Genomic DNA, 57,671 nt, shown 5'->3' on the forward strand with positions numbered 1-57,671 from the left:
CTGAAATCAAAGGTGTCTATGATGAAATGGATAAGCGTGGTCAATATATCAGCATCAATGGTTCAAGTGCAGCGGCAAGTGGCAACGGAAGTGTAGCCGCTGGAACGGCAGCAAATGCATCAGGTGCAGCTTCGATGGCACTTGGAAATGGTGCTCAATCTACAGGTGTTCAATCTATCGCATTGGGTGATGGTGCTAGAGCATATGGTGTTCAATCAATTAGTATCGGTACTGGAAATACTGTGTCTGGAAATCACTCTGGTGCAATCGGTGACCCAAGTACTGTAACAGGCAACAACAGCTATGCATTGGGTAATAACAACAATGTGAGTGGTGATAATGCATTTGCAATCGGTAATAGCATTACAACTTCCGCGAAAAACTCAGTAACTTTGGGTAATGAGTCTACTAACACTCGTGATAACACAGTTTCAGTAGGTTCTGCAGAAAGCCAACGTCAAATTACTAATGTGGCTGCTGGTACAGCAGATACTGATGCAGTCAATGTTTCTCAAATGAAACAAGGTAATGTTGATACACTAGCAAGTGCAAAATCTTATACAGATAGCAAAGTTGAAAGTTTAGAACGTAGCTTCCGAAATATGGATGACCGTTTTGACCGTCAAGGTGCGATGAGCGCGGCAATGTTAAATATGGCAACAAGTACAGCAGGTCTGCAAGGACAAAACCGTATTGGGGTTGCTGCTGGTTTCCAAGGTTCAGAACAAGCTGTAGCAATCGGTTATCAACGCTTAGTGAATGAAAATGTTAGCTTAAGTGTTGGTGGTGCTTTCACTAAAGAAGAAGCTTCAGGCGGTGTAGGTATTGGTTTTGGTTGGTAAAATCTAGCTAAAAATTAAAACCTAGAAAACTCTCCTAAAAACCAGTTGGTTTACCAGCTGGTTTTTCTATGGAGCTTGTATTTTTTTAATGATGCCACTATAGCGGTAGCTATAAAACTTATTTTACGCATATTAAAAGTGTCATTTTTTTTAGATACGTTTGAGTTTAAATCTGATATGAATCATAGATTAAGTTTCATATTTTACGCAACCAATGATAAAAATGTGATTATTTTGGATTTATTTCATTAAACTGATAAAAATACCAAATTTCAGGTATATCTGTTGAGTTTGAATTATGTTTATATAACTTGTTAATTAGTCAAAATTTAAAACGAAAAGAGTGCTTTAATCCTCATGCACACACAAAAAACTCTTATTTATATAGCGGTGATGCAAGTTATTTTAATTGGTTGTAATTCTATCTACTTTTTTTTATCGTAAAACGCCTTTAGGTTGTGATATAGGATTTACTTAGCACCTATTTCAAATGTATCTAAGCATAAAAAGATGGAAACTGCTTTCATCAAAGCTTGTTTAGAGTAGCTACTTTTGTTACCAAACAAGACATACCTTTCATCATTCTTTAAAGATGGTATGTTAAAACATCTATTAGTCAAAAGATAAGAAGTTTAACTTGAAAAAGTCTTCATTATATTGAATATTCAAGGTGTAGCTAATTTTATAGATTTACGCTCTTTTGCAATTTTTAAGTTTTATCACTAGATATTGAAAATTGAGCCATTTACAACTTAAACAGTCATAGAACAAGGATTAAATATGAAGTTATATTACTCACCAGGTGCATGTTCATTAGCTGCCCATATTTTGCTTAATGAAATTAACGTAGATTTTGATTTAGTCCGTGTTGATTTAAAAACCCATACAACAGAAAAAGGGGCTGATTACTATGAAATTAACCCTAAAGGCTATGTACCCGCTTTAGAGATCAATCCAGGTTTGATTTTGACAGAAAACGTAGCAGTTCTTCCTTTTATTGCGCAACATGATGCAGGGCAGGATTTGATTCCACCATCAGGTTTAGGGCGTGCTAAAGTATTGGAATGGTTAGGTTATTTGAATTCTGAATTGCATGATGAATATGCTGTATTCTTTGACCCTAAAATTACTGAAGATGAAAAAGTACGTGGTTATGCGACCATTGATAAAATGTTGAAATATATTGATGATTATCTGGGTGAGTCTGAATTCGATTATTTAGTCAATGATCGTTTTGGTCCTGCGGATGCATATTTGTTCGTCATCACAAATTGGTCAAATGTAATTCATCATGATTTAACACCATTTAAAAATATTGTGGCGTTGCGTAATTTAGTTGCAGGTCGTCAATCGGTGCAAATTGCGATGCGTGACGAAGGTTTGATTCCTTAAGATCAGCATTTGAGTTGAAAGCACCTCAGGGTGCTTTTTTTATGGGAATAAGTTTAGTCTTTATCTGCCTGTCATTTTATCATTTGTTTCAAAAAGTTTTGATCATCTTTAAATTGAATTTTTTCTAAAGTGTTTGGTGATATTGGTGATAATTTCTTCCATGTTATTTTAGGTTTTACTTGATCATCGAATTCATTATAGACTGTAGTTTTTAACTTTTGAGTTAGAAAATTACCACTATGGCGGGTTGCCTTGCCATCAGTTTTATATGCAAACCAATATTCAAAGCCAATAAGTCTAAATTGTTCATTGGAAAGCTTGAAGCGATATGCCCATGAATCACCATACCAATTTGAACAGCTATTCATGCCATGAAAGGTTATGTCTAAAAGATTTTTATTAATTTTTACACTGTACTCATCTAGTGCATCAGCAATACAATTTTCATCATCACGATAGGTCCATTCTGGAATTTTTTTAACGAGTATTTGCTGTAAAACATTGCCTTTATTTATCAATACCAATAATTTTCTGTCCATCATCTTATGGTTTTTGGGTTGAATAATGACTACGGTATCCATCAAACCATCTGAATTTAAATCACCATTAGTCTGCGTGATAATTTCCCAATGCTGAGGAACAAATTTTTGCAATTGCGTTGGGATTTGTTTTGCCATTGAAAAAGAGGGAATACTGGCGATACATAGTGTTGTGATTATTTTTATCATGGTCGATCTCGGTCATTTATGAATTATTTTAAACTCAACTTGACTGATTAAAAAGGCTACCGAAGCAGCCTAAATAGTGTCATTACAAAGACAAATAAAAGATTACTTAAAGAAATAACCTGTTTCAGGCGAGCTTGCATTTGCCATACGTTTGCGAGGCATACGACCTGCAAGATAGGCTTCACGACCTGCTTCAACTGCTTTTTTCATGGCAGATGCCATTAAAATAGGGTTTTGCGCAGCAGCAATCGCCGTGTTCATCAACACACCATCACAGCCAAGTTCCATTGCAATCGCAGCATCACTAGCCGTACCGACACCTGCATCGACTAAAACAGGAACTTTCGCATTTTCTTTAATGATCGAAATGGTATGCGGATTTAAAATACCTAAGCCAGAACCAATCAAACTCCCCAAAGGCATAATGGCAACACAACCCATGCTTTCAAGTTCTTGTGCGACAATTGGATCATCTGATGTATACACCATGACTTCAAAACCATCATCAATCAATGTGCGTGCAGCATCTAAAGTCGCAGTGATATTCGGATAAAGTGTTTTTTCATCACCCAAAACTTCAAGTTTTACAAGGTTATGACCATCTAAAAGTTCACGTGCGAGCATACACGTACGCACAGCACTATTGGCATCAAAACAACCTGCTGTATTTGGAAGAATGGTGTATTTTTCAGGTGGGATGACAGAAAGCAAGTTTGGTTGATCAGGGTTTTGCCCGATATTGACACGACGAATCGCTACGGTCACGATCTCAGCACCACTGGCTTGGATCGCTAAATCCGTTTCTTGCATGTCTTTGTACTTTCCCGTTCCAACCAACAAACGAGATTGAAAAGTACGTGAACCAATAATGAGAGGAGAGTCTTGGTGATTCAGTGAATTGGAAAGGTCTTGCATGGTTTTCCCCATTTTTAGCCGAATTAGCCGCCACCGACAGCATGGATAATTTCAATACGATCTTTGTCAGAAAGTTGCGTTTGCTCGAGTTTACTTTTGGAAATGATCATTTCATTCATTTCTACTGCAAAGCGTTTGCCTTCTAAAGACAATTCCTGAATGAGCTGTAATAGGTTTTGGCAAGAGGTATCTTGAGGCTCACCATTTAAGAAAATTTGCATATATATTCCATTTCAGTGTGCAAATTGTAGATTGAAAATATCAACTTATTTTGCGTATTTAAACGCATTCCAAGCAAGCACGAGCCAACCAGCGATCATCAAAGCACCACCAATTGGCGTGATTGCACCAAGGAAACGTGGTAAGCCAAGTGCCATGATATAAAGCGAACCACAGAAAAAGAAAATTCCAATCTGAATCAAAATAAAGCTAAGTTTTATTGGTAACTGAGGAACAACTTTACTGAGTATTCCAAATGCCAATAGACCAAGTGCATGATAGAAGAAATAATCAGTTGCAGTATGCCACCATGAAAGTTGGATTTCGGTTGCCCGTGCTTTTAAACCGTGCGCACCAAAAGCACCTAAGGCTACTGCAAAGGCTAAGTTCAATGCTGAAATTGCAATCCACATCGGTCAGTCATCTACATAAATTTGCGCATAACCATAACATAATTTTTTTCAATCAATAAGGCTAAATCTACACAGAATAAAACTTTCATACTCGTGTTTTATAAATTTTTGAACAAAATAAAAGGGCATAAGCCCCTTTATTAAAAATTGAATCAAAATGTATGCCAGATTAATTTGATGACATTGCCACTTTTATTTTATCCATGGCATTTTTCTCTAACTGACGAATACGTTCAGCAGAAACATTATATTCAGCAGCCAGTTCATGCAAAGTTGACTTATCATCATCTAACCAACGACGCTGTAGAATATTACGAGAACGATCATCTAGTTGTTCCATTGCGCTATGTAGGGCATTGGTACTTTGTTCTTCGTAATCTTCTTCTTCGATCAAACGTGCAGGGTCGTAGCGGTTATCTTCAAGGTATAATGCAGGCGCAACATGGGTTGAACCTTCATCATCGTCATCACCTTGCGCTTCAAAAGCAGCATCATAAGCGGTTAAACGACCTTCCATTTCCAACACTTGTTCAGGTGTTACATTCAAATCATTGGCAATCGATTTTGCTTCTTCTAAAGTGAGTTTTTTGCTCGACTTTTTTAAACTACGTAAATTAAAGAACAGTTTACGTTGTGCTTTGGTTGTGGCAATTTTAACAATACGCCAGTTGCGAATCACATATTCATGAATCTCAGCTTTGATCCAATGTACGGCAAAAGACACTAAACGCACGCCCATATTGGGGTCAAAACGTTTAACTGCTTTCATTAATCCGAGATTGCCTTCTTGGATTAAGTCACCTTGTGGCAAGCCATAACCTGCATAACTGCGGGCAATATGTACCACAAAACGTAAGTGAGACATCACCAACATTTTTGCAGCATCTAAATCTTGATCATAGAAATAACGATCAGCCAACTCTTTTTCTTGCTCGGCTGTCAAGATTGGAATTTGATTTACAGTGCTGATATAAGCACCTAAGTTAACGCCAGGTGCAGACAAGGACAGGGGCATCAACTGATTGCTGCTGTCACTCATGAGTTCTCCTTATAGGAATTTAGTTGTATTACCAATGCATTCATCTTAATTCGAATAGTCTACATAAGTAAGGAAATTTGGGTATCTAAATGTAAATTTTTATGCAAATTTGCAAAAATGAATTTTAAACGAAAATATTTAAGATTCAATTAAGTAATGGAATTCTTGCACAGATACTTTAGTCAATTGACATGAAATATGGTGAATCTCACAATATCGAGTGATGTCGATCTCACTATGTGGGTCTGAGGATTTTAAAAGTAACAACTGTTTACCATTGCTTTTCTTGAGTTGCTTTTTCAACATCAATAGTGGCATCGGACAGGGTTTACCCATACTATCTATTTCTACAGGTATTTCATTCGCTAAAAGCTCAGTCATTCGTATTTCAAACATACACCATAATGTAAGGACTAAAATTCTAACAAAGTTCGTTATATAGCCCAAGTTATTTATCGAATTCCTTCGAAATAAAAATCAATATATGCGCTTGTTTAAAAATTAGTCTTGAAATTGAAAATAATTATCAAAAAAAATTCTATTAATTGTCATAAACCCATGTTAAGCTCATCGCGTATTTAGGATTTATCAGAAACAATTGTTGTTTTTAACCCTATTACAAATGGATGTAACCGGGATTTTGTTAATAGTTTTACAGAATGATTACAAGCTTTGAAATTACAAAATATTTTAAAACTTTGTTTACTCTGCTGTTTGCAACACCGGGTGGTCCCTTTTTCTTTATAACTGAGGATTAACTTATGACAGCTCGTGAACAAGGCGTAGTTAAATGGTTCAACGACACTAAAGGCTTCGGCTTTATCCAACGCGCAGGCGGTGATGACGTATTCGTTCATTTCCGTGCTATTCAAGGTGACGGTCACCGTTCACTTCGTGACGGTCAACGCGTTGAATTCAGCGTAGTTCAAGGTCAAAAAGGTTTTCAAGCTGAAGAAGTTCAGCCTTTAGACTAATCTTAAATTTTTAAAAATTTAAGTAGCGCTCCAATTTTTTATAAATTGGGGCGTTTTTTGTTTATAATGGTCGCAATTTAAAGTGCCTACAGTTAGAGCTCGTATTTATGTCATCAGGTTTTGAAACCCTTAATTTACATCCGCAACTTAAACAAGCGATTGATGCTTTAGGGTTTAAAGAAATGACCCCGATTCAACAAAAAGTATTGAAATATACTTTGGCAGGTCATGATGCAATTGGTCGAGCGCAAACAGGTACGGGGAAAACTGCCGCTTTTTTAGTCAGTATTATTAATGATTTGTTAACTAACCCTGTAAAAGAACAACGTTTCCGTGGTGAACCGCGTGCTTTGATTCTTGCACCGACACGTGAACTTGCGATCCAGATCGAAAATGATGCAAAAGATTTAGTAAAGTTTAGCAACCTCAATGTTGTGACCTTGGTCGGTGGTGTAGATTTTGATAAGCAACGTAAACAATTAGATCAAGGTTTTGTTGATATTTTGGTGGCGACACCAGGTCGTTTGATTGATTTCACAGAACAAAAAGAAGTTTGGCTTGATCAAATTGAGTTTTTAGTCATTGATGAAGCCGATCGTTTATTGGACATGGGCTTTATTCCATCAGTAAAACGTATTGTGCGTTTTTCACCTCGTAAAGAACAACGTCAGACTTTAATGTTCTCCGCAACATTTAGTTATGATGTTTTAAATCTGGCACAACAATGGTTGTTTGAACCTGTAACGGTTGAAATTGAGCCTGAAAAGAAAACCAATGCTGATGTTGAACAGCGTGTTTATGTGGTTGAGAAAAAAGATAAATATCGTCTACTACGTGAAATCTTAGCGGATGAACCGATTGAAAAAGTCATGATTTTCGCCAACCGTCGTGACCAAGTGCGTAAACTTTATGACCATTTAAAAGCAGATGGTTATAAAGTGGTGATGCTGTCAGGTGAGATTGCGCAAGATAAACGCATTAAAATGCTCGACCAATTTAAAAATGGTAAGCATAACATCATGATCGCAACGGATGTCGCAGGTCGTGGTATTCATGTGGATGGTGTTTCACATGTCGTGAATTTCACTTTGCCTGAACAGTCGGATGATTATGTGCATCGTATTGGTCGTACAGGTCGTGCTGGTTCTCAAGGTGTGAGTATTAGTTTCTTATCTGAAGATGATGCATTTAATTTACCAACCATTGAGAAAGCGATTGGTCAAAAATTACCATTAACTCGTTTGGAAGGTTATTGTTAATTTAACGCATTATTTATTGAAATGATTTAAAAATCCCCTTGATCTAAGGGGATTTTTTATCTGTCAGTATTAATTACTGATGTTACGCACTTCAAAAGAACAGAATCGTTTTAAAACTTACTTGGCGGAGTCTTACATCCAAAGTTTAGATTTAGTGGTAAGCCTTCGGCTCGACCACACTTTTGTTTCGGAAAATGAGAAGCGAAGCTTCGCAAGAAAACCACCTTGCGGAGCATTGCTCCTCACCGCAAAACTCGTCAACTACCATCTTTTGATTGATAACTCGCAGAAACATTAACTTATAGATGTAGCCCTGCCTCAAACACATTGCGGATGACGTTAACGCGTATCAAATTTCATTGAGATCAAAATAAGTTTTTAATGCTACTGCGTAACATCAGTTAATTCGCTTTACATGTAAACGTTAACTTGGTTTGGTAGTCTGTATCTTTTTCAATACCATTACTCTTACCAATTACTGAGCCAATCACACCTGCCGCAGCGGTGATCATTTTCCCAGTTTGCTCATCAAATACACCTTTTAATGCACCATTATACTCATTCTTTTCATCGACTAAGATCGGTGCTGCTTTTTTACCACAGGTACTGTTGGCCGCAGTAATCGCATTATTTTTAGCAATCACTTGGCTTTTACCCAAGCCAGTAACTTCGTATTGGTTATTGGCATTTTGGATTGCGAGTGTTTTTGTAGGATTTGATGTACACGCTGTTAAAACAAAAACGATGCTAGATAAACATGCAATTGCTGAAATTTTTTTCATCTTGTTTCCTATTTAAATATGCAACAGTATTTATAATATTTGAGCATAATGTTTAGACTAAATATAGGAAATCTTGTAAAAATTTGCATTTTCTTATGGTTTTACTGTGAATGAATTGGGACAGGTGAATTTAACATTTGTCAGGATAGCGTAATCTTTTTAGAGTGTGGTACTCTTGAGACAAATGAACTTTATTAGATAATCGGTCAATGTCGGAATCAAATTTTCAAGCAGTACATGACAATATTCACCAAAGACAATCTATTGGACATTTGGTTGAGCCTGCACCTACACATGATCAATTGAATATTGCTTTTCATGCCGCATTAACAGCACCTGATCATCATCGTTTAAAACCAACACAATTTATCGTTGTGGAGGGTGAGCAACGTGAGGCATTTGGTGAGTTATTGGCGCAAGCTGTTCAAGATTTGGGTGAGATGGATGCGGCGCAAATTGAGCGCGTTAAACACCATCCTTTCCGTGCACCAATTATCGTATTGGCAGTAACCAAATTCCAAGACCATCCTAAAGTTCCTTTCTTTGAACAGACTTTAAGCTCTGGCGCTGCGATTGAAAATTTCCTTTTGTCTTTACAAGCTCAAGGCTTTGCAACGATGTGGCGAAGTGGCGCTGTAGTTGAATCGAATTTATTAAAATCAGCACTTGGTTTAACTGAACGTGATTTAATTTCAGCTGTGATCTATGTTGGAACAGCGGCCAAAGCCATTGCGCCACGTGCTGAAATAGATGTTCAACCCTATGTTCATTTTTGGACAAAATAGCGGTTGTTACGTGTTAAGTTGAAAATAGCAGTATCGTGAAAAAAGATGATACTGTTTTTCAAAAGATCGTTAGAAATTTAATTATTCTTCGTTTAAAAAATTGCTAAAAGTTTTGGGATAAAAATAATGTCAGATTTACAGTTTAAAGATTTGGTTGAACCTGTTGCTATAGATAAAAAAACAGCATTACGTGTCACCGTGCTTGGTGGTGGAAGCTTTGGTACTGCAATGGCAAATACAGCGGTACGTAATGGTTGCGATACCATGATTTGGATTCGTGACGAAGCGATTGCCAAAGAAATCAATGCAACTCATGTGAATAAACGTTATTTACCTGATTTTAAACTTGAAGATGGATTGCGTGCGGTTTCGAATTTGGAACAAGCTGTTTGTGATCGTGACATTATTCTGGTCGCTATTCCAAGTCATTCTTTCCGTGATGTTTTACGTCAGATTAAACCATTTATTAGCGCTCAAGCAGTTGTATCATTAACCAAAGGTGTTGAAGCAAAAACCTTTAGTTTTATGAGTGACATCATTCGTGAAGAATTGCCAGAAGTGCCTTATGGTGTATTGTCTGGACCGAACTTAGCCAAAGAAATTGTCGCAGGTCAACCCGCAGGTACTGTAATTGCCAGTGATTCTGAACTGGTTCGTTATGCAGTTCAACAAGCTTTACACAGTGCTTTGTTCCGTGTGTTTGGCAGTGATGATGTACATGGGGTTGAATTGGGTGGTGCGCTAAAAAATATTTATGCAGTCGCAATGGGTATGGCGGCAGCATATAAAGTTGGTGAAAATACCAAGAGTATGATTTTGACCCGTGCTTTGGCGGAAATGAGTCGTTTTGCGGTGAAGCTAGGTGCGAATCCATTAACTTTCTTAGGGTTATCTGGTGTAGGTGATTTATTTGCAACCTGTAATAGTCCACTAAGTCGTAATTACCAAGTGGGCTTTGCTTTGGGTTCTGGGAAAACTTTAGATCAGGCGACCAAAGAATTAGGGCAAACTGCGGAAGGGATTAATACGATTGTCCAAGTGAATACACGTGCGAAAGAGTTAGATGTGTATATGCCGATCACTCAAGCATTGTATGAAGTCATTTTTGAAGGTGCGCCGCCTCTAAATATTGCGGTATCTTTGATGAAAAATGGTCATCGTAGTGATGTTGAGTTTGTTCTTCCACATCATGAAGTATAGGCATTCATCCACATTTTTTTGATATTTTGTTAATTTTAAAATGGATTTGTCATAAAGCCTCGTTATAATCTGTGCGATATTGAAAAGGAAAATTTATGCAACTGACTTTAGTTCGTCATGGTGAGGCTTCTCCTGCTACGGATGGGATTGATAGTAAACGTCCGTTAACACAGCGTGGACATCAGCAAGCTGAACAAACTGCTGAGTTTGTAAAAGAAAATGTGAATCCTGATGTTTTTATTGTCAGTCCATTACTACGTGCGCAAGAAACTTTGGCACATATCCAAAAGCATTTCCCACATGTATCAGTATTGATTTGTGATCAGATTAAACCTGATGATGATGCAAAACTTGCAATAGAATGGTTGTCACAATTACCATTTGAACGTATTGTGGTGGTCTGTCATATGAATGTGGTTGGGCATATCGCAGAACAGTTAACACATGAAAGTTTCAATCCTTTTGCCTTGGCTGAAGCTCGAATTTATGAGCAAACAGTGATTGCAAATGGTCTATCGACACAAAATAAAGCCTTTATTCCGACTGTATAAAAGCATTGTTAAAAGAACTGAGCAGAAAACGATAAATGTTGTACTTATGGATGCCTGAAGCCAATGGGGTTTGGCAATGGTCTCGAGGAACGGATTGGACGACTTCTTCGAGTCTAGAACAATTAATACAGGACATTAAACTTTACCAAGGAGAGGAAGCCGTTGTTTTCTTTCCAAGTCGTGAAGTGCAAATTCTTCAACAAAAATTTAGCAAAGCACAATATAAACAATTGGGTGTGGATGGTCTTAAATATTTACTTGAAGAATATGTGATCATGCCGATTGATCAGATGAAAGTGTTTTCACATTTTCAACAACCTGATCAAGTGTCTGTATTGGGGATTAATCATCATGCTGTAACCACGATGCAGCATTCATTGTCTTTGATTCCTTTAAAAATCGTCTCGTTATTGCCTGACTTTTTAATGCTTCCTGTGCCTGAAGCAGGGCAAACCATTCTTGCCAATATTAATGGTCAGTTACTTGTTCGTGAAAATGAATGGTTGGGAAATTCGATAGATGATCTTGGTTTATATTTAGATTTCGCAGATCGTGAAAAATTATATAAACACAGTGATTTAACCAGTGAACAAGTGTCTAATTTATTTGCAATTGCAGAAACGAATCAGCGTGAGTCATTTAATTATCAATTCACTGAGCTGAAAAAGCCAAAACAGCATCCTTATAATGTGTTGCCTAAAGCTAAACAAAGTAATGAGGGTGTTTCGCGTTATTGGCAAGCGTGCGCGGTTCTTCTTGTAGCACTAATTATTGTGCAACTCAGCTATGATGGATTGCGTTGGTTTAAGTTAAAAAAATTGGCAGATCAAACGGCATTGATCGCAGTAGACCAATATAAAAATTGGTTTCCAAATGAACAGCGTATTACCGAAGAATCTGTAGAGCGCCAGTTTAAAAATAAATTGGCACTGAGTCAGGGTGCAAATACGCAAGCTTTGCAATTGTTAAGCCGTGTTGGCCCTATTCTGATGCAACATCAAATTATTGCCAATCGTGTCAATTATGATACCGCTATTTTAAATATGGACTTAGTGGCGAAGTCATCTGATGCTTTACAAACCTTAGTAACACAATTGAATCAGCAAGGCTTTAAGGCGGAATTGGGCAATGTTCAGACACAGGGTGGCTCTGTTGTTGGTTTGGTGAAGATACAATAATGAAAAGCATGGGAAATTTTCAAAACCGATTGGATGCATGGTCAGAGAAAGCATCTGAAAATTTAGAAAAAATGACCACTCGTGAACGTGTGATGGTGATTTTTACCAGTATTTTTTTGATTGTTGTCGCGATTGGTTCAGCTTTATGGTTTACCCATAAAGCAGCAGAAAAGCAGCAAGTTCGTCTCAATGAAATGAAAGATCTTGTGGTGTGGATGCAAAGCAATGTTGTGACCATGAAACCTGCCGATGATTTGGCGCTGACCACAGCCGATAAAATCCAAAGAGTAGCTCAACAACAAGGGATTTCTGTCGCTTCGCAACAGGTCGGTGAGCAGTTTCAAATTGTTGCATCGCATCAGAATTATGCGGTACTAGCAAACTTTTTGACGCAAATTGCACAAATGGGCGTGAGTCTGGAAAAATTGGAATTGATGAAAGACGGTGGTCAGATTAAATTAACAGCGACAGTTCAGTAGTGGTGAAAATAAACCGAGTAGAAGCATAGCCTTTTTAGCGTACTGTGCCTATAATGTGGCAACTTAAAAAGCAGTAGACTTTTATAGCTATGTTGTATTCACTTGCTCGCCCTTTGTTGTTTTCTTTAGCACCAGAGCGTGCACATGAAGTTACATTGTCCATGCTTAAATCTGCCCATAAACTGGGTGCAATGCGTCAAACTGTAGCTGCAAAACCTGTCACTTGTATGGGAATTGAGTTTCCAAACCCAGTCGGTTTAGCCGCAGGTCTCGACAAAAATGGTGCTTATATCGATGCCTTAGCAGGTTTAGGCTTTGGTTTTATCGAAATCGGTACGATTACTCCAAAACCACAAGAAGGTAATCCAAAACCTCGTTTATTCCGTATTCCTCAAGCCAAAGCCATTATTAACCGTATGGGTTTTAATAATGATGGCGTTGATCAATTGGTTGAGAATGTCAAAGCATCTAAATTCAAAGGTATTCTTGGGATTAATATCGGTAAGAATGCGTCAACACCTGTTGAAGATGCTGTTTCTGATTATCTGATTTGCTTAGAAAAAGTATATAACTACGCATCTTATATCACGGTGAATATCTCTTCACCAAATACTAAAAATTTACGTTCTCTACAAAGCGGTCATGCTTTGACAGAGTTACTCGAAACGCTTAAAAATCGTCAATTAGAATTGGCAGAAGAGTTTCAGCATTATGTACCACTAGTACTTAAGGTTGCTCCAGATCTTGAGGCTTCAGATATTGATTTTATCGCTTCACAATTATTGCAATTTAAAATTGATGGTTTGATTGTGACCAATACAACCTTGTCACGTGAAGGCGTGGAAGGTTTGCCATGTGGTGATGAAGCAGGTGGTTTATCTGGCGCACCAGTATTTGAAAAAAGCACAGCCTGTCTTGCTGCTTTTGCGAAGAAATTAAAAGGTCAAGTTCCATTAATTGGTGTGGGCGGGATTTTGTCAGGTGAGCAAGCTGTTGCCAAGCAACAAGCAGGGGCGAGCCTTGTACAAATTTATAGTGGGATGATCTATACTGGTCCTACGCTGATCAAAGACTGTGTTGATGCTATGACTTAAAATGAATACCTTAGACATAATTATACTGATTTTACTGCTCATCGGAGGGCTAAACGGTTTGCGACAAGGATTTGTTAAAGCCTTTGCGAACTTGATAGGATGGATTTTTGCACTGATTGTGGGTGCCAAATATGCCAATATCATCGCGCCTTCCATGTCTGCACTCAGTCAGGATCCTGTGGTGCAAAAAATTGCAGCATTTGCATTTATTGTCTTGGTCATTATTGTTTTAACTTGGTTAGCAACAGCATTATTAAATAGAATTTTAAAGACATTAAAACTCGGACCTTTGAACCGTTTAGCGGGTGGTGCCCTTGGTACCTTGAAAGGTCTCTTCATCGTCCTCATAACTATGCAGGGACTTGGTCCTTGGGTAGAAAGTTCCCCAACGTGGAAACAGTCCAAATTTATTCAAACGCTTTTACCATTTGCACCTTTGGCAACTGAAATTTCAAAAGATGCCGCAAATGAAGCATTACATCATATTCATTCAGAAGACCGTCCAGATGGTGCTTCTGAGAAATCTGTTGATCGATCATCTAAAGCGTCAGATGATGAAAAGTCAGAACATTCAACAAAGAATCCGTTTTATTAGTCCTAGCTGGTCTGCGAGGTAGTTATGTGTGGAGTCGTTGGTATAGCCGGTAAATCACCTGTGAACCAAATGTTATTTGATGCGTTGACGATGTTACAACATCGTGGACAGGATGCAGCTGGGATTGTGACTTGTCATAATGGACGTCTTTTTTTAAGAAAAGACAACGGTATGGTGCGTGATGTATTCCATACTCGCCACATGCGTGCGCTCTTGGGTAATTATGGGATCGGTCATGTACGTTACCCGACTGCTGGTTCTTCAAGCAGTGCAGAAGCGCAGCCATTTTATGTGAACTCTCCTTATGGGATCACTTTGGCGCACAATGGTAACTTGACCAATGCGCCAGATATTCATGAAGATTTATTCAAAACTGACTTACGTCATATGAATACTGATTCAGATTCAGAAGTATTGTTAAACGTTTTTGCACATGAGTTGCAAAAAAGCGCTTCTTTAACACCGACCCCTGAAGATATTTTCCACACAGTAAAACGTGTGCATGAGCGCTGTAAAGGTGCTTATGGTGTAGTAGCGATGATCACAGGGCATGGTCTGGTTGGCTTTCGTGATCCAAATGGTATTCGTCCATTGATCTACGGTTCACGTTTAACTGAAAATGGTGAAAAAGAATATATTATTGCTTCTGAATCAGTTGCGATTACAGCACTTGGTTTTAAAGTAGAGCGTGATATTGCACCTGGTGAAGCGGTATTTATCAATTCAAATGGTGAATTCTTCTCTCAACAATGTGCTGATAATCCGCGCTATCGTCCATGTATTTTTGAGTATGTGTATTTTGCACGTCCAGATGCAACGATTGATGGAATTTCTGTATATAAAGCACGTTTGAAAATGGGTGAGACCCTTGCGAAGAAAATTCTTCGTGAATGGGGAGATACGCATGACATCGATGTGGTTATCCCAATCCCTGATACCAGCCGTACTTCTGCTTTAGAGTTAGCGAATGTGTTAGGTGTGAAATTCCGTGAAGGTTTTATGAAAAACCGTTATATCGGTCGTACCTTCATTATGCCAGGTCAACAGCAACGTAAGAAATCTGTACGTCAGAAGTTAAACCCTGTTGAACTTGAATTTAAAGGGAAAAATGTACTGTTGGTTGATGACTCTATCGTCCGTGGTACAACGTGTAATGAAATCATTCAGATGGCACGCGATGCGGGTGCAAAAAATGTTTATTTTGCTTCAGCAGCACCAATGGTGAAATATCCAAACGTGTATGGTATCGATATGCCAGCCAAAGCAGAATTGATTGCATCACATCGTAGTGTCAAAGAAATTGAAGAAATTATCGGTGCTGACCGTTTAATTTTCCAAGACTTAGATGATTTAAAAGCGGCAGTAAAAACCCATAAAGTACCAGAGGTAGAAGAGTTTGATTGCTCTGTGTTTGATGGTATTTATGTGACGGGCGATATTGATGAACAATATCTCATCGATCTTGAAAATAGCCGTAGCGATACAGCGAAAAAGCAAAAAGATGGTTATATTGATGTGAATATCGATGCTTCATCTGTAGACTTGAGTGGGATCAAAGAAGAAATGTAAATTTCTATTTTGATTCGTGTGAAAAAGCGGGGAATTCCCGCTTTTTTCATATGCACTTTTGATTTATAGTATTTTTTGTACAGTATTTTGCAATGTAATGAGGGAATTTACATTGAACGATGTCAGTCACTATTTATTAAAAAACAAGAATATGTTGTGGTCTGCAAGTTCATGCTTACTTGCGGTTATTTTGACTATTTTTATTTTAAACACGGTATTGGGCTTGCTCGTCCACTATATTGATCCGACCCAACTGATTTGGTGGCATGTGCTTAGTCCTTATTGTGTGGGCTTGGTCTTGATCATTATTCTATGGTCAATTTTATATGAATTTTATGTATTTCGCTCTGGTGGGCATTCCCTTGCAAAGCAGTTAAAAGCTCGTCGTTTAAGTCAAATCGAAAGCACGCCTGAAGAAAGTGTTGCATTAAAATTGGCAGATAAATTTGCTGAAACATTCGAGATTGATGCACCGACCTTATATGTATTGCCTGATGAAGTGGGTGTAAATGCATTAACAGCGGGCTTTCATCCGCGTGATACGGTCATTATTTTGACGTGGGGAGCTTTACAAAATTTAGATGAATTAGAACTTTATGGTTTGTTGGGACATGAGTTTAATCAAATTTTATCAGGTGAAGTGCGTGAAAATACTCGGCTGAAAATTTTGTTTAGTGGGTTGATTACATTTAGCCAATTAGGCAGTAAATTCACCAAGCAAGGATTTAAGCGATATCAAACCAAAGGGAAGCAACATCGTTTTGAAACAAGTTTTGTCGCAATCGGTGGGGTAATTTGGCTGTTGGGAAGTATGGGGATTTTAATCAACCGCTTGATTAAATATTTTACTTTAGGTGGTCGTACTTTTTATAACGATTATAAAACTAAAAAATTATTGCTCAATAATGCCAATGTACAAACTTTATTAAGAATTTATGTGCATCATGCAGGTTCACAAATTCATAGTGAATATTCAGAATCTATTGCACATATGTGTTTTGCAAACTCATTGGGACCACAAAGTTGGCTAAATACACATCCAAGTATTGAAGAGCGAATCTATGAGCTGAACCCGACATTGTTACAAGATTTACAATTGGAAAATCTAAAAAAACTACGAAGCCAACCTTTATTTAGTTTATTACGCCCCTTGGATGAGTCAACGAGTGAAGTGTATAACCCGTGGGTGTCACCACAACCTTTGCCATTATTACGCTTATCTCCAATCAGTTTTGCGTTAAATGATGCGATTAAGCCCTTAAATCCAGAAGTACGCCGTCAAATTGAGCGTCCAGATTTAATACAAAGAGCGATGCAAACGGCAACCGGTTCACGTGAGGTGATGGTCGCAATTTTGATGATTCGTCAGTATCGTGAATTCATTCCATCAAATGCAGAAGTGAGCCGCGCTATTATTGACTCTTTACTGCATTTGGATGGTCGTGTGCATATTCAAATTTTCCATGACGCATGTGAGAGTTTAGGTAATATGCCTGCGACCAGTGCACGTCAATTTGTCACTAAATTGGCGAAAATTATCCAAGAAGATGGTGAAATTGGCTTGCTAGATGCTTTGTTAATTGAGCGAGTAAAAGCAGAGTTGCATTTATTGCCGATGCATACGCCATCATCACTTGAAACGGTAAAACCGCAAATAGTCCGTTTGATTGATGCTTTATTGCATGTACAGCAGATTAATAGTGCCAATCAACTTGATGTGCGTTATCAAATTCTTGAGCGTGTATTGTCTAAAGATGAATTGGACTTATTCGAAGAAATTTCGGATGAACCGATTGATCTGGGTGAAATTCTGAATGATATTGCAGGATTATTATTGCGTGATCGCTTAAGTATTTTAGGGGTTGCAGAAATTTGTTTGTGGAATGATCGTATTATTACTCAAGATGAATTGGATGTGCTTGAGTTGTTATATTGGCGTTTAGGATTTAAAACACAAGAAATCGTAGATCAGATGCAGAAGAAGAATAGTGTGATGATTGTTTGATGGGTTTGAGTGAATACAGAGGATACACGTGGGGTTTATTTACCTCATCTCTAAGTTGAAGAGAGATGAGGTGTTGTTTAAGCGAATTCAGATTTAAAAAATGGCGATCAACTTGCCATTGCATCAATTGAAAGTTCAGCAACAGTTGGTTTGGCTTTTTCGACAGTTAAACCTAATTTATTAAAGAGTTGCTTATCGCGTCCATCGCCAGCATTTGGTGTAGTCAATAATTTCTCACCACTAAACAATGAGTTTGCCCCTGCCATAAATGCCAAAGCTTGATCAGAATCTGACAATGATTCACGACCCGCAGACAGGCGAATATAGCTTTTCGGCATAATGATACGTGCAACAGCAATGGTACGAATCCATTCTGTTACATCAAGTTTTTCAACATCAGCCAAAGGCGTGCCTTCAATGGGTACGAGCATGTTGATCGGAACAGATTCAGGATGTACGGCTAAAGTCGCCAACTCAAGTAATAAGCCAATACGATCATTCTGGTTTTCACCTAGACCGACAATACCACCACTACATACTTTCATGCCTGCATTGCGTACATGATCAAGTGTATTTAAGCGGTCATCATAAGTACGTGTACTGATCACATTTGGGTAATATTCACGAGAAGTATCTAAGTTATGGTTGTAATAATCTAAACCGGCTTCGTGTAAGCGTTCTGCTTGAGATTGGTTGAGCATACCTAAGGTCATGCATGTTTCTAAGCCAAGTGCTTTAACTTCACGTACCATTTCTAAGACATAAGGCATATCACGCTCATGCGGATTACGCCATGCAGCGCCCATACAAAAACGTGATGAACCTGATTCTAGAGCTTCTTTGGCTTCACGAATTACTTTATCAACCGCGATACGTTTTTCAGCTTCAAGTTTTGAATCATAACGCGCAGATTGAGAACAATATTTACAATCTTCAGGGCATTTTCCTGTTTTGATTGAGAGTAGTGTACTGACCTGAATGGTATTGGCATCAAAATGTTGACGATGTGTTTGTTGCGCTTGAAATACCAAGTCAAGAAATGGTTGCTCGTATAAAGCTTGAATTTCTTCACGAGTCCAGTCATTGCGTACAGTCATGGTTCAAATCCGTGATAATTATGATCTATGTGTTTATCATACAGAAATCATGCCAATTCCAAAGGGCAAAAATGTCCAAATATAATGGTATCTTACGATAAAAAAGTTTAATTGAATGGAAAAGTAAAATTGTGAATATACTTGCGAAGTTGCACTATTTTATGTGAATTTACTAACAATATTTAATTTGTAAAAAGATAAACTTCAGACTCTTGGTCATTAAAACTTTAAAATTTTGAAAACTTTGTCATGAACTTGTAATTTAAGAATAAGTTATAAATGACCATTCCAAAGTTTTGAATTTATGGCTTCTTGGCTAATTGTTCTGCAATCGCCCAATCAACATGGACTTGCACAACATGATCATGCTGTGGATTATTTTGTTGCAATGCTTGGATAATTTGTGGCGAAAATGGTGCATTTCCCAGTCCAATTGCAATATTCCGCTTAAAGCTTTGGAAACCTGTACGACGTATTGGGCTGCCTTCAGTACAGTCAAGAAAGGTTTGTTCATCCCATTGCCATAGATCTAATAGACTTACATCATCTAAGCCATGACGCGGATTAAAATCTTCAATCGATGCCTTTTTGGCAAAGCTATTCCAAGGGCAAATCAGCTGGCAGTCATCACAACCAAAGACTCGATTACCAATACCACGACGTAATTCCTCTGGAATGATGCCTTTATATTCAATGGTGAGATAAGCGATACATTTTCGTGCATCGAGCATATAAGGTTCGACAATGGCTTGGGTCGGGCAGATGTCGATACATGCCGTACATGAACCACAATGATGTGTTGCAGGCTCATCAAAGGGCAGTTCCAGTGAGGTAAATAATTCACCCAATACAAAAAAAGAGCCTGATTTTTTATGAATCAATAAAGTATGTTTGCCTGTCCATCCCATGCCTGCATTTTCAGCCAAAGACTTTTCAAATACAGGTGCAGAATCTGCAAAGGGACGTGATTCAAACTCACCAACCCGTTCACGAATGATCGATGCTAATGTTTTTAATCGCCCACGCATGACTTTGTGGTAGTCACGCCCACGCGCATAGCGTGCAATAATCGCTGAATTGGGTTCATCTGGTACATAGCGAGGTTTAGGTGTTTCAACCAAGTAATTCATTCGCACACAAATAATGCTTTTAGTTCCTGGTACCAATAAAGTTGGATCAGCACGCTTTTCTAAATTTTCTTCTAAAAACTTCATGTCGCCGTGATAGCCACGTTTTAAATATTCTTTAAATCGTGGTAATTCAGCTTGAGCATCTGGTCGAGCAATGACACAATCAGCAAAGCCAAGTTGCAAAGCTTGTTGTTTGATCCAAGTTTTTAACTCTTGAAGATCAAGCTGTTGCAATGGAATGGATGGTGTAGTTGAAGTTGCTGACATAGTAGATGAATGCGCTATAAAATTTGAGAAAAAGGGACAGGACTATGCATAAGACAATGAATAAGATCATGCATCAACAAGTTTATCATAGCCATGACATTCAAGCATGGGAACGTCGTTGGTTTGCACAGCAAAATAGTTCATTTGGACTGATGCAACAGGTTGCATGGTCAATTGCACAGCGTTTAATTCAGCAATTTCAAAGTCATCATTCACCAGATTCGGCACGTCCAATCGATAAAATCGCAGTTTGGTGTGGCGCTGGAAATAATGCAGGGGATGGCTATTGTCTTGCAAGTTATTTAAAACAAGCGGGTTATGAGGTTGAAATTTATTCGGCGGAAGCAGGACATTCAACTGATTTAAAGTCTGCGATGCATATTGCTCATTTAAACCAAGTGAAAATACATCAGCATTTCTATATTACACAACAGTTTGATTGCCATATCGATGCATTATTTGGCATTGGTTTAAATCGTGATTTAGATGAGTCTTGGCAAGGTATTATCCAAAAATTTAATGCTCAATCAGGTTTGAAAATTGCTATTGATATTCCAAGTGGTTTGAATGCCAATACAGGACAGCCTTTACCGATTGCCATTAAAGCAGATCAGACTTTTACAGTTTTAGGTTTGAAAATAGGGCTATTCACAGGGCAAGGGAAAGAGTATTCAGGTCAAATTGAAGTGATTTCAGCTATTCCTAAAGACCAAGAATTAAAACCGATTGCGCAACTTTCTCTAACTGAGATTACATTACCACAGCGCCAAGCCTTTGGTCATAAAGGTAGTTATGGACATGTCTTAGTGGTGGGTGGTCATGCCGAAATGGGCGGTGCGGTGATGATGGCAGCTGAGTCTGCCTTTAGCGCAGGTGCAGGGAAGGTCACGATTGCATGTGATGCAAAACACCATACTGCAATTTTGTCACGCTCACCAAATATTATGTTGCGTGATATTAATGCATTAAATGCATCAGACATTACTGCTTTATTGAATCATGTAGATGCAGTCTGCTTTGGTATGGGGCTTGGTCGTGATGATTGGGCAAAACAGCAATTTGAGCAGTGGTTCCATCCAATTCAAACAACATTACATACGACTCAGCATTTACAAATTGTTTTAGATGCCGATGCATTATGGTTTTTGGCAGAGCAACCAATACAACTACATTCGGAAACTTATTTAACACCACATCCAGGTGAGGCTGCGAAGTTACTTAATTGTTCTGTTGCTGAAATAGAAAATGATCGAGTACAAGCTATTCATCAGCTTCAAGAAAAATACTCAGGTCAATGGGTGCTTAAAGGTGCAGGAAGCTTAACTCTCGAAGATCAATTGTGGATCTGTACCGCAGGTAATGCAGGCATGGGAACAGGCGGAATGGGGGATGTATTGGCAGGGATGATCGCTAGTCTAAAAGCTCAGTTTTCTGATGAAATTCACCTACATGAAATTGTAACTCTACATGCGCTTGCAGGAGATTATTTGGCGCAAAAAGGTATGCGAGGTTTGCAGGCTCAACATATGAATGAGGCAGTTTATCAAGTTGTAAATCATGTTAAAATCCAAAACGAATGATAAGAATAATGCATATTTATGATAAATAAAATTTTACTGGTATTAATTTTGATCAGTGCTGTTAGCCCATCAGGAATAGCACAAACAATTTCAACTCAAATCGAGAAGAAAAATAATGTCATTGTTTTGAAAGATTTAGATTTTAAAACGGTGATGATGGCGTTTTATCAGAAAGATATTCAATACGTCAAAATTCCTGAACTTGAGCATGAGAAAGTTCAATATGTTGGAATTAAAAATGCCAGTGAAGTAGGGATAGATGAAAATGATGATGCTGTCATCGTTTTTAGTCCAGCTAAAACTTTTCAAAATGTACAAAATGAAGCTCGTTATTTGATCTCTACGACAGAAATATTAATTGATAAAGAAGATGCTCGACTTAAATTTTGTGGAGTATGTGCAACATTTACACAGTTTTATCTTTTTAGAAAAAATGAAAATGGAAAATTTGAATTAATCAGTCGAAGCCTAGATGAAAATGGTTGGTTTAAAGGTGATTTTAATTTTCAACCATATCCTGTTGAAGACATCATTAAAAATATTCGCAAGGTAGGACCTGAAATTAAAGGTTATGTTGAAGAACAAGAATATGGTCGACAAGGCTATTCTCATACAAAATTATTTATTACTCCATTTGATGAAAATCCGAAGATGAATAAATTTGAAGTTGCTGAAATTAGTAATGACAATGAAGTGACAGGCAGCGACAAAATATATAATACGCAAGGTGATTATCGGTTTTTAAGCACTGAACATGATGGTTTATATGATATTGAAATCCATTATTCAGGAACTCAACAAATTTATCAGGATGATATTGCTAAAATTGTTCCTATTCATGCAACGCATGTGTACCATTACAATGAAGCGCAGCAAAAGTATATTCGAGTAAAATAGAATGTTAGAAAAATATCTAGTGGTTGGAATTGTCTTTGCCGCATGTGTGCTGATGATTATTTATACGCAGATTGGTAGTGATAAGAAAGAAGATAAAAATTTAAGTTTTAAAGAAAAACTGCAAAAAGAATTTTCTAACTTTAAAGTGGTTGAACGTAACCAAAATTTCATCATTTCTCGTGAAATTGCTAATCAACGTATTCCAGAAGAATTGGTATTGATTCGTATCGACCCTGAACAGAAGAAAAATTTACGAACTTCTGGAAAAATGCTCATTGCAACTTATTCAAAGCAACCGAGCATTCGTGAAGTGAAAAAAGACAGTGCAGCTTATTTAGTTTAGGCATTTCAGATGTATTGCTAAAACTAACGTCTACGACTGCTATTACGACTACGTCCTCGCGCCATACCACCCAAAGCATTTAATACAGCAAGTTTACTCATACTGCCCGAAGCATGTGCATGACAAATCGCAGCGGCAAGCGCATCGGCTGCATCTTGTTGTGGTTTAATTGAAAGATTCAGTAATTTCATGACCATCATTTGCACTTGTTCTTTGTCTGCAGCGCCGTAACCTACAACGGATTGTTTGATTTGACGGGCTGTATATTCAGCTACTTGTAGGTCTAAATTGACCAAAGCCGCAATCGCAGCACCACGTGCCTGCCCGAGTTTTAATGCAGAATCGGGATTTTGCGCCATAAACACTTGTTCTACTGCTGCTTCAGTTGGTCCATGAAATTTAACAATACGATCTACACCTGCAAATATACGTTTTAAACGCTCAGGCATTTCAGTGGTTTCAGTGCGAATCGTCCCTGCATCAACAAATGTGAGTTTTTGACCATCTTTTTCAATGATGCCATAACCAGTTAAGCGTGAACCTGGGTCAATTCCAATAATTAAAGGCATAATACTGCTTATCGTAAATATTGAATCAATTATATGATTCCAAAAATAAAATGTAAGTAGAAATTTATAGGCATTGTATAATCGTCGTGCAAAGTATTGGGATTCAAATGATTTAGGCTGAGATGAATATTAAAAATAAAGAAGTGTATTGGATTCATCGAATGATTGCTTTGATCTATAGCTTAGGTTTGATTTTTCTAGGTTTTGGCATATTGAGTAAGTTCGATCTTGATGCTGTGTTGGTCTTTTTAGTCTTACTGGTTTTATTCGGTTGGATGATGTATTTACATTTCGTCGCTTCAAATGAATCTGCACAAGGCTCGACAAGAGGACGAAATATATCCAAATTTATTGCCGTAATCCTATTGTTTTTATTTCCAATCGGTACCGTGATCGCATTGTATTTGTTCTATAAAACCACCGAAAACGAATGGCAAAAGCAATAAAAAGCGGAAAAACTGAAATAAGCCCTTTAAAAGTTTTGAAATGCCCATATAAAAGATAAAGCAATGAAATTTATATTTTTCATATAATTTTCATACTAAATTTTATTTAATCTTTGAGATGCATTGTTTCGATGAAACTTTTTCCTATTATTTTGATTGGTACTATTCTTGAAATCGCTGTATGGATTGGGGTTGCTCAATTTACCAGTGGTTGGTACGTTTTCTTTTGGTTCTTGATTGCATTTTTCATTGGTTTAAATTTATTGCGTTCAAGTACAGCAACCATTATGCCGCAATTGCAACAAATGCAAATGACAGGAATGATGGGGAATGATCCTACGATTGCCAAAAAAATGGCAACAGCTTTTGCAGGCATTCTTTTAATGATTCCAGGTTTAATTACCGATGTATTGGCATTGTTAATGTTACTTCCACCTGTGCAAAACATGATTAAAAAAGCAGGCATGAGCTTCATGGCGAAGAAACAGCAAGCCATGATGAACAATATGATGGGTGGCATGGGCAATATGGGAGACATGGGCGGTGCTCAAGGTCAAAACCCATTTGCAGATTTAATGCGTCAAATGCAAGACATGCAAAATCAACAGTCAGGCAATCCTAACAATCGTGGGTCAACCATTATTGATGGAGAGGCGCATGAAGTTGAACCAGAACATAAGCAAATTGAATTTAAAGATGTCAATAAAAAATAATATTTGTTGTAATTTTAAAGCTGAATCTCATGATTCAGCTTTTTTTTGCATTTTTTTATGTTTAAAACACCGTGAATTCTCACTATTGATTTGATCAAACAGTATAATATTGCGCTGATGATTTAAGATTATTCGTATTTATTATGTCAATGTTACTGACCATTTGCGCATTACACTTCATTGCTCAACTCAGTCCTGGTCCAGATGTACTACTTGTTGCGAAAAGTGCTGCGTCAACCTCACGTGCCAATACACTAAAAATTATTTTAGGCATTTCTGTCGGCGTGGTGGTGTGGGTTGCGTTAACGCTATTGGGTTTTACCGTATTACTTGAACAATGGCCGTGGATTCAGCAAGTTCTGATGCTTATTGGTGGATTCTTTTTAGCAAAAATGGGCTACGGCATGTTGAAAGGCGGAATTGCATCATTGAAGCAAAGTACAAATCTTGATGGTCAGATTGAAGAAAAGCCCAAAAATTATTTCTTATTGGGCTTATATACCAACTTAGCCAATCCCAAAATTGTGATTTATTTCAGTAGTGTATTTTCATTGGCTTTGAGTTCGACAGCAGGAATGAACCTTAAACCACAGTTAGCTGTGATTATTCCGATTCAAACTTTTTTCGTTTTTAGTTTATTGATGCTGATTATGTCAATTCCAAAGATCAAGGCAATTTACCAAAAATCAGGAAGTTATATTGATATTTTGTCAGGAAGTTTTTTTTTATTATTCGCAATTTTCTTATGGGTAGATGTGTTGAAAATGTTTAATCTGGCTTAGTATTTTGATTGTTTTCAGCGTTTGAGCTTGGAACTAAAGCTTGCTTTTCGGCGTCTTGAAGTTGATTGTTATAACGATGCGGGTCTAGAGTCTTGACATTATTTTCAGATTGAGAATATTTTGAGCTACGATTCGCACGTTCTCTCAGACCACCTTTTTTTATCAGTTGAACCACAATAACCCCCAAGCTTGCCAATATATTGAATAATTATATCGTGAAAAAGTGATATTTGTTTCTATTTATTTCTGGTTTAAATTTTATCTGTAGAACCTTGATTTACAAGGAAAGTAGTGATTCTTTGATGCTTGTAGCGTTGTTAAGTTTATGAAGTTATTGAAAAATGAATTGAAACAAATAAGACTTGTCAAAATAAAGTAATCATGTACACTAAATTATGAAGTAAAAAATTACATTTGGTTAATGGATATAATCTTATTGTAATAAATAAAAACAATAATAGCGCACAAAAAGGAGATATAACGATGATTCTACAATATCACTGCGCATGCTGTAATGAAGCTGTTAGTTCGACTGAAAAAGTTTGTCCTAAATGTGGTTCTCAACATATCAAAAGCCCATACGGTTTATGGATTTTTTGCCTAGTTGCATGTTTTTTTACTGCGGTGACATTTAAAGTCGGGCATATTTATATTCAAAATCATAATATTGAAACCCCAACACAAGTCTCAATTTTTGATGTATTACAACAAGATTCAAAGTCTGGTACACATTAGTTTTAGTTGTTTATAATAATATTTAAGAGCATGATGATTACTATATGCAAAATATTAAAACAAGTAGATTGAAACTTTGGGGATGGGATTTTATTTATCATTAGAGTGAAAGAGGAGGACATATTTTTGAATCAAACATTTTTATATCTTCACCTTACAAAAAAACTCGCCTAAGCGAGTTTTTTTAATTTCTTGGGGTTCATTTTAAGTCAAGTTCTAATCTGTTGATGACTGTAACTTGGGTTTGGTTTTTCTAAAACTATGAATTTTATTATTAATGTCATCAATAAATGTATAGACAACTGGAATGACCAAAAGTGATAAGAACGTACTGGTGATTAAACCACCAATCACAGAAATCGCCATAGGTGCTCTAAAGCTCGGGTCAGTTCCAATTCCTAAAGCAATCGGTAACATACCTGCACCCATTGCCAGTGTTGTCATAATAATAGGACGTGCTCGTTTATGACAGGCATCGAGTAGGGCATTGAAACGTGAATATTGCCGTTCGTTTCTGGCGAGAATTGCATAATCGACAAGAAGAATGGAGTTTTTACTGGCGATTCCCATCAACATAATTAAACCAATGAGGCTCGGCATTGAAAAACTACTTTTGGCTAACAGAAGGAGTACGAAAGCACCGCCGAGTGACAAGGGTAATGCAACCAAGATAGTGATGGGTTGTAAAAAGTCTTTAAATAATAATACCAAGACTACATAGATACATAGTACGCCTGTGAGCATGGCTAAACCGAAGCTGGCAAATAATTCTGCCATAACTTCTGCATCACCTATATCTGTTCTTTTTACTGTAGGTGGTAAATTTTTCATGGTTGGAAGCTGATCAACAGCAGCAGCAATATCACCCAAAGGCTGATTATTTAACTCAATGCTGAAATTAATATTGCGTAGTCGGTTAAAGCGATCAATTTGTGAGGGACCACTTTCAATTTCGACTTGCGCAATAGTCCCTAACATTACGGGTCCTTTAGTACCATTGATCATTAAGCGCTTAATCAAATCTTGATCTTGGCGTGCAGCTAAAGGAAGTTTAATCACAATCGGAATTTGACGTTGAGAAAGGTTGAGTTTCGCAAGATTTTGATCAAAATCACCAGCTGTCGCAACACGAACAGTCTCCGCAATATTTTGAGTGGTTACGCCAAGATCCGCAGCTTTAGCAAAATCTGGACGAATCACTAATTCAGGACGAATTAGCGCAGCACTCGATGTAATACTCCCAATATTGGGGATTGTACGAATTTCACGTTCAAGTTGACGTGCTGTCGCGATGAGCGTATCAGAATCATCACCAGACAGTGAAATTTGAAATTGACTATTATTACCCGCAATGCCTACCTCTATACGTCCACCTGGGAGTACAACGAGGCGTTCACGTAAATCATTTTCAATTTCTTGTAAGCTTGCTGAACGGTCAGAACGGTCTGTAAGTTGGATCGTTAGCGTTGCTTTTCGTGGCTCACTTGATGCTCCACCAGCAAAAGGATCTGTACCCGCTGAACCACCACCAATAGTGGTGTATATACTCTTAACTTCGCTATTTGCTTTAATTAAATTACGTGCATATTCTGCGGCTTTTAGCGTATCTGCAAACTGTGATCCTGGTGGAAGCTCCACGCGAACTTGAGTTTGTCCAGTATCAGGAGGTGGAACAAAGCCTGTCGGCAAAAGTGGAATAAGTAAGATAGAACCAATAAAGAATAAAATAGCGCCAGATAAGGTGATCCAGCGATGATGAATACACCATGTCACCATACTCATATAGGTACGCATAACACGCCCATCTTTGCTTCGATCTTGAGCTAATTCCTTTTCACCTTGATCAGTTGAAACTATATGTTCTTGTTCATTTTGTGGTGTTTGTTCAATCGTGTCTGTTTCCCCGTGAGGTTTAATCCACGGTTTGAGAAAGTAAGCAGACATCATCGGTGTGAGTAATCGTGCAACTAAGAGTGAAGTAAAAATTGCTAAAGCCGCAGTCCAACCAAATTGGACAAAAAACTTTCCCGCAATTCCACTCATAAATGCGGTGGGTAAGAAAACTGCAATGAGTGTAAATGTCGTTGCAATCACGGCTAAACCGATTTCATCGGCAGCTTCCATCGCAGCTTCATAGGGTGTTTTCCCCATCCGCAAATGCCGTATGATATTTTCAATTTCAACAATGGCATCATCAACCAGTATCCCCACGACCAGTGACATCGCGAGCAGGGTAACTGTGTTTAATGTAAAGCCAAGATAATACATTCCAATCAAAGCAGGTAAGATTGAAAGTGGAAGCGCTGTAGCTGCAATGATTGTGGCTCGCCAATCTCTTAAAAATAACCAAACCACTAAAATCGCAAGAATCGCACCTTCATAAAGTAACGACATTGAGCCTTTGTAGTTATCGCTAACTGGATTTACAAAGTTAAATGCTTCGGTAATTTGGATATCTGGATAGGTGGCTTTAAGTTTATCTAAAGCTTCTTTGACGCCTATTTCGACGTCTACCTCACTTTCACCCTTACTTCGCGTGATTTCAAACCCAATCACCGGATGACCATTCAACAGCGCAACAGATCTCCGCTCCGCAAGTCCATCTCGTACAGTCGCAACTTGATCCAAACGGACATGTTGCCCAGTACTGAGTGGTATTTCCATTGCCGCGATTTCAGCCGCTGTTTTTACAGTCGCAATGGTACGAATGGATTGCTCACTTCCACCGATTTTGGTTTGTCCACCAGAAGCTTCTTGTTGTACTAGGCGCAGTTGGCGGGTGACATCAGTCGCTGTTGCATTTAAAGCCAGTAATTTTTCAGGGTCAAGTTCAACATCAACTTGCCGTGTGACACCGCCAACACGTGAAACAGCACCTACACCTTTAACTTTGAGCATGGTTCGAGCCACATCGTAGTCTACAAACCAAGACAGTGCCTCTTCATCCATTCGAGGAGATTGAATGGTATAGGTTAAAATGGGTGAACCTGAAAGATTGATTTTACTGACAATAGGATCACGAAGATCGGCGGGTAAATCAGAGCGGACTTGAGAAACAGCATTACGAACATCATCTACGGCTTCTTGTAGCGGCTTTTCCAGTTGAAATTCAGCAGTAATCGTAACCACACCATCTTTGATACTGGCGTATTGATTTTTTAAGCCTTGAATCGTGGCGATTGAATTCTCAATTTTACGCGCAACTTCGGTTTCCAGTTGTGGTGGAGCTGCACCTGGTAGGGCTGCACTCACTGTGACCATTGGCAATTCAATGTCTGGAAAATGTTGGACTTTCATCCACTTAAAACAAAGTAATCCTGCCAAACCCAGCATGATAAATAATAAAATCGATGGTATTGGATTGCGAATAGACCATGCGGAGAAATTCATCCTATTTCTCCTGTGTCGTCACAAGTTGTTTGCTGAGTGGAGTGTCAGGAATATTTTGCCCAATTTTCACCAAATCCCCATCGGCTAAGAACCCCGTACCTGTAGCGACTAATTTGACATTTTCTGCTACATCTAAAATTTCAACACGATCATTTAAGCGTCTACCAAGGGTTACTTTCTGTTGAGTAACACGTTGATCTTTACCGACTATAAACACATAAGAAAAACCATCGCGAAGTAATACTGCTGTTTGCGGAACGGTGATTGCAGACTTTTCTCCAAGATCAAATTCACCTTTCACGAACATCCCCATACGAACTGCATCTGTGTTTGGAATATCCACATAGACCAGACCATAACGTGTTTGAGGATCAATCACAGGTGCAATCATTCTGACTGTTCCTGTGACTTTTGGACGGTTTGGATCAGGTGAAGTAATTTGAACTGTATTGCCTTGTTTTAATTTATAGAGATCAGTCGCTGTGACTTCTGCACGCCATTCCAAGCGGTCGTCACGAATCATACGAAACATTTCTTGCCCAGTTTGTGCCAAAGAGCCGACTGTTGCAGCACGTGCTGAAATCACACCGTTGTCTGGGGCAATTACTTGCGTCTGAGATAAGCGTATTTGATAACTATCGATTTGCGCTTTGGCAGCATCCAATTTGGCTTGTGCTGTACTTTGTGAGGTTAGGTATTTAGTCGCTTCTTGTTGAGAAATTGCTCCTGTGTTCTTAAGTTTTTGAATTCTTTGATTGTTAATGCTTGCATCAGCAAGAACCGCTTTGGCTTCTGCATAATTGGCTTTCGCAGTGGCTAAATCTGCACGAATACTTTCATTATTGATCTCTGCTAAAACTTGACCACGTTTGACAGTATCGCCAATATTGACATTGACTTTGGTAATGCGTTGTCCTGAAAGTTCACTTCCGATTACGACTTCTTGCCACGCTGCAATATTGCCATTGGCAGTTAAACTCTGTTGCCAGTTTTGTATTTCAGGCTGAGTGACTGTCACAGTGAGAGCAGGCTTTGCTGTTTCTGTGGCTGTAGTATTCTGCGTATCAGACGCTTTTTTATTAGAAAATTTATAAGCAATTAAAGCAATAATAAAAGCTAAAATGATCACAATAAGAGTGATCCATACTTTTGAACTTATGCTTTTTTTCTGCAAAGGATCATGCAAAGTCATTTTTAACTTTTAAATAAATCAAGATAGCTCAGTATGTCTAAGTGATGAATCATTGGTCAAGAGGATATTACTTAAGTTTTAAGGAATAAAGTTTGAGCGTAGGGTGAAAGAATCATCTTATATCAAGGAGTGTTGACACTTAACAGTTCTGTTCAATAAAAAGCAGGGTCTATACCTTGGCTAGAGCAATAAGTGTATAAGCTTGAGTTCGGTTATAGTGTGGTATAGATAAGCATATAAAAGATAATAAAGGTTTAAATAAAAATCATTATCATTTAATATTGTGTCGATTAAATTTCTGATCTTTTAGACCTCCCATGTTAAAAACTAAACCGTTGATTGTGCTCATGGCACTTGCAACCAATACAGCAGTTGTTCATGCAGAACAACTTGAAAACTCCTCTAGCACTTCTGCAAGTGATCATACACAACAATTGAGTACGATCACCGTTCAAGCCAGTGCTGATGCATCTGCAGATGGTTTAACACCTGAATTTGCAGGTGGTCAAGTCGCAACAGGTGGTAAGGTGGGCGTATTTGGAAATCAAAATAATCTAGATACACCATTTAGTTTGACAAGCTATACCAATCAATATATTCAAGATCGCCAAGCAGAAAGTGTAGGCGATGTTTTGCAAGCAGATTCAGCGGTACGAACTGCAAAAGGTTTTGGTAATTTTCAAGAAGCTTATTTCATCCGTGGTTTTATCTTAGCATCTGATGATACTGCTTATAACGGATTGTATGGGATTTTACCTCGTCAATATATTCCAACTGAACTTTTTGAACGTGTTGAAGTATTCAAAGGTGCTTCAGCATTTTTAAATGGTGCAATACCTGGCGGGACAGGAATTGGTGGTTCAATTAACCTCTTACCAAAGCGAGCTGGAAATGAGCCACTCAATCGTGTGAGTGCTGGTACAGATTTTAATGGGGGTTATCTTTCTACGGATGTCGCAAGACGTTTCGGTGAAGATGATAAATTCGGTATCCGTGTTAATGCTGCATACCGTGGTGGAAATACTGAAATTGACAAAGAAGATAATTCATTGGGATTAGCATCGATTGCAATGGATTATAAAGGTGATCAATTACGTCTTTCAGGTGATTTGGGGTATAACAATAACCGTTTGAAATCGAATCGCCCAAGTCTACGTTTAACCAATGCTGTGACTTCACTTCCAAGTGCCTCACAATATGCAAATTATCATGGTCAATCATGGACATATTCTAATGAGGAAGATTTGTTTGGTAGTTTCCGGGCTGAGTATGATTTGAACGATGCAACAACAGCTTATGCAGCTTATGGTTTCCGAAAAACTGAAGAAGATGGTGTCTATTCGAGTCAGCAACTAAGCAATACGGCAACTGGAGCGACAAAATTATCTGCTTCTACAATTCCTCGTAAAGACACCAATCAAACTGCTGAAATTGGTGTAAAGACGAAATTTGAAACAGGTGCATTAAAGCATAACGTCGTGGCTTCTAGTTCAATTTACCGTGCAGATAAACGTTATAGTTATGGTTATGCAACAAGTTTAGATGATAATTTCTATAACCCTATTTATACATCAGATTCTAAAATTGACAAATGGTTAGGGGCTGCTGGTACATATCCAAAAGCAGGTTTAAGCACGTTAAGAAGTATAGCTTTAGGTGATAATATTTCTGCATTGAATGATCGTTTAACAGTCATGCTTGGTGCTCGTTATCAAGAAATTGATCAAGACGTTTATTCATACGGGACATATAAGTACAACATCAGTGAAAATAAAGTTACACCTGCTTTAGGTGTAAGTTATAAATTGACACCTGAAGTGGCGGTTTATGCAAACTATATTGAAGCACTCGTCCAAGGCGATGCAATTCAGGATAGTGTTGGGAATAATTTTATTGCCGATCCTTTTGTTTCTAAGCAGAAAGAGCTGGGCTTAAAGTATGAAAATGATTATATCGGCGGTGGATTAAGTTATTTCTACACAGATCGTCAAAAGGCTTCTGTGAATACTGCGGGTACTCCACAATTGAGCCAAGCAACCAATATTCACCAAGGTATTGAGTTTAATGCTTATGGGCAATTAACAGATTCTGTGAAACTTTTAGGTGGAGCAACTTGGATTAATACGAAACAGAAGGATACTTTCCAAGGCTTATACAATGGTAATCGCGTTATTGGTGTTCCTGAGTTTCAAGCCAACGTTGAAGCAGATTGGAAATTGCCAATTGAACAAGATGTAAGTGTGAATGGTCGTGTGGTTTATACAGGTTCTACTTATGCAAATAATGCCAACACATTAAAATTGAATGATTGGACACGTGTAGATTTGGGTGCTAGCTACAAGACTCAATTTAAAAATGTACCAACGACATTAAATTTCTCAGTGAGTAATGTTTTTGATAAAGATTACTGGGCTTCAGCATCAGTAAATGATTATTCTTATTTATCATTGGGTGACCCACGTACATTTAAAATAGGTGCGACTTTTGATTTTTAATACGTGACGGATAAGAAAATGCCCCAAAAATCGGGGCATTTTTTATATAGCTAAATGACGATTAAATTGGCATTATAAAATCGTTTTTAAGCGTTTTATAACTTCTTCACATTGTGCAATATCTGCAACCAAAGCCATACGCACATGACCTTCACCAGGATTACCTTGTTCCGTTTCACGAGATAGATAACGACCTGGTAAAACTTTGATATGGGCTTTTTCCATCAACATTTTCGCAAAATTTTCATCATGATCGACTTTTAGCCAGTAGTAAAAACCTGCATCTGGTTTTTGTAATGGTAAAAGTTGTCCGAGTTCATTTTGAAATAATTCAAATTTGGCACGATACAATTTACGATTTTCTTCAACATGCACTTCATCATTCCAAGCCACGATAGATGCTAGTTGGTGCTGAACAGGCATTGCAGCGCCGTGATAAGTACGGAATTTCAAATAAGGTTTGAGTAAGTTCGCATCACCCGCAACAAAGCCTGAACGCATACCTGGTAAATTTGAACGCTTAGAGAGGGAGTGGAAAATGATACAATTTTTATAATCGTCTCGACTCATTTCAGCGCAGACTTCTAAAAGACCGACAGGTGCTTTGTCAAACCATAATTCTGAATAACATTCATCAGATGCAATGACAAAGTTGTATTGGTCAGAGAGAGCAATTAATTTTTTAAACTGCTCTTTTGATAGTACTGCACCTGTCGGATTACCTGGTGTGCAGACAAAAAGCAATGCGGTTTTTTCCCATACTTCAGCAGGGACTGCATCAAAATCACCGAGGTAGTGATTTTCTTCAGTACAGTTAATGAAGTAAGGTTTAGCTCCAGCAAGGAGTGTTGCACCTTCATAGATTTGATAAAACGGATTTGGCATCACCACATAAGGTGTTTCTTCACGGTTAATCAAAGCTTGTACAAAAGAGAAAATACCTTCACGTGTACCTGTTACAGGAATAACATGATCTTCAGCGCTGATCGAATTTAAATTAAAACGATTGCTTAACCAATTGGCAATGCTTTGACGCAGTTCAGGTAAACCTTTGCTATTTGGATAGGTTGAAAGATGTTGAAAATTATCAATGATAGCTTGTTTCACAAACTCAGGTGCAGGGTGCTTTGGCTCACCGATTGAGAGTGGAATCAAAGGCAAATCTGCAGGTTTTACATCTTGAAAAAGTTGAGTTAATTTTTCAAATGGATAAGGATGTAATAAAGACAAACTAGAGTTCATGAAACATTTACCACAATAAATTGAATGATTAAAAATAGGTGAAAATTAATGTTGCTCAAAAATTTGACTTGAGGCTTCATCTAAAGCAGCTTTTAATTTTGCGCTAAAGGCTTCAACTTCTTCATCATTTAAAGGTTTACCATCTTTTTTGGTGACAAAGAAAATATCTTCTACTTTCTCACCAAGTGTTGCAATTCTAGCAGAATGTATATCTAAACCTTGCATCATAAATAGACCACCAATGCGTGCCAATAAGCCTGGTTGGTCAAGGGTGGAAATTTCCACCATATTTTGTTGCAAGACATCATTTAGTGTTACATCGACAGTATTTTCAATATCAAAATGACGCAGTTGACGTGGAATACGACGTTGCATTAAACCAGGATATTTATCAGACTCGCTTAAGGCTTTTATAAGTGCATCTTTTACAGTTTCTTCACGTTCACGATCGGTCACTAAAGTACCAAAACGATCCAAGACCACATAAGTGTCCAAACTAAAAGCTTTGGTCGCAGTGATGATTCGTGCATCCTGAACATCGAGGTTCATACGATCTAAAATCGCCACAGTTGTTGCAAATAAATTCGGTTGATCTTGAGTATAAATAAAGATCTGCACAGCATCTTGTGCTGCTTTTCGGTGCGGTCGCATGAGCACTAATGGTGCAGGGTTGTCACCATGCTGTAAAATGGCGCGGGTGTGCCATGCAATTTCATCGGCAGATTCTTTTAAGAAATATTCATCACCCAATTCTTGCCAAACTTTTTCGACCTGATCCAGTGGAAACTCATCGACTAATTTTTCACTGGCTGCAAATTTAGTGTCTTCGATTAACATTTGATAATCGACAGGGCGACCCAATCCAGAACGAATTACATCACGTGCATGTGTATAAAGCTGGCGCATCAGTGAAGAGCGCCACGTATTCCACAGCTTAGGGTTGGTCGCATTAATATCTGCTACAGTTAATGTGTAGAGATAATCCAAATGCTCCATATCGCCAATTTTTTCAGCAAACTCTTTCACTACATCTGGATCTGAAATATCTTTTTTCTGTGCCGTCATCGACATAAGTAAATGGTTGTGAATCAGATAGGCAACTAGATTGCATTCACGTTCAGTAAAACCATGTGCGGCACAGAACTCGATTGCATCTACAGCACCAAGCTCACTGTGGTCACCCCCGCGACCTTTGGCAATGTCATGGAATATCGCAGCTAAAAATACAATGTCACGGCGAACAAGACGTTGGAATACAGAACTGACAACAGGGTAGTCTTTGGCAAATTCAGGTTCTTTAAAGCGATTTAAATTTCGAATCAACAATAAAGTATGTGCATCAACGGTATAGATATGGAACAAGTCATATTGCATCAGCCCCATGATTTGCCCAAAAGCAGGAATATAATTGCCTAAAACACCATAGCGCTTCATTGCAACCATCGTTTCATACAAACGGTATGGAGAACGAATAATCGCCATAAATAAAGCTTGATGCGCAGGATTATTTCTATAGTTTTGATCAATACGTTTGGCAGCTAAAGTGAGCAAACGTAGAGTGCGCGCACGAATTCCTTCGATTTCAGGACGATTCGCCATGATGTAGAAAATTTCTAAAATTGCACTTGGGTTTTCAGAAAAAATCTTATGATGTTGAACTGCAAGCTTGCCATCAACCAGTTTGAAATGTTCGTTAATATTTTCAATTTGACGCTCATAATCAGGCAAACGTGGCGTAATGACCGACTCATTGAAATAAGCCAATAACATTTCATTTAAGGTTGAAACCTGTTGCGCTGTGCGATAATAGCGCTTCATGAATTGTTCAATTGGATAATTATGGTGTTGTTCTTCGGTACGTGTATAACCGAATTTTGCAGCTATATCACGTTGATAATCAAATAATAAGCGATTTTCATCACGTTTAGTTAAACGATGTAAATGATGACGAATCTCCCAAAGGAAGTTTTCAGCTTCTTCGAGTACGCCCAATTCAAACTCTGAAATAAAACCTAAATGGACAAGGTCATAAATACGATTGACACGGAAATGACGTTTGGCAATCCAGCCGATTTGGTTAATGTCACGGATTCCGCCTGGCGCATTTTTAATATCAGGTTCTAAGTTGCTTTCAGTATTATTGTGTTGCGCATAACGATGCGCTTGTTCGGCCATTTTCGCATCAAAAAAGGTTTTATCTGTCCACGTTTGTGACACGACTCGACGTGGCCATTTGGAAAGATGAGAGTTGCCTGTGATTAAACGTGCTTCAATCAACGAAGTCGCAACCGTTAAATCACTGGTTGCTTGCTCAAAGCAACAACGAATGGTACGAACACTGATACCGGGTTTAAAATTACCCACATCCCAAAGTGTTGAGATAAAATCCGTCACAACTTTTTCTTGTTCAGCAGAGAGATCCTCTTCTGACAAAATCATGATGTCGACATCGGAATAGGGCAACATTTCACGTCGCCCATAACCACCGACGGCAAATAAACCCAAATCAGTTTGATCAAGCCCTGAACGCTTCCACAAATAAGTTAAAGCTTCATCGACAAGGTTTGAACGTGTGCGAACAATTTCACGTATAGACGTGCCATGATCATACGCCTCTGTTAACTGTTGCTCGACATCGGTACGCCATTGATTGAGTATCTTAATGTCGTGAGTGTCGTTTACATATTCCAACAGTGGAGAGGTGTTGATCATGAATCTTTTGTCCGCAAATTTATAGGTTAATTATGAAAGTCCGTTTAGACTAATTAACAATGACTTTTGAAGCAGTATCTTGTGCAAGTTCACGTGCTTTGTCTGTTGTTTCAGCACGCGCTGTTGCTACGCCCATACGACGACGTTTAAATCCTTCAGGCTTTCCGAATAGACGTAAATCTGTCGCAGGATTTTGTAATGCAAGATTTAAGCCAGAATAGGAAAGATTATTCGCATCCTTTCCAGCATAAATTACCGCACTGGCTGCAACACTATGACGTTCAGTATTCACTGGTAAACCTAAAATCGCACGTGCATGAAGTTCAAATTCACTTTGGAATTGTGACGCAAGTGTGACTAAGCCAGTATCGTGTGGACGAGGTGATACCTCACTAAACCATACTTTGTCACCTTTTACAAACAGTTCCACCCCAAAGATTCCACAACCACCAAGGGCTACAGTGACTTTATTGGCAATACGTTTTGCTTCTTCTAAAGCAGCCTCTGTCATGGCTTGAGGTTGCCAGCTTTCTACATAGTCACCTGAATCTTGACGGTGTCCAATTGGGTCACAGTATGAAGTTTCAATTACACCTGTTTCAGGATTTTTTGAACGGACTGTAAGTAAAGTAATTTCAAAGTCAAAATCAATTTGTGATTCAACAATTACAGTGCCTTGATTTACACGACCACCCGTTTGCGCATATTCCCAAGCTGCATCGACTTCAGCATATTCTTTGACACGTGATTGTCCTTTACCTGAAGAAGACATCACAGGTTTTACAAAGTTCGGATAACCGATGTCATCACAAGCCGCACGGAAGCTTTCTAAAGTGTTGGCAAAACGATAGGCAGAAGTTGGTAAGCCGAGTTCTTCAGCAGCTAAACGGCGGATGCCTTCACGGTTCATGGTGAGATTGACTGCTTTTGCAGATGGAATCACGGTCGCAATATTTTCTTGTTCGATTTCGACTAAGACTTGTGTTGCAATCGCTTCAATTTCAGGAACGATTAAATTTGGTTTTACTTTTTCGATGAGTGCTTTTAATTCTGTCGGATCTGCCATATTTAAGGCATAAGAGAAATGAGCAACTTGCATGGCAGGTGCATCTTCATAACGATCTGCCGCGTGAACTTCTACACCAAGTCGTTGTAGTGAAATCACCACTTCTTTACCAAGTTCTCCTGAACCTAACAGTAAAACTTTAAACGCAGATGATTGAAGTGGAGTGCCAAGGGTAACGCTCATGCTTTTCTTCCATGCTTTGGGTTAGTGGTTTTAAGCATAGCAGAACTATGGACTGTGTAGCGCTTTGATTGACATAAAATCGTATTTTTTGTTGGATAAAAACCTAAGAAACTCGGATAGAATAAAAGTAATAATTACGAAAAAAATGATATTGAAATGGATGAAGAAATTTACAATTCAAAATGTAGGCAGAGGTATTTAAGCTTTAACCAATATATCAAGTTAAAAAATGAAACTTTAGGGACAATTGAACTTTTTAAAATACAGCCAACAGGAGTTGGAAAGTCATTACATGAGAGATGGTTGTATTCGAAAGCGATTGTGGCTGAAAATAGCTTTTTATTGTGGCGTTTAGAATATACGGCGGGTAAGAATATTGATGATTTAAGAAAAGATTTTGAACATGTCATTTCTTTTTATGAGCAGTATGCTAGTGCGTTAAGAACATATCATAAAGATAATAATAGAAGTGTATTTGATCTAGAAAATGTAAATGAATATTGTGAATATATTGGGTTAATTAGTATATGTTATCTTTTGCATTTAAAAAGTCTCATTAGGCGTGTAGCAACACTAGTTGATGGTGTAGAGCGGATGAATGCTGGACAGGATTGGTTAATCGAAGAATTTCTATCGTTTGGAGATTTAGAAAGATATGATTGTGAATCTGTGTTAGTTCCTCAACCCTATTTAAATTTGTGCGAAGCATTTTCAGCACAAGATAATGATGTTTCATATTTATTTTTAAGAAAATTTTTAAAAAAATGGTACAGTGAACTTAAGGCAACATCATGGCATGATACACATAAAAGTGGTCAGGAATATTACGGTTATTGGAGTTTTGAAACGGCATGTTCTGTTATACTGTTAGAATTAGACTCTGATGAAGAGCTTCAACAATCAGTATATTATCCTAAAGATTTAGTAAACTTTTATAAAAATTACCAATGAAATTAATTTATAAAGATATATATGTATAAACCACACCATACGCCAAAGCCGCAGTCAACGTCGCTAAAACAATACGTTTAAATTTAAAATATAATCCAGTCAGAACGATAAAACCAACCAACATGGCAAAACTTTTATTCGGTGTTTCTATTAATGGTGGAAGTGTTGCAACAACAAGCATCGAACTGATCGCAGCGATTCCGATACTGCCTAAAGCGATTTTTAGCCAAGTCGCACCACGATTCTGAGTGTTTTTTTTGCTTTTTTGAATCACATAAAATGGACCAAAGCGCGATGCAAAATTTGCAATACCGACCAAGATCCCCACTAAAATAATCTGTAGATCCATGTTAAATACTCACTTCATCATGTTGTTTTAAAACATAATGCTTAAATAACCCTGCTAAAATACCTGATGTAATGCCAATAAAAATCGCAGCAGACATATTGATGAAATAGCACGCCAAAGCAGAAACAATCAAAGATACTGCAACGACAAAAGTATGCTTTTTCTCAAAGGCAGCAAGTAAGAAACTTAAGAACAGTGCAGGAAGTAGGAAGTCTAAAGCAGCTTGTAGGAATTGAGGTAAATCACTGACTTGGTCGGCAAATAAACCACCTAAAAAAGAACCCAATGCCCAAGATAACCAACTAAAAAGACTTAAGCCGAGCATCCAAGATTCAGACCATTCCTGACGTCTTTGCGAAAGTTTGATCATTCCTGCGGCAAAAACCTCATCGGTCAAACCCCAAGACCAGATTGCAGTTTTCTTTAAATTTAAACGATCTTGAATCAGATTTTGCAAGGCTGGACCATAGAGTACATGCCGAATATCTAAAGCGATGACGGTCAAAGCTGTCATCCAGATCGAAGTCCCACTACCGAGTAAAGCAACAACAAGGAATTGACTCGCACCCGCATACATAGAACAAGAGAGGAATAAAGCTTCCCAAGCACTAAAACCAAATTGAGTTGCAGAAACGCCGAAGGCAAAAGAAACGGGGAGGTAAGTAAAAATAATAGCTTGACTATCTTTAGCACCTTGCCAAAAGCCAGCAGTTTGAACTGGAGGATTGTGCTCGGACACAGGACACCTAAAACGCAGAATAAAACAAAAGGTAAATTCAAGATTGAGTATTCTACCTGAATTTACTAGCATAGTACCGAATTGTTTAAGTAGGCGTAACTTTATGTTCGCAAATCAGTCGAAATTATTATTGAGTATCGCTTTGATTCTCACTGGATTGAGTTTACAAGCATGTGGTAATTCATCTGACGAAGCAAAACCTAAATATGAAGTAAAACCTGCACCTAAACTGACCAATGACGCGACCGCCTACGCCAATGCGGCGTGGAAACTCATTAACGAAGTCGATCCTTTTGTTTATCGTAAACAATTGAATCTGATTGAAAATAATGTCAGAAAACCAGTTCGCAAGTTAAGTACAGATTGGCGTATCAATGTAAAAATGACTGATTCAGTGACTGAAGGTAAATATGCTTTATGTCGAAAAGCACTAACCAGCTTAGACACATGGGCGCGCTCAACACTTGAAAAAGATAAGCAAATGCAGAAAAATCAACTTAATTACGAGCGTGATAAAGCACAGTGTAAAGAGGCGATTGATAATCCAAGTCTTGGCAATACAAAGGCGAATAATAATCTTTTCTAATAGACTGGTTCTTAGCTTCTAAGAGTAAAGCATTTAAGATTAAATTAGCAAAATGGCGAGTCATTCAACTCGCCATTTTTGTATTAGCATGTTTTTAATTGAAAATCTGTAAATCTAAAACTTATGGTTTTAAAGGATTCGTTGTCGCAGTTTTAACTGCTTTATCTTTTGCAGCTACAGTTTTTGCTTTCTCTGCTTCTAGTTTGGCTTTAGCTGTGTCAGCTTTGGCTTTTGCATCAGCTTTGGCTTTTGCATCAGCTTTAGCTTTTGCAGCGGCATCTGCTTTTGCTACGGCTTGAGTTGGTTTCTCTGTAATCGCCTTAGTCGTCGTGGTTGCTTTATCTTTAGCAGCTGTTGCGTCAGCTTTTGCATTAGATGCGACTTGATTTGGTTTTTCAGCAACAGCTTTAGTGGCAGTCGTTGCTTTGTCTTTAGCTGTCGTTGCATCTGTTTTAGCTTTTGTTGCTGCCGCAGCACCAGATACTGGAACGCATTTTCCGCCTTTATGATTCGGCCCCGTACCGCCAACCAATGTCGTACCTTTAGGACATGCAAAAGCAGAAGCGCTAAGTACAGTAAATAATCCAGCTGTGATGTATGTTGTGATTTTTTTCATTCGTTTCAACTTGTTTTTTGATGGCATTAGCGCCTAATGAGAATGTAATATTTTGAAGAATATTTGAAAAGAGGGTAATCGTGAATTAAAGCAGTAATTTATAGGATTAATGCATCTTTTTTTATCTTTTAATGTTGAATTAAGTAATAGTTTTGAAGTCACCAATTTATTGTTTTATATTTTACACGGACTTATACCAAGATATTTATGCTGTGATATACAGTCATTTTTATATTTAAAATAATGGTTTAGCTTAGATGGAGTGGATAGATAAGCACTTACAGTAAAACAGAAATATTGTACCCAAAGATATTTAATCATGATGTTGCGCAATCTGATAAAGCTGTTCAATATTTAAAATTTCAATTTTTTTAAATGCAATTTTTAAAATGCCTTGTTGTTCAAGGGCATGTAACTCTTGGTTAATGGTTTGTCTGGAACATTTCAGCATCAGTGCCAATTGCTCTTGGGATAGGTGAATGGTGTTATTTTCGATCTGTACGTGATTACCATAGCCATTTAAAATAAAGACAAGGCGTTGTGCCAAACGTTGTTGAATGTGTTGAGTCTGAATTGAAATTAATTCTAAAAATGCCAAGCGTAGCTTTTGGCTGGTGAGCTGAGCGATATGAAACCAAAACTGCGGATTGTCGTTGAGCATATTTTGAATGGCATGATCAGGGATTTGCAAAATTCTACAAGTTGTCACTGCAATGGCATCATGCGATCTCGGCTGTTGATCGACGAGAGAAATTTCCCCAAACCACATAATCGGTTCAACAATAGCAGCGACAGATTCATTGCCCTCAATATCGATATAGCCTAAGCGAACACGACCTTCTAAAACTGCATAAATTCCATTGAAAGCATCACCAGATCTAAAAATCGCTTGGTCACGTTCATAACTTTGATATGCAGAATGTTGCTGAATAAACTGTTGAAATAATTCAGGCAGTTGCGAATACCATAAATTATTATTGAGTAATTCAATATCCTTTGAATTCAGCACAACTCATCCTTTTAATTTTTGATTACTTCAGGGCTTAAAATATCGTATTTGTCAGCTAGCCGACAACTTATAACTTGAAATTTTTATATAGTTAAAACATTAATCGAACAAGGATGTAGTAAATGACCAAGCTAGAACAACTATTAAGCCAATATGCGGCATATCATTTAGATCATAAAAATGTACTGACGCATTTCATTGGTATTCCGATGATTGTATTTTCAATCATGTGCTTAACTGCAAGAGCTGGCTTTTTGGTGTCAGGTTTTGAAATAACACTCGCCTTAATTTTATTGTTTTTAAGCGTGATTTATTATTTTAGCCTAGATAAAGCCTTAGGTTTACTCATGTTGGTGATTTATGCGATTGCCTATCCATTTGCGTATAAAATTGCACAATTGGGCATGGGCGCTTGGTTAACAATCAGTATAGGAACTTTTGTGGTGGGTTGGGTTTTTCAATTCGTGGGACATTTCTATGAAAAGAAAAAGCCTGCATTTGTCGATGATCTTGTTGGTCTAGCAATTGGTCCATTATTTGTTTTGGCTGAAGCTGTATTTTTATTGGGTTTCCGTAAAGATCTACAAGCTAAAATGTTAGAAGAGGCAAGACAGCAACGCCGTGCAATGGATGAAAAGTCATTACACACAGTGCATGCTAAATAAAAAATTGAATTGAATAAGCCTCTTTAAACTGATTTAAAGGGGCTTATTGATGCACATTTACTTATAGATCGGTTTATTTAGAATACAAATTCTTTGAAGAATAAAATTAGTCCAAAGAAAAGGATTGAGATTCCGAGAGCGAATTTTAACCTTTTTAAGAATGGATGATTAAAGTTTGGCATGCTAGAGGTTGCTATTTCATCGTATAGCTTCTAAATAACGACGATTGACTTCTTGCCAATTCACCACATTAAAAAATGCGCCAATATATTCAGGACGACGGTTTTGATATTTTAAATAATAAGCATGTTCCCAGACATCCAAAGCTAGAATTGGTGTATTGCCATGCATTAAAGGTGAATCTTGGTTGGCACTACTTTCAACGATGATTTTCTTTTCAGGTGTAATACTCAACCATGCCCAGCCGCTACCAAAACGGGTTAAAGCAGCTTTGGTAAAAGCATCTTTAAAAGTATCAAATCCGCCTAATTCTTGCTCAATTGCCAGTGAAATTTGACCAACAGGTTGTCCACCACCTTGAGGGCTCATGATTGTCCAAAATAAACTGTGATTGGCATGTCCGCCGGCATTGTTGATTACATTGTTTTTAAGTTCAACAGGGACTTCATTGACTTTTTTTACCAGTTCTTCTACTGAAAGTTTTTCCCACTCAGTTCCTTCAATCGCAGCATTGATATTATTGATATAGGTTTGATGATGCTTAGTATGATGGATTTCCATTGTTTTTGTATCAATGTTAGGTTCAAGTGCATCGTATGCATAAGGGAGTTGAGGAAGAGTATAAGCCATTAAATTGAACCCTGTGTTTATTTGATAATGAGAATCATTATTAAATAAAAATTATGATTATGCAAATCTTTATCCTTTAGTTCGATACTGCTTAGTTTGAGCGGGCGTTGAATATTTTAAGTGAGCGAATACAGTATTTTGATTTTTAATGACTTTAAAATAAAAAAACCACCCTGATCAAGGATGGTTTTGTTGAACTTAAATATTCGGAAAATTACACATTAAAACGGAAGTGCAAAACGTCGCCATCTTGAACAACGTAAGTTTTACCTTCTAGACGCCATTTCCCAGCTTCTTTTGCGCCGTTTTCACCGTTGTATTGAACAAAGTCATCATAGGCTACACATTCAGCACGGATAAAGCCTTTTTCAAAATCAGTGTGAATTACACCAGCCGCTTGAGGAGCAGTTGCACCAATTTTTACAGTCCAAGCACGTACTTCTTGTACTCCAGCTGTAAAGTAAGTTTGTAGACCCAAAAGACCATATCCTGCACGAATGACCACGTTTAGACCTGGTTCTTCCATGCCCAAAGCTTCTAGGAATTCAGCACGATCTTCATCTTCAAGTAATGAAATTTCAGCTTCGATTTGGTTGCAAAGTGGCACTACAATTGCATTTTCTTCAGCAGCTAACTTTTTCACAGCTTCTAAATGTGGGTTATTTTCAAAACCATCTTCAGCAACGTTCGCGATGTACATGGTTGGTTTTAAAGTCATTAAACCAAAACCACGAACCAATTTGCGTTCATCATCATCAAGGTCAGCGGCACGTGCAGGTTTACCTTCATCCAATAGTGGCTGAATTTTTTCTAAAACTGCTTTAACCGCAATCGCTTCTTTGTCGCCACCTTTTGCAGATTTTGTTAAACGTAACAAAGCTTTAGCAACAGCATCCAAATCTGCAAGTGCAAGTTCAGTATTGATGGTTGCGATGTCATCTAATGGATCAATTTTACCATTTACATGAATCACGTTTTCGTCTTCAAAACAACGAACCACATGTGCAATTGCATCTGTTTCACGGATATTCGCAAGGAATTGGTTACCCAAACCTTCACCTTTAGATGCACCAGCTACTAAACCTGCAATATCAACGAATTCCATCGTTGTTGGAATCACACGTTGTGGTTTAACGATCTCAGTCAATTTGTCTAAACGTGGATCTGGAACTGGAACGATGCCTGTGTTTGGTTCAATGGTACAAAATGGGAAGTTTTCCGCAGCAATAGCAGCTTTAGTCAATGCATTGAAAAGTGTAGATTTACCCACGTTCGGCAAGCCGACAATACCGCAATTAAAACCCATGAAATAACTCACAAAGTGTTATATAAAAATTGCCGATGATTTTACATGAAAGCGATGATAAAGTCAGGTCTTAGACTTAAGATTAAAATGAGTTATCTAAAAGTCTCACCAGATCTAATAGATCAGTTGCATGTAAATCATTATCAACACACGGCGAAACGTCTTTAATTCTGGATGAACCAAATTCTAATGGTCTTTTAATATAAGCGGTATGCAAGCCACATTCACGTGCTGCTTCCAAGTCGGAATGATGTGCTGCAACCATCATGACTTGTTCAGGTCTGATATTAAGCAATTCAGCCACACCTAAATATGTCTTTGGTGAAGGTTTGTAGGCTCTAAAGTTTTCTGCTGAAAAAATATAATCCCAAGGTAACTTGGCATGTCTAGCCATATCAACCAAAAGACGAATATTTCCATTAGAAAGCGTACAAATAATATATTTTTCTTTGAGTTGTTCTAGAGCTTTGACCGAATCTTGCCATGGAACCAATCTATGCCATACATGATTTAAATGGATGATTTGCGCTTCACTCAAACGATCGATTTTATATTGAATCAATAGGCTATCCAAAATCATGCGATGTAAATCATCAATCGAAGTCCAAGGTAATTCACCTGCAAGTACCTTATCCATAGCGGGACGGTAGCCAACACGCCAGTCCAGTGCAAATTGATTTGCATCAATTGCCAAATTCATTATTTCAATTTCTTGAACAATGGATGAATGCCAATCAACAACAGTACCGAAAATATCGAATGCCAGAACTTTAATTTGACTGAAATCACGCATAGCGGAATACCCAATTTTTATTATTCATGGTTTTTATAATTTGTTTTGAACAATTTGCATATAGTGAGAGGCATTTGTTTTTAATCTGTTCACTATTTCAACGTAAAATAATTGCCCAACTTTCGAGTTAGGCAATTTGGATTCTATATTTTTCGTTTATCCAACTGACTCGCTAAACTATCTCCAAAAGCTTGTACGAGCATGACGAGTGCAACCAAAACCACGATCACTGCAAACATGATTTGCATATCAAAACGTTGGTATCCGTAGCGATAGGCAATATCACCCAAGCCACCTGCACCAATAGCACCGGCAATCGCAGAAGAGTTAATCATGGTCACGATGGTGACAGTAAAACCAGCAACAATTCCAGGTAAAGCTTCAGGCAGAAGGACATGCCAAATGATTTGTTTGCGATTACAACCCATCGCTTGAGCAGCTTCAATCAGACCTTGATCAACTTCCCGTAGACTGACTTCTGCGATACGTGCAAAGAAAGGCGTTGCAGCTAAAGTCAGTGGAACGACTGCTGCCCAAACTCCATAACTTGTTCCGACAATCCAACGTGTAAGCGGAATCAGCGCAACCATTAAAATCAAAAAAGGGACAGAACGCGTGATGTTAATTACTGTACCAAGTGCATGATTAATTTTTTTGGAGGGATAAATGCCTTGCTCAGAGGTATTGACCAATATAACAGCCAAAGGTAAACCAATTAAAAAGGCAACTACGGCAGACACGCCAACCATGATTAAAGTATCAATCGTACCTGTCAGTAATAAATCAATGAGTTGGTCTTGCATAGCCGAGTACCTCAATTTGCGCAATGTAATGTTTTAGTTTTTCTTGTAGATGTTGAATGTCGAGATCTGTTTGAGCAGTCCCAACAATGAGTGTTCCAATCAAATGCCCTTGAATGCTGTCAATATGGCTTTGATATAAATGCACAGAATGATCAAATGCCTGAAAGACTTGAGTTAAATCAGGTGAATGTTTCGGATCAGTTTCATAACGAAGTTTGACAATGCTATGTGTTGAATCATTGTGCAGTTCACGATTCACTTGAAACGGTAAATCCAATTGTTCTAAGTTCAATAATTCCTGCGTGATTTTTTGCTGTGGCTGTGAAAATACCGACCACACTTGCCCCGATTCAACAATTTCACCATGTTCAATCACCACGACTTGATCGCAAATTTCACGAATAACTTGCATTTCATGGGTAATTAAAACAATGGTAATCCCTAATTCTCGATTGATTTTTTTCAATAAAGACAGCACCACTGAGGTGCTTTCAGGGTCAAGCGCAGAAGTCGCTTCATCACAAAGTAAAATCTCAGGATGATGCACCAAAGCGCGAGCAATCCCAACACGTTGTTTTTGTCCGCCAGACAATTGAGCAGGGTAGTTATTGGCTTTACTGTCCAAACCGACCAGTGTGAGCGCTTCATTCACACGTGTTTCGATTTCAGCTTTATTCACATGCGCTATTTTTAAAGGCAGTGCAACATTTTCCCAAACAGTTTTGGCTGACATGAGATTGAAATGCTGAAAAATCATGCCAATTTTTTGACGCGTTTGAATCAATTCAGCATGACTCAATTCCGCTAAATTCTGTTGATGAATATGAATACTGCCCTCGGAAATACTTTCCAAACCATTTAAGGTGCGAATCAGTGATGATTTTCCTGCACCACTTTTACCGATGATGCCGAAAATCTTGCCTTGTGGGATATCGAGGTTGATGTTTTTCAGTGCATGAGTTTGTTGATTTTGCCCATCATAATATTTATTGAGATCTCGAATTTTAATATGAGGGACTGAAAAATCGACCTGTGAGCCGAAGCTAACCATGTTTATTCTCCTTATTTCCAGCCTGCAAACCACATGTCTTTACCGAAATCTTTGTCTAAAATTTCACGGACTTGTTGTGAGTTTTGGAAAGCATGGATAAATTTTGCTAATTTTTGATTTTGGTCTTGATAATCACTGCGTGTAACAAAAAGAATCGCGTACTTTTTATCAATCGGATCTAAGAACAATGCGCTGTGTGGATCTGCTTTTTTCGCCATATTTAGATAATGAGGGAAACCAAAAATCAGATCAGCATCGTCATAAGCTAAAGCAGTTTGTGGACCTTCAACTTCTAAAAATTTCAATTGCTTAGGATTGGCGACAATATCTTGAAGGGTAGACAATTCATTATTGACATCTTTGATTTGAATTAATCCCGCACGGTGCAATAAGATCAATGCACGTGCTGAATTTACAGGATCACTTGGAATAACCACACGCGCATTTTGTGGCAATGCGCCTAAGGATTTATATTGTTTTGAATATAAACCGACATGACTACCACTGCCTGTACCAAAAGCGTGTAAATCGTAATTGGTCTGTTTAATGGCATTTTTAAGAAATACACTTTGTTGGAAAAAATTCGCATCAATGTCACGGTTTTGTACTGCAACATTCGGTGCTTGCCAATCCGAAAATTCTACCAATTTGACGTGAATACCATCTTTTTCAACTTCATTGGCAACCGCTTGTAAAAGCTCTGCATAAGGTGGGCTGATGCCTATGGTCAAGACATTATCTTGCTGTTGATTTTTGACATAGCGATAGCTGAATAGCCCAACTACGACAAGAATAACGATAAGCCCAATGATCAGATTTTTGCTTTTGAGTTTGGAAACTTGAGACATGATTTATTCCTTATTTCCAACCTGCAAACCATAGGTTTTCACCGACATCATCATTTAAAGCTTGTTTCACTTTGTCAGATGTTTGATAAATTTTAATAAATTCTTTTAACTGTTCTGCTTTCTTAGGATGGGTTTGCTCATAATCGTCTTTCACCACAAATAAAATGGCATAACGGGTATTGGTATTGTCATCCAATAACAAAGCTTTATTTGGATCAATTGTTTTTGCTAAACGTAAATAGAGTGGATAGCTAAATACCAAATCGGCATCATCAACTGCACGTGCAGTCTGCGGTCCTTCAACTTCGATGAAATTAAAATGCTTTGGATTTTCTGTAATGTCTTGCAAATTCGACAAATGATTTTCAGGATCTTTGAGCGTAATGAGTTTGGCTTGTTGTAATAGCAATAAAGCACGTCCTTGATTCACAGGATCATTGGGAATCACCACACGAGCATTTTCAGGCACAGCATCTAAGGAATTATATTTTTTAGAATAAAGCCCAACATGGGTTGCAACACCTGTGGCAATCGGTTTGAGCTTAAAGCCTGTTTCTTTGGTGGCATTGCTTAAAAATGGCTGATGTTGAAAATAGTTGGCATCAATATCACCATGATTCAGCGTGATATTGGGTGTATTCCAATCTGAAAATTCGACGAGTTTTATATGAATCCCTTTTTGCTTTGCTTCATCAACCGCAACTTGTAAAGGTTTTGCAAATGGTGGACTAATCCCCAGGGTAATCTCTTCTGAACCTGCTTTTTTATGCTGATTCCAATAAATTAATCCTGCGATGACCGCGATAATAATCACACCAAGTACAATAAACTTGTTTTTGGATTGTTGTGATTTGGCTGTTGTATTTGTTTGAGTCATAAGTTGCCCCGAATATAGTGAATATTTAAAATGAAGTCGTTTTAAGCACTTTGCTTTTGCTTAGGTATTGCATCTGTGCTATTTAATGTGTTCGAGTTATCTTTTGAGTTTTGACATCGAAAATGTGAAGCAGGGTGTAGCGCTGTAAGATGATCGCCATGTTGAAAGATTTTTTGGCGTAAAGAGCCTTGCGCATATTGAGTCTTAAATCGTCCCCGTTGTTGGAGTTCTGGAATCACATATTGAATAAAGTCATGATGTGATTCAGGTGCTACTGTGCGCGTCAGGTTAAAACCATCAATCCCTGTTTCATCAATCAGTTGAATCAGTTTTTCAGCAATGGTTTGACCACTCCCGATGATCAGTGGATAACGTCCGCCAAGTTTGTGCTGTGCTTTTAAATCATTTGGCGTGATTTTGTTTTCTTTAAACTTATTATTCACCGATGCAATGCTATTGGTTTGACGATAAGGAATCGCTTCATCATCTGCATATTGCGCGAGATTAATCCCCACTGAACTTGAGAAATGCGCCAAACCTGCTTCAGGGCTTGCATAACTTGCATATTCTTCAAGTTTTTGCTGTGCCAATACATCCGTTTCAGCGGTGACGACTGTAATACCGACAAAGATTTTAATGTCCTCAGGGTTGCGACCTTGTTGCACAGCCAATTCACGAATTTTATTAACCTGCTGTTTGAGCTTTTCAGGTTGGTCACCGCCAATAAACACACATTCGGCATGTCGGGTAGAGAAGGCCAAACCACGAGGTGATGCACCTGCTTGAAACAGTACAGGCGTGCGTTGTGGCGAGGGTGAAACTTGGAATACCCCCTCACTTTGATAGAAACGACCTTGATGTTGAATCTGATGGACTTTATGAGGATCAGTGAAAATTCGATTTACTTTATCTTTACGAATCGCATCATTTTCCCAAGAACCTTCCCAATATTTATAGCAAAGCTCTAAGAACTCTTCGGCTTGTTCATAGCGCAGATCATGGTCTTTTAAACCCTTTTGACCAATTAAACGCTCGGCACTGTCCAAATACCCTGTGACAATGTTCCAACCGATACGGCCTTGGGTGAGATGATCTAAACTCGCAAAGCGCCGTGCAAATTGATAAGGCGTTTCATAACTTAGATTGACTGTAATTCCAAAACCTAAGTTTTGAGTCACACTCGCCATCGCTGAAACCAATGTCGATGGATCATGGCTTGGCAATTGAATAGATTCTTTCAGTGTCAAATCTATACCATTCTGATATACATCATAGACCCCTGTAATATCGGCAATAAATAAACCATCGAACAATCCTGCTTCCAAGGTTTTTGCAAGATCAGTCCAATAACTGAGCTCATTGAAACGATGTGATTCATCACGAGGATGCGTCCACAAACCATGATTGATATGACCCACGCTGTTCATATCAAAAGCATTGAGTAGAATTTGCTTTTTTTGCGTTGATTTTTGAGATGTATTTGTCATTACAATGTCCCTCTGCGTGGTGGAAGAATATTGTTCAGCACATAATTTCCAATAAAGTAATATTTCCAACGAGATGCATCATGCAAGGTATGTACACGAGCATTGCGCCAATGACGATCTAAGCCATCCACACGCTGACTGCCTCGACTTCCTGCAAGTTCAATTAATTTCGATGATGCTTTGAGCGCTGTTTCTGTACTGTGCGCACGAACCTTTGCGACATCGATTGAAGCTTTGGCAATATTCTCAGCAGTTGGATGAGGCTTTGCTAGATCAATCGATTGAGCCGCTTGTTTGAGGAGTACTTCACTTGCTCGAACATCAGCTGCTACACGACCCAATTCATAAATGGTTAATGGATCTTGATCTGCACTTTCTACTTTGGCATCGACCCAAGCCCGTGCCTTTTTCACACTTTGAATGGTTTCTTCAAATGCAGCTCGGGCGATGCCTGTTTCAATTGCAGCATGCATGATTTGCGCAAAAGGACCGACCAAGGTGGGTTCGGAAAATGCGCGATCAAAACGCACTACATCTTCTGCTTCAACAAAAACTTGATTGAATTTAACCGTACCGCTACCTGTCGTTTTTTGTCCAAAACCTGTCCAATCATTGATACGTTGAACGCCTTGAGCATCGGCTGAAATAAAAGCAAGGTATTCACGATCCTCTGCATCACGGACAAGCGTTGGAATACGATGTGCAAATAAGCTGCCTGTGCAATAGAATTTTTCACCATTCACCACAAAGCCATGCTGATTTTGAGCTTGCGCAATTTGGGTATGTTTTTGCGCTGCGGTTTTGGTCTTAAACTCTGCCAATGCATTGCCATAACGCGCACCTGCGAGTACTTCGGCATAGAACTTTTGCTTTTGCGTTTCTGTGCCATTATTGCGCAGTACTTCCAAAGCATAAAAATGGTTCTGCGGAATTTGTCCGATTGAACCATCTACACCACTCAAAAGTGCAATGATTTTCGCCACAGTCAGACTGGAAACTTCCGCACCACCATATTGCTTTGGTACTGTAATTGCCCATAAACCTGATTGGCTAAAGGCTTCAATTTCCTCAAAAGGCAAAAGACGTTCAGCATCTCGTTGAATCGCACGTTCTTTAAATTGCACACTTAAGGCTTCGGCAATCTCTAAAGCCTCTGCATCAGTTTTGATTATATGTGCTTTGCCAAAGCCTAGATTTGCAACGGTTTCAGTGTGTTCAGACTTATAAATATTTTGAAAAGTGGTCATCTTAATTCCCCTGATGAATGATTTTTACTGTGTGTTAAATCCAAGCATGGCGTTGGTTTTGCACACCATTGAGGTAAAAATTACCAATGGCATAAAATTTCCAACGCACAGGGTCATGTAGGGTATGCACGCGGGCATTGCGCCAATGTTGATCGAGATTGTGTGTCTCCAAACTTGAACGGCTACCACCAAGTTCAATCAGCTTTTCAGAAATATGCAGGGCAGCATCATTGGCATAGACTTTGGCTTCAGCCACAATGATCGAAGCTTTACTGGCTTCTTCAGGTGTAACAATCTCTTGAGAATCAAGTTGATCAAGATATTCAGCCGCTTCATCCAACAGTAAAATAGAAGCATCAAGCAAAATATTCAGTTTGCCGACTTCCTGTAGGGTGTAGGCTTCAAAACTGGCTTTCTCGACATTGGCATCGACAATAGGGCGTGCTTTATGAATCGTAGAAATTGTTTCGGCAAAGGCTGCTTCTGCGATTCCAACATCAATCGCCACTTGGATCAGTTGTGAATATGCACCACGATATTTAGATAAATCTGCGAGCACATGTTCTTTCATGATTAAGTCAGGATGAACCACCACATTATTTAAGCGAACTGTGCCACTCGCTGTGGTACGTTGCCCAAAGCCATCCCAATCATTCAAAATTTCAACACCTTTTGCCTTGGCATCAATAATGGTTAAAACCGTATAGCCCTCAGGATGTAAGGCACGAATGGCTAAGTAATCTGCAAAATAAGAACCCGTAGAATAGAATTTTTCGCCATTTAAAAGATATTGATCTTCAATTTTGTCTAATCGTGTTGTGATCGCAGTTGTATCTTTGCTATGACGTTCAGGACCACCATTGGCTAAACGTTTTCCTTTGAGTATTTCGCCATAAATAAACTGTTTTTGTGGTTCAGTGGCAATTTGTTCAATCGCATTCAATAAGCCAAACTGATTTTGTGGAATTTGCCCGACACTTGCATCTGCTTTGGATAAGATACGAAAAACCTGAACCAAAGTTTTATTGGAAACTTCCGCACCCCCATATTTTTTGGCGATGCGAATTCCTCCCAAGCCTTTGTGACTGAAATCATCAATCACATCAACAGGGAGAATACGTTGTTGATCACGAATATTTCGTTCTACCAATGCAAAGTCAGCAACTTGATAGGCTGCATTAATTGCTTGTTGATCATTTTCAATAATAAAAATATTGGCTGTTGAATTTAAAGTAGACATGTTGGCACCTGTAGATCAATACCAAAACGCTAAGCAATATTTGATAGAAAAGTAAATGAAGTTTTCTGCGATAAACTGCATGAATAATATTAAGCATCATTCAAGCTAAATTTATGATTATTGATGATAAATTAACTTATTGATCTATAATAAATTTGTTGAATATTCACTGTTTTTATATAAGGTTGCAGTCAAGTTTTTATAGTGAAAATGCATATTCTTGGCAAAAACAGTGATAAGTCCGCTTTAAACAACAGTTTAAATATTGGGCTGAATGACAGGGCATTTGAGCAAAATGTTCATTGTAATTCTGCGGATGAGTGTCTAAAGTACAGAAGATTAGTCAGGATTCATCTATCTATTTTAGATCACCTTAAGTTTTTAATTAGAAGAATAAATTTGGAGATTTCATGCGCACGTTGTACCAATTCCCACTCTCTCATTATTGCGAAAAAGCACGTTGGTTGCTGGATCATAAGGAATTGGATTTTATTGCGCAAAATGTTACGCCAGGTGTACATCGCGCTTTTGCTCAACTAAAAACTGGGCAAAATAAATTACCGATTTTAAAAGATGGCGAAAAATATGTAGCTGGAACAACCCAAATTGCACTGTATTTAGATGATGTCTATCCAGAACATCGTTTGATTCGTGGCGATGCGACGCTACGTGAAAAGATCTTAGAAATAGATGGGATTTGTAATGAACTGGGGATTCATGTACGTCGTTGGGGCTTGGCACATGCACTGGCTGAAGGTGATGAATCACTTGAAATTATTATCGGTGAAAAAGGTTATTTACGTCAGTTTGAGAAGTTTTCCAAACCAATTCTAAAAAGTTTGATGTCAAAACGCTATCAGCTCGATGATGAGCGTGTGGAACAGTCTAAATATAGCCTCGATATGACGATTGAAAGCCTGAATCAAGTTTTAGTTGAAAATGGATGTCGTTATATGGTTGGAGATCGTTTAGGATTGGCTGATATTGCGGTATGTTCTATGCTTGCACCTTTACTGACGCTTGATTCAACGCCATGGGAAAGAGAACAGACAGAGCATAAGTCAGTTGAATTCACAGCGTTTTGCCAGCATTTACTGGAACTTCCTTTGGGACAATATATCAAACGAATTTATGCAACTGAACGTCATGCACGTGTGGATTGGCGCGGGATTTAAATAGAATTACAGGTGTAATCGAGATAGATTCTCAATATAAGTCTCCAATTTTTTGAAAAATTCAGTATCATAGGGCGTGATTGGAGATTTTTTGAATGCAAAAGTTCGTGATGTTAGGTGCTTTAAGCACTGTTTTATTGATGGTAGGTTGTGCTGAAAAAAAACCTGCAACGCCTGAAGAGATTTGGCAAGGTTACTGTACCAGTATTGGCAATGCAGCGCGTTCGATCACTTTAGATCGTCAAAACGGTATAACGCATAAAGAAGCGTTAGACTATGCTAATAAAGTAACAGATCCAACAACGAAAGGTTTTGTACTTGAATATCTTGAAAAAATTTATGCATTACCAGATGCAGAATTGAAAACTGATCAAACTGCGGTACAAACCAAGTTCAAACAAGAAGCCTATGAACAGTGTTTAAAAACACCACATGATCCGAAAAAAATGCCAGATTACAAACCGTTCTAAGTGAACGGTTTTTTTATATCAGTCATTTATGGAAATAGGTCAAATTTAGTCACAAAATATGATTAGCATAAAAAAAGAAAAGCATATATAAAATATAGAAATAGAAAATAAAAACTCGCGAGGACTGATCATGGAAGTTGTTGCATATTTACACAATGCGGATTTGCTCGTAGAAGATGAACAAGGTGTGGCTGTCATTAGTGGGAGCCATTATGTACTGAGTCTTGGTGATAAAGTTTTTTTCCAAGAAATGATTGATGAACAAGCCAAACTCTATTTAGTCAAAATATCCTTTGCCAGTGCAGATCACATGATGTTGCATGAGGACGAAGTACAAATGAAATTTGAAGGTTGTCGTACTGAATTTCAAAAGTACGTAAACAGTACAACAGTCCACTAAGGTGTAATACTTTTAGTCACAATACTATGGCAACATTTAGGTTGCCATTTTTATGTCTATAAAATGTCGTTAAAAGTAATGCGAATGTCAGTAATCTCTGAAATGATTGTTGAATGATCAAATTTCAAGTTTTCCGTATAAGAAGTGCTTAACTATTTATTTACAAAATAATGGTCATCACGAATTAATACGTTCATTGCATTAACTTTTGACATGATTTTTAGTAAAATTTGACAGTCCATATTGCTCGTGAAGCTTTTGACAAGCTGGAATTCATAAGCAATTTTTTAAAAAAGAGGAATAACACCGTGCTAGAAGCTTACCGCCAACACGTTGCAGAACGTGCCGCACTCGGAGTCCCACCGAAGCCACTTGATGATGCTCAAACTGCTGAACTAGTTGAATTATTAAAAAATCCACCAGCTGGCGAAGAAGCATTCTTAGTTGACTTGCTTGAAAATCGTGTTCCAGCAGGTGTTGACCAAGCTGCTTATGTAAAAGCTGCATTTTTAACAGCTGTTGCAAAAGGTGAAGCGACTTCTCCATTAGTTTCTAAAGAACGCGCGGTTTACTTACTAGGTACTATGCTTGGTGGTTATAACGTAGCGCCTTTAGTTGCTCTTCTTGATGATGCTGCGCTTGCTGAACTTGCTGCTGAAGCACTTAAGAAAACTCTTCTTGTATTTGATGCGTTCCATGACGTTGCTGACAAAGCAAAAGCGGGCAATGCAAATGCACAAGCAGTGATGCAATCTTGGGCTGATGCTGAATGGTTCACTAGCCGTAAAGATGTTCCAGAAGAAATCAAACTTACAGTTTTCAAAGTAACTGGCGAAACAAACACAGACGACTTGTCACCTGCACAAGACGCTTGGAGCCGTCCAGATATTCCATTACATGCAAATGCAATGTTGAAAAACGTACGTGACGGTATCAACCCAGAAGTTCCTGGTGAAGTTGGTCCACTTAACCAAATTAAAGATCTTGTTGCGAAAGGCAATCAAGTTGCTTACGTTGGTGACGTTGTTGGTACAGGTTCAAGCCGTAAATCAGCAACTAACTCTGTTCTTTGGTTCTTCGGTGATGACATTCCGCATATTCCGAACAAAAAAGACGGTGGTTACTGCTTAGGTTCTAAAATTGCGCCGATTTTCTTCAACACTATGGAAGATGCTGGTGCATTACCAGTTGAAATCGACGTTCAAAACATGAACATGGGCGACGAAATCGTTCTTAAAATTGATCACGCTGCTGCAAAAGTAACTGCATCTAAAGATGGTGCTGTGATTGCTGAAGCTGAACTTAAAACTCCAGTTCTTCTAGACGAAGTTCGTGCTGGTGGTCGTATCAACTTGATCGTTGGTCGTGGTTTGACAACTAAAGCGCGTGAA

Annotated in this window: 57 protein-coding genes and 1 pseudogene (2 of these 58 cut by a window edge); 28 read left to right on the forward strand and 30 right to left on the reverse strand. The window is 38.2% G+C overall.

Features of this window, described 5'->3' with window-relative positions; translation table 11 throughout:
- Positions 1-842, forward strand: the 3' end of a protein-coding gene (locus BEN71_RS08510) for an ESPR-type extended signal peptide-containing protein (protein ID WP_086322685.1). Its footprint begins 4,201 nt before the window's first position; only the last 842 of its 5,043 coding nucleotides appear in the window; its start codon lies off the left edge, out of view; it ends in the stop codon at positions 840-842.
- Between the two features lie 780 nt (positions 843-1,622).
- The gene (locus BEN71_RS08515) at positions 1,623-2,234 is read left to right on the forward strand and encodes a glutathione S-transferase family protein (RefSeq protein ID WP_068974487.1); all 612 of its coding nucleotides are present in this window, start codon (positions 1,623-1,625) and stop codon (positions 2,232-2,234) included.
- A 71-nt stretch (positions 2,235-2,305) separates the two neighbouring features.
- On the opposite strand, the gene BEN71_RS08520 is transcribed toward BEN71_RS08515, so the two are convergent.
- The 6 genes from BEN71_RS08520 to BEN71_RS08545 all read right to left on the reverse strand — a co-directional run bounded on the left by BEN71_RS08520 (position 2,306) and on the right by BEN71_RS08545 (position 5,929).
- Positions 2,306-2,962 carry a hypothetical protein gene (locus tag BEN71_RS08520; RefSeq protein ID WP_068974488.1) on the reverse strand — a complete coding sequence of 219 codons (657 nt, stop codon included), beginning with the start codon at positions 2,960-2,962 and terminating at the stop codon, positions 2,306-2,308.
- A gap of 102 nt (positions 2,963-3,064) precedes the next feature.
- Positions 3,065-3,877, reverse strand: coding sequence for a thiazole synthase (locus BEN71_RS08525; RefSeq protein WP_068974489.1), 813 nt, complete (start codon positions 3,875-3,877; stop codon positions 3,065-3,067).
- Positions 3,878-3,900: 23 nt separating this feature from the next.
- On the reverse strand, positions 3,901-4,098 hold the full coding sequence (thiS, locus tag BEN71_RS08530) for a sulfur carrier protein ThiS (protein ID WP_068974490.1): 198 nt from the start codon (positions 4,096-4,098) through the stop codon (positions 3,901-3,903).
- Positions 4,099-4,143: 45 nt separating this feature from the next.
- Positions 4,144-4,509 (reverse strand): DUF423 domain-containing protein, encoded by a 366-nt coding sequence (locus BEN71_RS08535; RefSeq protein WP_068974491.1) that lies wholly within the window; start codon positions 4,507-4,509, stop codon positions 4,144-4,146.
- A 169-nt stretch (positions 4,510-4,678) separates the two neighbouring features.
- Positions 4,679-5,548 (reverse strand): RNA polymerase sigma factor RpoH, encoded by an 870-nt coding sequence (gene rpoH / locus BEN71_RS08540; protein ID WP_068974492.1) that lies wholly within the window; start codon positions 5,546-5,548, stop codon positions 4,679-4,681.
- Between the two features lie 138 nt (positions 5,549-5,686).
- Positions 5,687-5,929: a sulfurtransferase TusA family protein gene (locus BEN71_RS08545; RefSeq protein WP_068974493.1), complete on the reverse strand. Its 243-nt coding sequence runs from the start codon at positions 5,927-5,929 to the stop codon at positions 5,687-5,689.
- Positions 5,930-6,309: 380 nt separating this feature from the next.
- Between BEN71_RS08545 and BEN71_RS08550 the strand changes: the two genes are divergently transcribed.
- Both BEN71_RS08550 and rhlB read left to right on the forward strand, forming a co-directional pair.
- Entirely contained in the window at positions 6,310-6,522 is a 213-nt protein-coding gene (locus tag BEN71_RS08550; protein WP_004822370.1) for a cold-shock protein, read from the forward strand.
- A 107-nt stretch (positions 6,523-6,629) separates the two neighbouring features.
- On the forward strand, positions 6,630-7,781 hold the full coding sequence (gene rhlB / locus BEN71_RS08555; RefSeq protein WP_068974494.1) for an ATP-dependent RNA helicase RhlB: 1,152 nt from the start codon (positions 6,630-6,632) through the stop codon (positions 7,779-7,781).
- A 401-nt stretch (positions 7,782-8,182) separates the two neighbouring features.
- Here rhlB and BEN71_RS08560 read toward each other — a convergent pair whose 3' ends face one another.
- Positions 8,183-8,563 carry a hypothetical protein gene (locus BEN71_RS08560; RefSeq protein WP_068974495.1) on the reverse strand — a complete coding sequence of 127 codons (381 nt, stop codon included), beginning with the start codon at positions 8,561-8,563 and terminating at the stop codon, positions 8,183-8,185.
- Between the two features lie 209 nt (positions 8,564-8,772).
- On the opposite strand from BEN71_RS08560, the gene BEN71_RS08565 reads away from it, so the two are divergent.
- The 9 genes from BEN71_RS08565 to BEN71_RS08605 all read left to right on the forward strand — a co-directional run bounded on the left by BEN71_RS08565 (position 8,773) and on the right by BEN71_RS08605 (position 18,019).
- On the forward strand, positions 8,773-9,348 hold the full coding sequence (locus tag BEN71_RS08565; protein ID WP_068974496.1) for a nitroreductase family protein: 576 nt from the start codon (positions 8,773-8,775) through the stop codon (positions 9,346-9,348).
- Positions 9,349-9,474: 126 nt separating this feature from the next.
- Positions 9,475-10,548, forward strand: coding sequence for an NAD(P)H-dependent glycerol-3-phosphate dehydrogenase (locus BEN71_RS08570; RefSeq protein WP_068974497.1), 1,074 nt, complete (start codon positions 9,475-9,477; stop codon positions 10,546-10,548).
- A 95-nt stretch (positions 10,549-10,643) separates the two neighbouring features.
- Positions 10,644-11,099 carry a phosphohistidine phosphatase SixA gene (gene sixA, locus BEN71_RS08575; protein WP_068974498.1) on the forward strand — a complete coding sequence of 152 codons (456 nt, stop codon included), beginning with the start codon at positions 10,644-10,646 and terminating at the stop codon, positions 11,097-11,099.
- Positions 11,100-11,134: 35 nt separating this feature from the next.
- Positions 11,135-12,277, forward strand: coding sequence for a type II secretion system protein GspL (gene gspL / locus BEN71_RS08580; protein WP_068974499.1), 1,143 nt, complete (start codon positions 11,135-11,137; stop codon positions 12,275-12,277).
- A complete protein-coding gene (gene gspM / locus BEN71_RS08585; protein ID WP_068974500.1) occupies positions 12,277-12,756 on the forward strand; it encodes a type II secretion system protein GspM in 480 nt (159 codons plus the stop codon). The genes gspL and gspM overlap by 1 nt, the downstream gene beginning before the upstream one ends.
- A gap of 89 nt (positions 12,757-12,845) precedes the next feature.
- Positions 12,846-13,850 carry a quinone-dependent dihydroorotate dehydrogenase gene (locus tag BEN71_RS08590; protein ID WP_068974501.1) on the forward strand — a complete coding sequence of 335 codons (1,005 nt, stop codon included), beginning with the start codon at positions 12,846-12,848 and terminating at the stop codon, positions 13,848-13,850.
- A 1-nt stretch (position 13,851) separates the two neighbouring features.
- Complete coding sequence (locus BEN71_RS08595) at positions 13,852-14,445, forward strand: CvpA family protein (RefSeq protein ID WP_068974502.1); 594 nt, start codon at positions 13,852-13,854, stop codon at positions 14,443-14,445.
- 24 nt (positions 14,446-14,469) lie between these two features.
- A complete protein-coding gene (gene purF, locus BEN71_RS08600) occupies positions 14,470-16,014 on the forward strand; it encodes an amidophosphoribosyltransferase (RefSeq protein ID WP_068974503.1) in 1,545 nt (514 codons plus the stop codon).
- 112 nt (positions 16,015-16,126) lie between these two features.
- On the forward strand, positions 16,127-18,019 hold the full coding sequence (locus BEN71_RS08605) for a M48 family metalloprotease (protein ID WP_068974504.1): 1,893 nt from the start codon (positions 16,127-16,129) through the stop codon (positions 18,017-18,019).
- A 107-nt stretch (positions 18,020-18,126) separates the two neighbouring features.
- Here BEN71_RS08605 and bioB read toward each other — a convergent pair whose 3' ends face one another.
- A complete protein-coding gene (gene bioB / locus BEN71_RS08610; protein WP_068974505.1) occupies positions 18,127-19,116 on the reverse strand; it encodes a biotin synthase BioB in 990 nt (329 codons plus the stop codon).
- 302 nt (positions 19,117-19,418) lie between these two features.
- A complete protein-coding gene (queG, locus tag BEN71_RS08615; protein ID WP_068974506.1) occupies positions 19,419-20,513 on the reverse strand; it encodes a tRNA epoxyqueuosine(34) reductase QueG in 1,095 nt (364 codons plus the stop codon).
- Positions 20,514-20,581: 68 nt separating this feature from the next.
- Here queG and BEN71_RS08620 point away from each other — a divergent pair, with 68 nt between their 5' ends.
- Genes BEN71_RS08620 through BEN71_RS08630 form a run of 3 tightly spaced genes read left to right on the forward strand, consistent with a single transcriptional unit; the run spans position 20,582 to position 23,333 of the window.
- Entirely contained in the window at positions 20,582-22,093 is a 1,512-nt protein-coding gene (locus tag BEN71_RS08620; RefSeq protein ID WP_068974507.1) for a bifunctional ADP-dependent NAD(P)H-hydrate dehydratase/NAD(P)H-hydrate epimerase, read from the forward strand.
- 18 nt (positions 22,094-22,111) lie between these two features.
- Positions 22,112-22,990, forward strand: a complete 879-nt coding sequence (locus BEN71_RS19205; protein WP_086322687.1) for a hypothetical protein — start codon at positions 22,112-22,114, stop codon at positions 22,988-22,990.
- 1 nt (position 22,991) lies between these two features.
- Positions 22,992-23,333, forward strand: a complete 342-nt coding sequence (locus tag BEN71_RS08630; RefSeq protein ID WP_068974508.1) for a hypothetical protein — start codon at positions 22,992-22,994, stop codon at positions 23,331-23,333.
- A 23-nt stretch (positions 23,334-23,356) separates the two neighbouring features.
- Here the strand turns inward: BEN71_RS08630 and ruvC are convergent, their stop codons facing one another.
- Positions 23,357-23,902, reverse strand: coding sequence for a crossover junction endodeoxyribonuclease RuvC (gene ruvC / locus BEN71_RS08635; RefSeq protein WP_068974509.1), 546 nt, complete (start codon positions 23,900-23,902; stop codon positions 23,357-23,359).
- A gap of 122 nt (positions 23,903-24,024) precedes the next feature.
- Between ruvC and BEN71_RS08640 the strand changes: the two genes are divergently transcribed.
- From BEN71_RS08640 to BEN71_RS08650, 3 genes are all read left to right on the forward strand, one after another.
- The gene (locus BEN71_RS08640) at positions 24,025-24,348 is read left to right on the forward strand and encodes a hypothetical protein (protein WP_068974510.1); all 324 of its coding nucleotides are present in this window, start codon (positions 24,025-24,027) and stop codon (positions 24,346-24,348) included.
- Between the two features lie 131 nt (positions 24,349-24,479).
- Positions 24,480-25,061 carry an FxsA family protein gene (locus BEN71_RS08645; protein WP_068974511.1) on the forward strand — a complete coding sequence of 194 codons (582 nt, stop codon included), beginning with the start codon at positions 24,480-24,482 and terminating at the stop codon, positions 25,059-25,061.
- A 143-nt stretch (positions 25,062-25,204) separates the two neighbouring features.
- Positions 25,205-25,843, forward strand: a complete 639-nt coding sequence (locus BEN71_RS08650; protein WP_068974512.1) for a LysE family transporter — start codon at positions 25,205-25,207, stop codon at positions 25,841-25,843.
- Here BEN71_RS08650 and BEN71_RS08655 read toward each other — a convergent pair.
- The gene (locus tag BEN71_RS08655) at positions 25,830-26,018 is read right to left on the reverse strand and encodes a hypothetical protein (RefSeq protein WP_068974513.1); all 189 of its coding nucleotides are present in this window, start codon (positions 26,016-26,018) and stop codon (positions 25,830-25,832) included. The genes BEN71_RS08650 and BEN71_RS08655 overlap by 14 nt on opposite strands.
- A gap of 308 nt (positions 26,019-26,326) precedes the next feature.
- On the opposite strand from BEN71_RS08655, the gene BEN71_RS08660 reads away from it, so the two are divergent.
- On the forward strand, positions 26,327-26,578 hold the full coding sequence (locus BEN71_RS08660) for a hypothetical protein (protein WP_068974514.1): 252 nt from the start codon (positions 26,327-26,329) through the stop codon (positions 26,576-26,578).
- A gap of 216 nt (positions 26,579-26,794) precedes the next feature.
- On the opposite strand, the gene BEN71_RS08665 is transcribed toward BEN71_RS08660, so the two are convergent.
- Both BEN71_RS08665 and BEN71_RS08670 read right to left on the reverse strand, forming a co-directional pair.
- Positions 26,795-29,968: an efflux RND transporter permease subunit gene (locus BEN71_RS08665; RefSeq protein ID WP_068974515.1), complete on the reverse strand. Its 3,174-nt coding sequence runs from the start codon at positions 29,966-29,968 to the stop codon at positions 26,795-26,797.
- A 1-nt stretch (position 29,969) separates the two neighbouring features.
- Positions 29,970-31,160, reverse strand: a complete 1,191-nt coding sequence (locus BEN71_RS08670; RefSeq protein WP_068974516.1) for an efflux RND transporter periplasmic adaptor subunit — start codon at positions 31,158-31,160, stop codon at positions 29,970-29,972.
- A gap of 317 nt (positions 31,161-31,477) precedes the next feature.
- Here BEN71_RS08670 and BEN71_RS08675 point away from each other — a divergent pair, with 317 nt between their 5' ends.
- Complete coding sequence (locus tag BEN71_RS08675) at positions 31,478-33,655, forward strand: TonB-dependent receptor (protein WP_068974517.1); 2,178 nt, start codon at positions 31,478-31,480, stop codon at positions 33,653-33,655.
- A 72-nt stretch (positions 33,656-33,727) separates the two neighbouring features.
- On the opposite strand, the gene dapC is transcribed toward BEN71_RS08675, so the two are convergent.
- The 3 genes from dapC to purT are packed head-to-tail and all read right to left on the reverse strand — an operon-like array spanning position 33,728 to position 38,858.
- Complete coding sequence (dapC, locus tag BEN71_RS08680; protein WP_068974518.1) at positions 33,728-34,897, reverse strand: succinyldiaminopimelate transaminase; 1,170 nt, start codon at positions 34,895-34,897, stop codon at positions 33,728-33,730.
- 45 nt (positions 34,898-34,942) lie between these two features.
- Complete coding sequence (gene glnD / locus BEN71_RS08685) at positions 34,943-37,609, reverse strand: [protein-PII] uridylyltransferase (RefSeq protein WP_068974519.1); 2,667 nt, start codon at positions 37,607-37,609, stop codon at positions 34,943-34,945.
- A gap of 49 nt (positions 37,610-37,658) precedes the next feature.
- On the reverse strand, positions 37,659-38,858 hold the full coding sequence (gene purT, locus BEN71_RS08690; RefSeq protein ID WP_068974520.1) for a formate-dependent phosphoribosylglycinamide formyltransferase: 1,200 nt from the start codon (positions 38,856-38,858) through the stop codon (positions 37,659-37,661).
- Positions 38,859-39,014: 156 nt separating this feature from the next.
- Here purT and BEN71_RS08695 point away from each other — a divergent pair, with 156 nt between their 5' ends.
- Complete coding sequence (locus tag BEN71_RS08695) at positions 39,015-39,809, forward strand: PoNe immunity protein domain-containing protein (protein WP_068974521.1); 795 nt, start codon at positions 39,015-39,017, stop codon at positions 39,807-39,809.
- Between the two features lie 7 nt (positions 39,810-39,816).
- Here the strand turns inward: BEN71_RS08695 and ygaH are convergent, their stop codons facing one another.
- The gene (gene ygaH / locus BEN71_RS08700; protein WP_068974522.1) at positions 39,817-40,158 is read right to left on the reverse strand and encodes an L-valine transporter subunit YgaH; all 342 of its coding nucleotides are present in this window, start codon (positions 40,156-40,158) and stop codon (positions 39,817-39,819) included.
- Position 40,159: 1 nt separating this feature from the next.
- A complete protein-coding gene (locus BEN71_RS08705; protein WP_068974523.1) occupies positions 40,160-40,897 on the reverse strand; it encodes an AzlC family ABC transporter permease in 738 nt (245 codons plus the stop codon).
- Between the two features lie 103 nt (positions 40,898-41,000).
- On the opposite strand from BEN71_RS08705, the gene BEN71_RS08710 reads away from it, so the two are divergent.
- Complete coding sequence (locus tag BEN71_RS08710) at positions 41,001-41,483, forward strand: hypothetical protein (RefSeq protein WP_068974524.1); 483 nt, start codon at positions 41,001-41,003, stop codon at positions 41,481-41,483.
- Between the two features lie 319 nt (positions 41,484-41,802).
- On the opposite strand, the pseudogene BEN71_RS19330 reads toward BEN71_RS08710, so the two are convergent.
- Both BEN71_RS19330 and BEN71_RS08720 read right to left on the reverse strand, forming a co-directional pair.
- Positions 41,803-42,099, reverse strand: a pseudogene (locus BEN71_RS19330) (hypothetical protein); the annotation flags it as partial.
- A gap of 313 nt (positions 42,100-42,412) precedes the next feature.
- Positions 42,413-43,108 (reverse strand): Crp/Fnr family transcriptional regulator, encoded by a 696-nt coding sequence (locus BEN71_RS08720; RefSeq protein WP_068974525.1) that lies wholly within the window; start codon positions 43,106-43,108, stop codon positions 42,413-42,415.
- Between the two features lie 122 nt (positions 43,109-43,230).
- Between BEN71_RS08720 and BEN71_RS08725 the strand changes: the two genes are divergently transcribed.
- Positions 43,231-43,773, forward strand: coding sequence for an Mpo1 family 2-hydroxy fatty acid dioxygenase (locus BEN71_RS08725; protein WP_068974526.1), 543 nt, complete (start codon positions 43,231-43,233; stop codon positions 43,771-43,773).
- 198 nt (positions 43,774-43,971) lie between these two features.
- On the opposite strand, the gene BEN71_RS08730 is transcribed toward BEN71_RS08725, so the two are convergent.
- The 10 genes from BEN71_RS08730 to BEN71_RS08775 all read right to left on the reverse strand — a co-directional run bounded on the left by BEN71_RS08730 (position 43,972) and on the right by BEN71_RS08775 (position 54,235).
- Complete coding sequence (locus BEN71_RS08730) at positions 43,972-44,583, reverse strand: superoxide dismutase (protein WP_068974527.1); 612 nt, start codon at positions 44,581-44,583, stop codon at positions 43,972-43,974.
- 214 nt (positions 44,584-44,797) lie between these two features.
- Positions 44,798-45,889: a redox-regulated ATPase YchF gene (gene ychF / locus BEN71_RS08735; RefSeq protein ID WP_068974528.1), complete on the reverse strand. Its 1,092-nt coding sequence runs from the start codon at positions 45,887-45,889 to the stop codon at positions 44,798-44,800.
- Positions 45,890-45,971: 82 nt separating this feature from the next.
- Positions 45,972-46,682 carry a haloacid dehalogenase type II gene (locus tag BEN71_RS08740; RefSeq protein WP_068974529.1) on the reverse strand — a complete coding sequence of 237 codons (711 nt, stop codon included), beginning with the start codon at positions 46,680-46,682 and terminating at the stop codon, positions 45,972-45,974.
- A gap of 143 nt (positions 46,683-46,825) precedes the next feature.
- Entirely contained in the window at positions 46,826-47,485 is a 660-nt protein-coding gene (locus BEN71_RS08745) for a methionine ABC transporter permease (RefSeq protein ID WP_068974530.1), read from the reverse strand.
- The gene (locus BEN71_RS08750; protein ID WP_068974531.1) at positions 47,466-48,536 is read right to left on the reverse strand and encodes a methionine ABC transporter ATP-binding protein; all 1,071 of its coding nucleotides are present in this window, start codon (positions 48,534-48,536) and stop codon (positions 47,466-47,468) included. The genes BEN71_RS08745 and BEN71_RS08750 overlap by 20 nt, the downstream gene beginning before the upstream one ends.
- A gap of 11 nt (positions 48,537-48,547) precedes the next feature.
- The gene (locus BEN71_RS08755; protein WP_068974532.1) at positions 48,548-49,384 is read right to left on the reverse strand and encodes a MetQ/NlpA family ABC transporter substrate-binding protein; all 837 of its coding nucleotides are present in this window, start codon (positions 49,382-49,384) and stop codon (positions 48,548-48,550) included.
- A 10-nt stretch (positions 49,385-49,394) separates the two neighbouring features.
- The gene (locus BEN71_RS08760; RefSeq protein WP_068974533.1) at positions 49,395-50,261 is read right to left on the reverse strand and encodes a MetQ/NlpA family ABC transporter substrate-binding protein; all 867 of its coding nucleotides are present in this window, start codon (positions 50,259-50,261) and stop codon (positions 49,395-49,397) included.
- A 41-nt stretch (positions 50,262-50,302) separates the two neighbouring features.
- On the reverse strand, positions 50,303-51,748 hold the full coding sequence (locus tag BEN71_RS08765) for an LLM class flavin-dependent oxidoreductase (RefSeq protein WP_068974534.1): 1,446 nt from the start codon (positions 51,746-51,748) through the stop codon (positions 50,303-50,305).
- Positions 51,748-52,995, reverse strand: coding sequence for an SfnB family sulfur acquisition oxidoreductase (locus BEN71_RS08770; protein ID WP_068974535.1), 1,248 nt, complete (start codon positions 52,993-52,995; stop codon positions 51,748-51,750). The genes BEN71_RS08765 and BEN71_RS08770 overlap by 1 nt, the downstream gene beginning before the upstream one ends.
- 34 nt (positions 52,996-53,029) lie before the next feature.
- The gene (locus BEN71_RS08775; protein ID WP_068974536.1) at positions 53,030-54,235 is read right to left on the reverse strand and encodes an SfnB family sulfur acquisition oxidoreductase; all 1,206 of its coding nucleotides are present in this window, start codon (positions 54,233-54,235) and stop codon (positions 53,030-53,032) included.
- A 410-nt stretch (positions 54,236-54,645) separates the two neighbouring features.
- Here BEN71_RS08775 and BEN71_RS08780 point away from each other — a divergent pair, with 410 nt between their 5' ends.
- The 4 genes from BEN71_RS08780 to BEN71_RS08795 form a co-directional block, all read left to right on the forward strand.
- Positions 54,646-55,410: a glutathione S-transferase family protein gene (locus tag BEN71_RS08780; protein ID WP_068974537.1), complete on the forward strand. Its 765-nt coding sequence runs from the start codon at positions 54,646-54,648 to the stop codon at positions 55,408-55,410.
- Positions 55,411-55,505: 95 nt separating this feature from the next.
- Positions 55,506-55,880, forward strand: coding sequence for a hypothetical protein (locus BEN71_RS08785; protein ID WP_068974538.1), 375 nt, complete (start codon positions 55,506-55,508; stop codon positions 55,878-55,880).
- Between the two features lie 130 nt (positions 55,881-56,010).
- Positions 56,011-56,280 (forward strand): hypothetical protein, encoded by a 270-nt coding sequence (locus BEN71_RS08790; RefSeq protein WP_068974539.1) that lies wholly within the window; start codon positions 56,011-56,013, stop codon positions 56,278-56,280.
- A gap of 308 nt (positions 56,281-56,588) precedes the next feature.
- On the forward strand, positions 56,589-57,671 hold the 5' end (the start) of the coding sequence (locus tag BEN71_RS08795) for a bifunctional aconitate hydratase 2/2-methylisocitrate dehydratase (RefSeq protein ID WP_068974540.1). 1,557 nt of this gene lie beyond the right edge of the window; the window shows 1,083 of its 2,640 coding nt (coding positions 1-1,083); it begins with the start codon at positions 56,589-56,591; its stop codon lies beyond the right edge, outside the window.

Origin of the sequence: Acinetobacter wuhouensis, assembly GCF_001696605.3 — a bacterium.
Taxonomy (GTDB): Bacteria; Pseudomonadota; Gammaproteobacteria; order Pseudomonadales; family Moraxellaceae; genus Acinetobacter; species Acinetobacter wuhouensis.

Bases quoted from the DNA above. Each gene is read 5' to 3' on its own strand.
- ychF (WP_068974528.1), bottom strand. From the start codon at position 45,889: ATGGGTTTTAATTGCGGTATTGTCGGCTTGCCGAACGTGGGTAAATCT.
- BEN71_RS08550 (WP_004822370.1), top strand. From the start codon at position 6,310: ATGACAGCTCGTGAACAAGGCGTAGTTAAATGGTTCAACGACACTAAA.
- gspM (WP_068974500.1), top strand. From the start codon at position 12,277: ATGAAAAGCATGGGAAATTTTCAAAACCGATTGGATGCATGGTCAGAG.
- BEN71_RS08790 (WP_068974539.1), top strand. From the start codon at position 56,011: ATGGAAGTTGTTGCATATTTACACAATGCGGATTTGCTCGTAGAAGAT.
- BEN71_RS08785 (WP_068974538.1), top strand. From the start codon at position 55,506: ATGCAAAAGTTCGTGATGTTAGGTGCTTTAAGCACTGTTTTATTGATG.
- BEN71_RS08515 (WP_068974487.1), top strand. From the start codon at position 1,623: ATGAAGTTATATTACTCACCAGGTGCATGTTCATTAGCTGCCCATATT.
- bioB (WP_068974505.1), bottom strand. From the start codon at position 19,116: ATGACTGTACGCAATGACTGGACTCGTGAAGAAATTCAAGCTTTATAC.
- rhlB (WP_068974494.1), top strand. From the start codon at position 6,630: ATGTCATCAGGTTTTGAAACCCTTAATTTACATCCGCAACTTAAACAA.
- BEN71_RS08765 (WP_068974534.1), bottom strand. From the start codon at position 51,748: ATGACAAATACATCTCAAAAATCAACGCAAAAAAAGCAAATTCTACTC.
- BEN71_RS08650 (WP_068974512.1), top strand. From the start codon at position 25,205: ATGTCAATGTTACTGACCATTTGCGCATTACACTTCATTGCTCAACTC.
- BEN71_RS08525 (WP_068974489.1), bottom strand. From the start codon at position 3,877: ATGCAAGACCTTTCCAATTCACTGAATCACCAAGACTCTCCTCTCATT.
- BEN71_RS08740 (WP_068974529.1), bottom strand. From the start codon at position 46,682: ATGCGTGATTTCAGTCAAATTAAAGTTCTGGCATTCGATATTTTCGGT.
- BEN71_RS08535 (WP_068974491.1), bottom strand. From the start codon at position 4,509: ATGTGGATTGCAATTTCAGCATTGAACTTAGCCTTTGCAGTAGCCTTA.
- gspL (WP_068974499.1), top strand. From the start codon at position 11,135: ATGTTGTACTTATGGATGCCTGAAGCCAATGGGGTTTGGCAATGGTCT.
- BEN71_RS08775 (WP_068974536.1), bottom strand. From the start codon at position 54,235: ATGTCTACTTTAAATTCAACAGCCAATATTTTTATTATTGAAAATGAT.
- BEN71_RS08590 (WP_068974501.1), top strand. From the start codon at position 12,846: ATGTTGTATTCACTTGCTCGCCCTTTGTTGTTTTCTTTAGCACCAGAG.
- BEN71_RS08780 (WP_068974537.1), top strand. From the start codon at position 54,646: ATGCGCACGTTGTACCAATTCCCACTCTCTCATTATTGCGAAAAAGCA.
- BEN71_RS08565 (WP_068974496.1), top strand. From the start codon at position 8,773: ATGTCGGAATCAAATTTTCAAGCAGTACATGACAATATTCACCAAAGA.
- BEN71_RS08760 (WP_068974533.1), bottom strand. From the start codon at position 50,261: ATGACTCAAACAAATACAACAGCCAAATCACAACAATCCAAAAACAAG.
- BEN71_RS08570 (WP_068974497.1), top strand. From the start codon at position 9,475: ATGTCAGATTTACAGTTTAAAGATTTGGTTGAACCTGTTGCTATAGAT.
- BEN71_RS08755 (WP_068974532.1), bottom strand. From the start codon at position 49,384: ATGTCTCAAGTTTCCAAACTCAAAAGCAAAAATCTGATCATTGGGCTT.
- BEN71_RS08620 (WP_068974507.1), top strand. From the start codon at position 20,582: ATGCATCAACAAGTTTATCATAGCCATGACATTCAAGCATGGGAACGT.
- BEN71_RS08710 (WP_068974524.1), top strand. From the start codon at position 41,001: ATGTTCGCAAATCAGTCGAAATTATTATTGAGTATCGCTTTGATTCTC.
- purF (WP_068974503.1), top strand. From the start codon at position 14,470: ATGTGTGGAGTCGTTGGTATAGCCGGTAAATCACCTGTGAACCAAATG.
- BEN71_RS08640 (WP_068974510.1), top strand. From the start codon at position 24,025: ATGAATATTAAAAATAAAGAAGTGTATTGGATTCATCGAATGATTGCT.
- BEN71_RS08675 (WP_068974517.1), top strand. From the start codon at position 31,478: ATGTTAAAAACTAAACCGTTGATTGTGCTCATGGCACTTGCAACCAAT.
- BEN71_RS08745 (WP_068974530.1), bottom strand. From the start codon at position 47,485: ATGCAAGACCAACTCATTGATTTATTACTGACAGGTACGATTGATACT.
- BEN71_RS08730 (WP_068974527.1), bottom strand. From the start codon at position 44,583: ATGGCTTATACTCTTCCTCAACTCCCTTATGCATACGATGCACTTGAA.
- ruvC (WP_068974509.1), bottom strand. From the start codon at position 23,902: ATGCCTTTAATTATTGGAATTGACCCAGGTTCACGCTTAACTGGTTAT.
- BEN71_RS08660 (WP_068974514.1), top strand. From the start codon at position 26,327: ATGATTCTACAATATCACTGCGCATGCTGTAATGAAGCTGTTAGTTCG.
- BEN71_RS08750 (WP_068974531.1), bottom strand. From the start codon at position 48,536: ATGGTTAGCTTCGGCTCACAGGTCGATTTTTCAGTCCCTCATATTAAA.
- thiS (WP_068974490.1), bottom strand. From the start codon at position 4,098: ATGCAAATTTTCTTAAATGGTGAGCCTCAAGATACCTCTTGCCAAAAC.
- BEN71_RS08520 (WP_068974488.1), bottom strand. From the start codon at position 2,962: ATGATAAAAATAATCACAACACTATGTATCGCCAGTATTCCCTCTTTT.
- BEN71_RS08725 (WP_068974526.1), top strand. From the start codon at position 43,231: ATGACCAAGCTAGAACAACTATTAAGCCAATATGCGGCATATCATTTA.
- glnD (WP_068974519.1), bottom strand. From the start codon at position 37,609: ATGATCAACACCTCTCCACTGTTGGAATATGTAAACGACACTCACGAC.
- BEN71_RS08595 (WP_068974502.1), top strand. From the start codon at position 13,852: ATGAATACCTTAGACATAATTATACTGATTTTACTGCTCATCGGAGGG.
- dapC (WP_068974518.1), bottom strand. From the start codon at position 34,897: ATGAACTCTAGTTTGTCTTTATTACATCCTTATCCATTTGAAAAATTA.
- ygaH (WP_068974522.1), bottom strand. From the start codon at position 40,158: ATGGATCTACAGATTATTTTAGTGGGGATCTTGGTCGGTATTGCAAAT.
- BEN71_RS08695 (WP_068974521.1), top strand. From the start codon at position 39,015: ATGGATGAAGAAATTTACAATTCAAAATGTAGGCAGAGGTATTTAAGC.
- purT (WP_068974520.1), bottom strand. From the start codon at position 38,858: ATGAGCGTTACCCTTGGCACTCCACTTCAATCATCTGCGTTTAAAGTT.
- BEN71_RS08560 (WP_068974495.1), bottom strand. From the start codon at position 8,563: ATGAAAAAAATTTCAGCAATTGCATGTTTATCTAGCATCGTTTTTGTT.
- BEN71_RS08645 (WP_068974511.1), top strand. From the start codon at position 24,480: ATGAAACTTTTTCCTATTATTTTGATTGGTACTATTCTTGAAATCGCT.
- queG (WP_068974506.1), bottom strand. From the start codon at position 20,513: ATGTCAGCAACTTCAACTACACCATCCATTCCATTGCAACAGCTTGAT.
- rpoH (WP_068974492.1), bottom strand. From the start codon at position 5,548: ATGAGTGACAGCAGCAATCAGTTGATGCCCCTGTCCTTGTCTGCACCT.
- sixA (WP_068974498.1), top strand. From the start codon at position 10,644: ATGCAACTGACTTTAGTTCGTCATGGTGAGGCTTCTCCTGCTACGGAT.
- BEN71_RS08665 (WP_068974515.1), bottom strand. From the start codon at position 29,968: ATGAATTTCTCCGCATGGTCTATTCGCAATCCAATACCATCGATTTTA.
- BEN71_RS08630 (WP_068974508.1), top strand. From the start codon at position 22,992: ATGTTAGAAAAATATCTAGTGGTTGGAATTGTCTTTGCCGCATGTGTG.
- BEN71_RS08670 (WP_068974516.1), bottom strand. From the start codon at position 31,160: ATGACTTTGCATGATCCTTTGCAGAAAAAAAGCATAAGTTCAAAAGTA.
- BEN71_RS08770 (WP_068974535.1), bottom strand. From the start codon at position 52,995: ATGACCACTTTTCAAAATATTTATAAGTCTGAACACACTGAAACCGTT.
- BEN71_RS19205 (WP_086322687.1), top strand. From the start codon at position 22,112: ATGATAAATAAAATTTTACTGGTATTAATTTTGATCAGTGCTGTTAGC.
- BEN71_RS08545 (WP_068974493.1), bottom strand. From the start codon at position 5,929: ATGACTGAGCTTTTAGCGAATGAAATACCTGTAGAAATAGATAGTATG.